Source organism: Massilia niabensis, assembly GCF_042655085.1.
Classification (GTDB): domain Bacteria; phylum Pseudomonadota; class Gammaproteobacteria; order Burkholderiales; family Burkholderiaceae_D; genus Telluria; species Telluria niabensis.
Genome location: NZ_JBHSMU010000004.1, coordinates 393,747 through 449,525 on the forward strand (window position 1 = coordinate 393,747; position 55,779 = coordinate 449,525).

49 protein-coding genes and 2 tRNA genes (2 of these 51 running past the window's edge) are annotated in these 55,779 nt (G+C 65.4%); 25 read left to right on the forward strand and 26 right to left on the reverse strand.

Going from position 1 to position 55,779, the window contains the following annotated elements:
• The 4 genes from ACFPN5_RS04425 to ACFPN5_RS04440 all read left to right on the forward strand — a co-directional run.
• A protein-coding gene (locus ACFPN5_RS04425) for a PhnE/PtxC family ABC transporter permease (RefSeq protein ID WP_379780502.1) crosses the window boundary here: on the forward strand, positions 1–371 show its 3' portion. 457 nt of this gene lie to the left of the window's left edge; 371 of the gene's 828 nt are visible here — the last part of the coding sequence; the start codon falls outside the window, past its left edge; the stop codon is at positions 369–371.
• Complete coding sequence (phnE, locus tag ACFPN5_RS04430; RefSeq protein ID WP_379780504.1) at positions 368–1,168, forward strand: phosphonate ABC transporter, permease protein PhnE; 801 nt, start codon at positions 368–370, stop codon at positions 1,166–1,168. The genes ACFPN5_RS04425 and phnE overlap by 4 nt, the downstream gene beginning before the upstream one ends.
• A 58-nt stretch (positions 1,169–1,226) precedes the next feature.
• On the forward strand, positions 1,227–1,871 hold the full coding sequence (locus ACFPN5_RS04435; RefSeq protein WP_379780506.1) for an ABC transporter ATP-binding protein: 645 nt from the start codon (positions 1,227–1,229) through the stop codon (positions 1,869–1,871).
• Positions 1,872–2,073: 202 nt separating this feature from the next.
• Positions 2,074–2,361 carry a hypothetical protein gene (locus tag ACFPN5_RS04440; protein ID WP_379744482.1) on the forward strand — a complete coding sequence of 96 codons (288 nt, stop codon included), beginning with the start codon at positions 2,074–2,076 and terminating at the stop codon, positions 2,359–2,361.
• A gap of 57 nt (positions 2,362–2,418) precedes the next feature.
• On the opposite strand, the gene ACFPN5_RS04445 is transcribed toward ACFPN5_RS04440, so the two are convergent.
• Complete coding sequence (locus tag ACFPN5_RS04445) at positions 2,419–2,721, reverse strand: hypothetical protein (RefSeq protein ID WP_379780508.1); 303 nt, start codon at positions 2,719–2,721, stop codon at positions 2,419–2,421.
• On the opposite strand from ACFPN5_RS04445, the gene ACFPN5_RS04450 reads away from it, so the two are divergent.
• Positions 2,708–3,172, forward strand: a complete 465-nt coding sequence (locus tag ACFPN5_RS04450; RefSeq protein WP_379780510.1) for a hypothetical protein — start codon at positions 2,708–2,710, stop codon at positions 3,170–3,172. The genes ACFPN5_RS04445 and ACFPN5_RS04450 overlap by 14 nt on opposite strands.
• Before the next feature lie 21 nt (positions 3,173–3,193).
• Here the strand turns inward: ACFPN5_RS04450 and ACFPN5_RS04455 are convergent, their stop codons facing one another.
• Together ACFPN5_RS04455 and ACFPN5_RS04460 are read right to left on the reverse strand one after the other, a co-directional pair.
• On the reverse strand, positions 3,194–4,222 hold the full coding sequence (locus ACFPN5_RS04455) for a Ppx/GppA phosphatase family protein (RefSeq protein WP_379780512.1): 1,029 nt from the start codon (positions 4,220–4,222) through the stop codon (positions 3,194–3,196).
• A gap of 100 nt (positions 4,223–4,322) precedes the next feature.
• Positions 4,323–5,513 (reverse strand): GGDEF domain-containing protein, encoded by a 1,191-nt coding sequence (locus ACFPN5_RS04460; RefSeq protein WP_379780514.1) that lies wholly within the window; start codon positions 5,511–5,513, stop codon positions 4,323–4,325.
• 262 nt (positions 5,514–5,775) lie between these two features.
• Between ACFPN5_RS04460 and ACFPN5_RS04465 the strand changes: the two genes are divergently transcribed.
• From ACFPN5_RS04465 to ACFPN5_RS04475, 3 genes are all read left to right on the forward strand, one after another.
• Entirely contained in the window at positions 5,776–6,564 is a 789-nt protein-coding gene (locus ACFPN5_RS04465; RefSeq protein WP_379780517.1) for a fused MFS/spermidine synthase, read from the forward strand.
• Between the two features lie 131 nt (positions 6,565–6,695).
• On the forward strand, positions 6,696–9,563 hold the full coding sequence (locus ACFPN5_RS04470) for a bifunctional diguanylate cyclase/phosphodiesterase (protein WP_379780519.1): 2,868 nt from the start codon (positions 6,696–6,698) through the stop codon (positions 9,561–9,563).
• A 90-nt stretch (positions 9,564–9,653) separates the two neighbouring features.
• Positions 9,654–9,866: a hypothetical protein gene (locus ACFPN5_RS04475; RefSeq protein ID WP_379780521.1), complete on the forward strand. Its 213-nt coding sequence runs from the start codon at positions 9,654–9,656 to the stop codon at positions 9,864–9,866.
• Positions 9,867–9,997: 131 nt separating this feature from the next.
• Here the strand turns inward: ACFPN5_RS04475 and ACFPN5_RS04480 are convergent, their stop codons facing one another.
• Together ACFPN5_RS04480 and ACFPN5_RS04485 are read right to left on the reverse strand one after the other, a co-directional pair.
• Positions 9,998–10,366, reverse strand: coding sequence for a hypothetical protein (locus ACFPN5_RS04480; RefSeq protein WP_379780523.1), 369 nt, complete (start codon positions 10,364–10,366; stop codon positions 9,998–10,000).
• A gap of 84 nt (positions 10,367–10,450) precedes the next feature.
• Complete coding sequence (locus ACFPN5_RS04485; RefSeq protein ID WP_379780525.1) at positions 10,451–10,588, reverse strand: hypothetical protein; 138 nt, start codon at positions 10,586–10,588, stop codon at positions 10,451–10,453.
• 196 nt (positions 10,589–10,784) lie between these two features.
• Here ACFPN5_RS04485 and ACFPN5_RS04490 point away from each other — a divergent pair, with 196 nt between their 5' ends.
• Positions 10,785–10,979, forward strand: a complete 195-nt coding sequence (locus ACFPN5_RS04490; RefSeq protein WP_379780527.1) for a hypothetical protein — start codon at positions 10,785–10,787, stop codon at positions 10,977–10,979.
• 370 nt (positions 10,980–11,349) lie between these two features.
• Here ACFPN5_RS04490 and ACFPN5_RS04495 read toward each other — a convergent pair whose 3' ends face one another.
• The gene (locus ACFPN5_RS04495) at positions 11,350–11,529 is read right to left on the reverse strand and encodes a hypothetical protein (protein WP_379780528.1); all 180 of its coding nucleotides are present in this window, start codon (positions 11,527–11,529) and stop codon (positions 11,350–11,352) included.
• Positions 11,530–11,660: 131 nt separating this feature from the next.
• On the opposite strand from ACFPN5_RS04495, the gene ACFPN5_RS04500 reads away from it, so the two are divergent.
• Positions 11,661–12,629: an alpha/beta hydrolase family protein gene (locus ACFPN5_RS04500; RefSeq protein WP_379780530.1), complete on the forward strand. Its 969-nt coding sequence runs from the start codon at positions 11,661–11,663 to the stop codon at positions 12,627–12,629.
• Here ACFPN5_RS04500 and ACFPN5_RS04505 read toward each other — a convergent pair.
• The gene (locus tag ACFPN5_RS04505; RefSeq protein ID WP_379780532.1) at positions 12,601–12,909 is read right to left on the reverse strand and encodes a 2Fe-2S iron-sulfur cluster-binding protein; all 309 of its coding nucleotides are present in this window, start codon (positions 12,907–12,909) and stop codon (positions 12,601–12,603) included. The two genes, ACFPN5_RS04500 and ACFPN5_RS04505, sit on opposite strands and share 29 nt — an antisense overlap.
• A 112-nt stretch (positions 12,910–13,021) precedes the next feature.
• On the opposite strand from ACFPN5_RS04505, the gene ACFPN5_RS04510 reads away from it, so the two are divergent.
• Together ACFPN5_RS04510 and ACFPN5_RS04515 are read left to right on the forward strand one after the other, a co-directional pair.
• Entirely contained in the window at positions 13,022–14,026 is a 1,005-nt protein-coding gene (locus ACFPN5_RS04510; protein WP_379780534.1) for a L,D-transpeptidase family protein, read from the forward strand.
• A gap of 29 nt (positions 14,027–14,055) precedes the next feature.
• Positions 14,056–14,766 carry a M23 family metallopeptidase gene (locus ACFPN5_RS04515; protein WP_379780536.1) on the forward strand — a complete coding sequence of 237 codons (711 nt, stop codon included), beginning with the start codon at positions 14,056–14,058 and terminating at the stop codon, positions 14,764–14,766.
• A 39-nt stretch (positions 14,767–14,805) separates the two neighbouring features.
• On the opposite strand, the gene ACFPN5_RS04520 is transcribed toward ACFPN5_RS04515, so the two are convergent.
• The 5 genes from ACFPN5_RS04520 to ACFPN5_RS04540 form a co-directional block, all read right to left on the reverse strand.
• Positions 14,806–16,614 (reverse strand): M4 family metallopeptidase, encoded by a 1,809-nt coding sequence (locus ACFPN5_RS04520; RefSeq protein ID WP_379780538.1) that lies wholly within the window; start codon positions 16,612–16,614, stop codon positions 14,806–14,808.
• Positions 16,615–16,790: 176 nt separating this feature from the next.
• The gene (locus ACFPN5_RS04525) at positions 16,791–17,492 is read right to left on the reverse strand and encodes a hypothetical protein (protein WP_379780540.1); all 702 of its coding nucleotides are present in this window, start codon (positions 17,490–17,492) and stop codon (positions 16,791–16,793) included.
• A gap of 9 nt (positions 17,493–17,501) precedes the next feature.
• Complete coding sequence (locus tag ACFPN5_RS04530; protein WP_379780542.1) at positions 17,502–18,686, reverse strand: zinc-dependent alcohol dehydrogenase; 1,185 nt, start codon at positions 18,684–18,686, stop codon at positions 17,502–17,504.
• A gap of 256 nt (positions 18,687–18,942) precedes the next feature.
• The gene (ypfJ, locus tag ACFPN5_RS04535; RefSeq protein ID WP_379780544.1) at positions 18,943–19,830 is read right to left on the reverse strand and encodes a KPN_02809 family neutral zinc metallopeptidase; all 888 of its coding nucleotides are present in this window, start codon (positions 19,828–19,830) and stop codon (positions 18,943–18,945) included.
• Positions 19,827–20,003: a hypothetical protein gene (locus ACFPN5_RS04540; RefSeq protein WP_379780546.1), complete on the reverse strand. Its 177-nt coding sequence runs from the start codon at positions 20,001–20,003 to the stop codon at positions 19,827–19,829. Before ACFPN5_RS04540 ends, ypfJ begins: the two co-directional genes overlap by 4 nt.
• Positions 20,004–20,193: 190 nt before the next feature.
• Between ACFPN5_RS04540 and ACFPN5_RS04545 the strand changes: the two genes are divergently transcribed.
• Positions 20,194–21,132, forward strand: coding sequence for a methyltransferase (locus ACFPN5_RS04545; RefSeq protein WP_379780548.1), 939 nt, complete (start codon positions 20,194–20,196; stop codon positions 21,130–21,132).
• A 36-nt stretch (positions 21,133–21,168) separates the two neighbouring features.
• Here ACFPN5_RS04545 and ACFPN5_RS04550 read toward each other — a convergent pair whose 3' ends face one another.
• The 3 genes from ACFPN5_RS04550 to ACFPN5_RS04560 form a co-directional block, all read right to left on the reverse strand.
• On the reverse strand, positions 21,169–22,377 hold the full coding sequence (locus ACFPN5_RS04550; protein WP_379780550.1) for an MFS transporter: 1,209 nt from the start codon (positions 22,375–22,377) through the stop codon (positions 21,169–21,171).
• A 67-nt stretch (positions 22,378–22,444) separates the two neighbouring features.
• Positions 22,445–23,494 (reverse strand): NAD(P)-dependent alcohol dehydrogenase, encoded by a 1,050-nt coding sequence (locus ACFPN5_RS04555; protein WP_379780552.1) that lies wholly within the window; start codon positions 23,492–23,494, stop codon positions 22,445–22,447.
• Positions 23,495–23,694: 200 nt separating this feature from the next.
• Positions 23,695–24,768 (reverse strand): MBL fold metallo-hydrolase, encoded by a 1,074-nt coding sequence (locus ACFPN5_RS04560; RefSeq protein ID WP_379780554.1) that lies wholly within the window; start codon positions 24,766–24,768, stop codon positions 23,695–23,697.
• Positions 24,769–25,001: 233 nt separating this feature from the next.
• Between ACFPN5_RS04560 and ACFPN5_RS04565 the strand changes: the two genes are divergently transcribed.
• A complete protein-coding gene (locus ACFPN5_RS04565; protein WP_379780556.1) occupies positions 25,002–25,895 on the forward strand; it encodes a LysR family transcriptional regulator in 894 nt (297 codons plus the stop codon).
• A gap of 47 nt (positions 25,896–25,942) precedes the next feature.
• Here ACFPN5_RS04565 and ACFPN5_RS04570 read toward each other — a convergent pair whose 3' ends face one another.
• The 4 genes from ACFPN5_RS04570 to ACFPN5_RS04585 form a co-directional block, all read right to left on the reverse strand.
• The gene (locus tag ACFPN5_RS04570) at positions 25,943–27,193 is read right to left on the reverse strand and encodes a DUF3472 domain-containing protein (RefSeq protein ID WP_379780558.1); all 1,251 of its coding nucleotides are present in this window, start codon (positions 27,191–27,193) and stop codon (positions 25,943–25,945) included.
• A 32-nt stretch (positions 27,194–27,225) separates the two neighbouring features.
• The gene (locus tag ACFPN5_RS04575) at positions 27,226–30,231 is read right to left on the reverse strand and encodes a TonB-dependent receptor plug domain-containing protein (protein WP_379780560.1); all 3,006 of its coding nucleotides are present in this window, start codon (positions 30,229–30,231) and stop codon (positions 27,226–27,228) included.
• 67 nt (positions 30,232–30,298) lie between these two features.
• Positions 30,299–31,666: a Gfo/Idh/MocA family protein gene (locus tag ACFPN5_RS04580; protein ID WP_379780562.1), complete on the reverse strand. Its 1,368-nt coding sequence runs from the start codon at positions 31,664–31,666 to the stop codon at positions 30,299–30,301.
• Positions 31,667–31,755: 89 nt separating this feature from the next.
• Positions 31,756–35,073: a TIM-barrel domain-containing protein gene (locus ACFPN5_RS04585; RefSeq protein ID WP_379780564.1), complete on the reverse strand. Its 3,318-nt coding sequence runs from the start codon at positions 35,071–35,073 to the stop codon at positions 31,756–31,758.
• A 333-nt stretch (positions 35,074–35,406) separates the two neighbouring features.
• Between ACFPN5_RS04585 and ACFPN5_RS04590 the strand changes: the two genes are divergently transcribed.
• Genes ACFPN5_RS04590 through ACFPN5_RS04615 form a run of 6 tightly spaced genes read left to right on the forward strand, consistent with a single transcriptional unit; the run spans position 35,407 to position 42,446 of the window.
• On the forward strand, positions 35,407–36,543 hold the full coding sequence (locus tag ACFPN5_RS04590) for an AgaS family sugar isomerase (protein ID WP_379780567.1): 1,137 nt from the start codon (positions 35,407–35,409) through the stop codon (positions 36,541–36,543).
• Positions 36,530–37,483, forward strand: a complete 954-nt coding sequence (locus ACFPN5_RS04595; RefSeq protein WP_379780570.1) for an ROK family protein — start codon at positions 36,530–36,532, stop codon at positions 37,481–37,483. The genes ACFPN5_RS04590 and ACFPN5_RS04595 overlap by 14 nt, the downstream gene beginning before the upstream one ends.
• Positions 37,480–38,808 carry a D-tagatose-bisphosphate aldolase, class II, non-catalytic subunit gene (locus tag ACFPN5_RS04600; RefSeq protein WP_379780572.1) on the forward strand — a complete coding sequence of 443 codons (1,329 nt, stop codon included), beginning with the start codon at positions 37,480–37,482 and terminating at the stop codon, positions 38,806–38,808. The genes ACFPN5_RS04595 and ACFPN5_RS04600 overlap by 4 nt, the downstream gene beginning before the upstream one ends.
• 36 nt (positions 38,809–38,844) lie before the next feature.
• Positions 38,845–39,612 carry a DeoR family transcriptional regulator gene (locus tag ACFPN5_RS04605; RefSeq protein ID WP_379780574.1) on the forward strand — a complete coding sequence of 256 codons (768 nt, stop codon included), beginning with the start codon at positions 38,845–38,847 and terminating at the stop codon, positions 39,610–39,612.
• Positions 39,613–40,701 (forward strand): N-acetylglucosamine-6-phosphate deacetylase, encoded by a 1,089-nt coding sequence (locus ACFPN5_RS04610; RefSeq protein ID WP_379780576.1) that lies wholly within the window; start codon positions 39,613–39,615, stop codon positions 40,699–40,701.
• Between the two features lie 17 nt (positions 40,702–40,718).
• Positions 40,719–42,446: an MFS transporter gene (locus ACFPN5_RS04615; protein WP_379780578.1), complete on the forward strand. Its 1,728-nt coding sequence runs from the start codon at positions 40,719–40,721 to the stop codon at positions 42,444–42,446.
• A 260-nt stretch (positions 42,447–42,706) separates the two neighbouring features.
• Here the strand turns inward: ACFPN5_RS04615 and ACFPN5_RS04620 are convergent.
• Positions 42,707–42,796, reverse strand: a tRNA-Ser gene (locus ACFPN5_RS04620).
• Positions 42,797–42,946: 150 nt separating this feature from the next.
• Between ACFPN5_RS04620 and ACFPN5_RS04625 the strand changes: the two genes are divergently transcribed.
• Entirely contained in the window at positions 42,947–43,387 is a 441-nt protein-coding gene (locus ACFPN5_RS04625; protein WP_379780580.1) for a thioesterase family protein, read from the forward strand.
• Between the two features lie 222 nt (positions 43,388–43,609).
• Here ACFPN5_RS04625 and ACFPN5_RS04630 read toward each other — a convergent pair.
• The 6 genes from ACFPN5_RS04630 to ACFPN5_RS04655 all read right to left on the reverse strand — a co-directional run bounded on the left by ACFPN5_RS04630 (position 43,610) and on the right by ACFPN5_RS04655 (position 50,944).
• A tRNA-Ser gene (locus ACFPN5_RS04630) sits at positions 43,610–43,699 on the reverse strand.
• Between the two features lie 106 nt (positions 43,700–43,805).
• On the reverse strand, positions 43,806–45,101 hold the full coding sequence (serS, locus tag ACFPN5_RS04635; protein ID WP_379780582.1) for a serine--tRNA ligase: 1,296 nt from the start codon (positions 45,099–45,101) through the stop codon (positions 43,806–43,808).
• 98 nt (positions 45,102–45,199) lie between these two features.
• Positions 45,200–46,504 (reverse strand): replication-associated recombination protein A, encoded by a 1,305-nt coding sequence (locus ACFPN5_RS04640; RefSeq protein ID WP_379780584.1) that lies wholly within the window; start codon positions 46,502–46,504, stop codon positions 45,200–45,202.
• A gap of 199 nt (positions 46,505–46,703) precedes the next feature.
• Entirely contained in the window at positions 46,704–47,639 is a 936-nt protein-coding gene (locus ACFPN5_RS04645; RefSeq protein WP_379780586.1) for an NADP-dependent oxidoreductase, read from the reverse strand.
• Positions 47,640–47,725: 86 nt separating this feature from the next.
• Entirely contained in the window at positions 47,726–48,352 is a 627-nt protein-coding gene (gene lolA / locus ACFPN5_RS04650) for an outer membrane lipoprotein chaperone LolA (RefSeq protein WP_379780589.1), read from the reverse strand.
• Between the two features lie 96 nt (positions 48,353–48,448).
• A complete protein-coding gene (locus ACFPN5_RS04655; RefSeq protein WP_379780591.1) occupies positions 48,449–50,944 on the reverse strand; it encodes a DNA translocase FtsK in 2,496 nt (831 codons plus the stop codon).
• Between the two features lie 339 nt (positions 50,945–51,283).
• Here ACFPN5_RS04655 and trxB point away from each other — a divergent pair, with 339 nt between their 5' ends.
• The 4 genes from trxB to ACFPN5_RS04675 form a co-directional block, all read left to right on the forward strand.
• Positions 51,284–52,243, forward strand: coding sequence for a thioredoxin-disulfide reductase (trxB, locus tag ACFPN5_RS04660; RefSeq protein ID WP_379780593.1), 960 nt, complete (start codon positions 51,284–51,286; stop codon positions 52,241–52,243).
• A gap of 14 nt (positions 52,244–52,257) precedes the next feature.
• The gene (locus ACFPN5_RS04665; protein ID WP_379780595.1) at positions 52,258–52,932 is read left to right on the forward strand and encodes a Smr/MutS family protein; all 675 of its coding nucleotides are present in this window, start codon (positions 52,258–52,260) and stop codon (positions 52,930–52,932) included.
• Between the two features lie 99 nt (positions 52,933–53,031).
• On the forward strand, positions 53,032–55,221 hold the full coding sequence (locus ACFPN5_RS04670; RefSeq protein ID WP_379780597.1) for an ATP-binding protein: 2,190 nt from the start codon (positions 53,032–53,034) through the stop codon (positions 55,219–55,221).
• A 69-nt stretch (positions 55,222–55,290) separates the two neighbouring features.
• Positions 55,291–55,779: the 5' portion of a trimeric intracellular cation channel family protein gene (locus ACFPN5_RS04675; protein WP_379780599.1), read on the forward strand. Its footprint extends 120 nt past the window's final position; only the first 489 of its 609 coding nucleotides appear in the window; its start codon is at positions 55,291–55,293; its stop codon lies off the right edge, out of view.

The following is a 55,779-nucleotide window of genomic DNA, read 5'->3' on the forward strand; positions in this document are numbered from 1 at the left end:
GGGTACTGGCCATCGCCCTTACCTATTCAGGCATGCTGGCGAAGGTCTATGCCGAGATCCTGGAGTCGGGCGACGCCCACGCCACCGATGCCCTGCTGGCGGCCGGCAGCCCGCGCCTGTCCGCCCTGCTGTACGGCGCGCTGCCCGACGCTGCCGCCGAACTGGTGTCGTACACGGTCTACCGCTGGGAGTGCGCGATCCGCGGCTCGGCGGTGATGGGTTTCGTCGGCGCCGGCGGCCTTGGCCAGCGGATGGACGAATCGACCCGCATGATGGCCGGCGGCGAAGTGGCCACCATGCTGATCATGTTCGTGCTGCTGGTCGCCTGCGCCGACCTGGTCTCCAAACTTCTGCGCCGGCGGCTCGGATGACGACGCGTCCGGCATCTCCTCCCCCCGCTCCTCCGCGCAGCTGGAGCACGCCGCTGCTCCTCGTCGGGCTGCTGGCGCTGGTCGTCGCCAGCTTCGCAACCCTGCAACTGGAGCTTGCAGCCTTCCTTGCGCCCGAGTCGCTCGGCACGACACTGGAATTCCTGTCCGGCTTCGCCCCGCCCGACCTGGCTCCGGCTTTTCTGCGCAAAACGCTGGGAGCCGCACTGGAAACGCTGTCGATGTCGGCGCTGGGTACCTTGCTGGCCGTCGTTGCCGGCCTGTTGCTGGCGCTGCCGGCATCCGGGCGCTGGGGCGCGCCCCCGCGCGCGGCGGTGCGCCTGCTGCTCAACGTGCTGCGCTCTATTCCCGAACTAGTGTGGGCCGCGCTGCTGCTGGTGGCCGCGGGCCTGGGACCGTTCGCCGGCACGCTGGCGCTGGGCGCGCACACGGCCGGCGTGCTGGGCCGGCTGTTCGCCGACGCCCTGGAAAACGCCGAGCCGCTGCCCGAGGCGGCGCTGCGCAACAACGGCGCGCCGGCGCTCGCCGCGTTTTTCTATGCCACCCTGCCCCAGACCCTGCCGCAGATGCTGTCCTACACCCTGTACCGCTGGGAGAACAACATCCGCGCCGCCGCCGTGCTGGGTGTGGTCGGCGCGGGCGGACTCGGCCAGATGCTGAAATACCATTTGTCGCTATTCCAGATGCAAAGCGCCGCCACCGTCGTGCTGGCGATGCTGCTGCTGGTGGCCCTGGTCGATGCGGCCAGTTTCGCGCTGCGGCGCGCCCTTACCCGCTAACCCTTCCGCTAACCCTTCCGCTAACCCTTACGATAATCCTCGGATCATCCACTTACCCATGCTCGAACTCTCCGGCCTGACCAAGACCTATGGCGGACGCGCCGTGCTGTCGAACCTGTCGCACCGTTTCGCTCCCGGGCGTTTCGTCGCCATCATGGGGGAATCGGGCGTCGGCAAGTCGACGCTGCTGAACCTGATCGCCGGACTCGATGCCCCCGACAGCGGCGAGGTGATCGTCGACGGCAGGCCGATGTCGGCGCTCGACGACGACGCCGCCACCGGCCTGCGGCGCACGCGCATGGGTTTCATCTTCCAGGCTTTCCACGTGCTGCCGCACCTGACGCTGCACCAGAACGTGGCGCTGCCGCTGCTACTGAACCGCTCGGGCACGGAACGGGCCGAGGCCATGCTGGCGGCGGTGGGACTAGGAGGACGCGGCGCCGACTTTCCGCGCCAGCTCTCGGGCGGCGAACTGCAGCGCGTCGCCATCGCGCGCGCCCTGGTGCACCAGCCGGCGCTGCTGCTGGCCGACGAGCCGACCGGGAACCTCGATCCGGAAACGGCGGGCGGCATCCTGCGCCTGCTGCGGGCCGAAATCCGCGCCACCGGCGCCGGCGCCATCATGGTCACCCACTCGCATGCGGCGGCCGACATGGCCGATGAGATCCTGCTCCTGACACGTGACGGGCTGCAACAAGCTTAAGCGAGCCCGACAATTAGCGTAAATTCCGTGAGGAAACGTGTATGTTAGGCGCATGTTACGTTCAGTTACAGTGAACAGTGCGTCGTGCGCAACAGAGTCGTAGTAATATCACAACGACCCGCACCCATAAGCACTCAAAATTCCGGGCGTATCCAGAACGGTCCTGCTCCCTCAACCAAAGTACGCAATTTTGGAGGAGTACATGAACGTACGCCAAAAAAAACAGGAAATGCTGGCCGCGATGCACCGTGCGCGTGCCCTTGAGCCGTCGAGTTTCGTGCCCAACAAGCTGCTCGACACGCTGATCGAAAAACTGCACCTCAAGAATGACGCCGAGCTGTGCCGGGTGCTCGAGGTGCAGCCGCCGATCATCAGCAAGATCCGCCACCGCAAGCTCAACGTCGGCGCAACGATCCTCTTGCGCATGCACGAGAAATCGAACATCCCGATCCGCGAACTGAAGGAGCTGACGACGGCGTCGCTGCACTAGGCCGCATGGAAAAACTACAAGGACGCTGCGCCAGGGCGGGCAGCGTCCTTTGTCGTCTTAACTGGCCGGCGGGCGGCCCGTCTTCAGCTGGGGCAGGCTGTCGAGCACCTGGCGCAGGGTGGCCATGTCGAGGCGCCCGACGAGTGCGACGCCAATGCGCAGCAACTCGCTTTTCTTGACCTCGACGCCGGCCTTCAGGCAGGCCTGCTTCACCGCCGCCAGGACCGCGTATTCCCCTTCGGGCATGGTGAAGCTGTCGCGCACCAATGCAGGACGCGCCGCGTCGGCGCCTGCCGGCGCGGCTTCAGGGGCGCGCGCCCGGCCGGCGGCGCCGCCCCTGGCGGCCTTGACGATGGCCATGGCGGCGTTTTTCACGGCGGCGGCAGGCTTTGCGGCGCTGCTGCGAGATGCAGCCTTGACAGGGGTCTTCGACGCAGCCTTCTCCACCTTTGCGGCGCGCTTTTCAGTTGTTTTTGCAGCCGGTTTTGCAGCCGCTCCGGCTGCCGGCTTCTTCGGCGATGTTGCCGGCACGGCGATCGGCCTGGCGACGGCTTTGGCAACCGGCTTTCCGGCTGCCTTTGCAGTCGCCTTCAGCGCGGACTTCGCCGCGGCCTTGGGCGCGGCTGGCGCCGCGGCTTTCAGCGCCGCCGCACGGCGCGCGCGCGGTGACGGGGCTGGTGCGACGGCCGGGGACGATGCTGTTTTTGGCGCGGCCTTTGCCTGCGCCCCTGCTTTTACCCGCGCCGACGGGGCTGCGCCCCGGTCCGCCACGAGAACCGATTTTCTGGTCATTGAGTATTCCACTGCTTAACAAGATAAACAATATAGTCGATCACACGCATTCCCGATAGGGCGCGCACGCTTGCGGTACCATTTTCGCCCCTGCTTTCTTCCCCAGTTCCTCCAGCGCGCGGCGGTGCAGGTCCCGGATCACGCCAGCGCGCAGGCCCGCCTGGACCGGCACCAGTTCCCGCACGCCGAGTTCTTCCACCAGGGCCAGCAGCAGCGCCAGCCCGCCGGCCAGCTGCACGGCGCGCCCCGGCTGCGTCCAGGCCTGCGCGGCGCGGGCCAGTTCCCCGTCGTCGACCAGGGCGCGGCGCAGCGCCTGCAGCGCATCGACGCTCAGCACTGATTGACCGGCAAGCTCGGCCAGCGCGCGCAGCGTGCCCGAGGCGCCATAGGCGCGCGCCCAGCCGTGGCGGCCGGCCAGCGCGCCGGCATCGGCCACCCGGCTGCGCGAGGACGCCAGCGCCGCCTCGAAGGCGCCGGGCGAGATGCCGTCGCCAAAGAAGGCCAGCCCCTGGCGCAGCGCCCCGACGCCGAACGACTGCACCAGCTCGACATGCATGCCGCAGCCGACCGCCACTTCGGTCGAGCCGCTGCCGACGTCGAGCACCAGGCGGCGTTCGCCGGGCGCGCCGGGAGCGGGAATGGGAGCGGGAGTGCCGAGGGCACCGGCCACGCCCAGGTAGACCAGGCGCCCCTCCTCCTCGCCGCTGATGACTTCGATCGGATGGCCGAGCGCGGCAACCGCGGCCGGCAGGAACGCGGGCGTATCGCAGGCCACCCGCAGCGCGGCGGTGGCGACCACGCGCACCGCGCGCGGCTCCCACGGCGCCAGGCTGGTCCTGAAGTCGCGCAAGCAGGCCAGTGCGCGCCGCCTCGATTCCGGTCCCAGGCAGCCGTTGGCGCCGATCGCGGCGCCCAGACGGATCGGCTCGTTCAGGGTGGCCAGGATGTGCACGGCGTCGTGCTCCACGCTGGCCACGATCAGGCGAAAGCTGTCGGACCCGAGTTCGACGGCGGCATAAATGGGCGCGTGCGGGGGTACGTCGGGATGTAGGTGCGTGGAAAGGGCCATGGTTCATCCTGCGCGTGGAGGAACCCCGAGTATGGCCGGGCTTTGTGACGCCCGGATGACGCGACGGCGACCGGAGGCTTCCCCGGATCGCCTGGCTTCGCTATTCCATCTCCGGCGCGACCGGGCGCGGCGCCATCCGCACCACGTTGCGCCCGCCCTCCTTGGCTGCGCGCAGGGCGGCGCCGGCGCGCTGGAACAGCGTGACGTTGCTGTCGTCGGGGCGGATCGTCGTCACGCCGAAGCTGGCCGTCATCGAGATCAGCGCGCGCTCGGTCTTGACCGGCGTACCTTCGATTGCCGCACGCATGCGCTCGGCCACCAGCATCGCTTCCTCGCTGCCGGTACGCGGCAGCAGCAGCGCGAACTCGCCGCCGACCAGGCGCCCCAGCAGGTCGCTGTCGCGCAGCTGGCGGCGGCACAGGTCGGCTACATGGCGCAGCACGACGTCGCCCACGGGGTGGCCGTAACCGTCGTTCACGCGCGTGAAGCTGTCCAGGTCGAGCACGACGAGCGAGGTTGGCGAACCCGGGCGCCGCGCCAGCGCCATCCACGGCGCCAGGGCGCTGAAGAAGCCGCGCCGGTTCGCGGTCTCGGTCACCAGGTCGATGACTTCCAGGCGCGCCATGTCGCGCTGCAGGCGTTCGCGCGCCAGCAGCAGCCAGCCGAAACCGGTCACCAGCATCAGGAGGTAGAAGGCGGCGGTCGAGAACTGGCGCAGCAGGTCGTGCGAAAGCCAGCGCCAGCCGCCCGGCATCACCAGCACCAGGATGCCGCGCGCGGCCACCACCAGCGCCAGCAGGGCAATCGCAATGGCCAGGGCACGCTGCAGCATGCTCGTCTCGCGCCAGCCGCGCGCCAAGGCCACCGCCGCCAGCAGGTAGAAGGCGCCGAGCAGCAAGGCGGCGGCCAGCGTGCGCAGGCCTTCCTCGTCGATCCAGTACGACACCAGGAAGGCGAACACGGCAGCGATGGCCAGGGGCACCAGGGCGCGGCGCCAGCGCAGGCACCCGGCGGCTTCCCACAGCGCCCCGGCTTCCAGCGCCACGCCGCCGATCAGGAGCGCCCAGCCGCCCGGGATCGCCAGCGGCTCGGGCACCACGCGCGCGCCGCCCAGGCACAGCAGGATCCAGGCCGCGGCCTGCACCTGCTTCGACAGGCCCCAGGTGGCGGCCGCCGGGCCGCGGTTGCTGGCGGCATCGGCGGAAGCGTCGGAAAAGAACAGCGTGCTGCACAGGACCAGGTTGCCCAGGGCGAGCACCAGCACCATCGTCGTCGGATCCATCGTCATCATGGCGGCTCAGCCCTCGTAGCCGGCGTTGCGGGGGTTGCCGGCAAGGCCGGCGCGATGGCGCGCGCCCTGGCTGCTGGTGGCGGTGATCGATGGGTGAGCGAGGGGCATGGCGAACTCCGTGTGGCGGCAATGGGCAGCTTAGCAGAATTTAATGCCTGTGAACAAGGCTGCGGCCAGGAGTCGGCCGCCGCATCGGCACCCGACACAGCGCGCCAGGACAATGTCTCCTCTTCTTTCGTTCACTCATCGTTATACTGGCGTCATGCCACCCCGATCCGAGCCGCCGGAAGCCTCCCCGGAAGCCCCCTCCTCTACGCTGCTGGTACGCACGCGTGGCAACCGGCGCACGCTCGAATTCCAGGACGGGGACATCCAGAGCGAAATGCTGCTCTCGGACCCCGACGTGCTCGTGCTCGACTACGCGCGCGCGATGATGTGCTTTGCCCTGTTCGCGCCGTGCCCGCGCCACATCCTGATGGTCGGCCTGGGCGGCGGCTCGCTGGCCAAGTTCTGCTACCGCCACTTCCCCGCCACGCGCATCACGGTGCTGGAAATCAGCGCCGAGGTGATCGCCCTGCGCGACCAGTTCTGCGTGCCAGTCGACGACGCGCGCCTGCGCATCCTGCACACCGACGCCGCCGACTACGTTCGAGCGGCGAGCGCCGGCTTCGACGTGCTCCTGGTCGACGGTTTCGACGCAGCCGGCATGCCCGAGGCACTCGGCAGCGCGCAGTTTTACGCCGACTGCCGCCGCGCGCTGCGCACCGGGGGCGTGCTGGTGGCGAACATCCTGGCCTACGATCCGCTGCATGACGCCCTGGTGACGCGCGTGCACGAGACTTTCGGCGGCCGCGTCTGCGATCTGCACGGGGTCGCGGGTAACAACCACCTGCTGTTTGCCATCAAGGAGGGGCGGCCTGCGCAATCCCCTGCTGGCGGTGCCGCGCGCCTGTGCGAGTACTTCATCCGCCACCGCGGCCTGCACTTTCCCCTCCTGAACCGGCTGCTGGCGCGGGCCCTGGTGGCCTGGCTGGCATGGCGCCCTGTCTGATCGCGGCGACAGACCGGTCCATACGGGCGCGGCGGCACGACAATAGTTTGCGAAAACAATCAAAGATGTGACAAACTTGGTCGTTTAGTGCCTGTGGGCAAATCTACAGGGCAATCATTCAGGAACGGTCCATGTTGCGTCACCTCCCGTTTTCCCCCACCCGCGCGGCAGTCCTCACTTTCGGGGCTGGCCTGGGCGCATCCGTCGCCTTGTTCCTGGGGGTGAGCCACCTCGAATACGACAACCTCGCCCTGTCGTTCGCCCAGCGCGCCGACCAGCGCGTGGCCTCGGTGCGCCAGGGCCTGCACGACGCGGTCGAGGTGATCACGGTGACCAACCGTTTGTTCGCCCTGGGCACACCGGTCACACGCGCCCAGTTCCACGACTTCACTGCGCCGCTCATGCAGCGCCATCCGTTCATCAAGGCCTTCAATGTCCACCGGCTGGTCGCCGACAGCGATCGTGCGGCATTCGAAGCCGAACTGGCGGCCGTGGTTCCCGGCACCGTGATCCACGAGCAGCGCGACGGCGTCCAGGTACCGGCGGAGCGCCGCCCGACTTACAACGTCGTGCATTACCTGGAGCCGATGGCCGGCAACGAGGCGGCCTTCGGCTTCGATTCCGCTACGCGCGTGCCGATCAACGCCGCGCTGGCGCAGGCGCAGGCGGAAGACCGCGCCGCGGCCACCCCGCTGTTCCCGCTGGTGCAGGACGCCCATCCCCAGCCGAGTTTCCAGATCCTGCTGCCGGTGCATGACCGCGACGGCCGCCTGGTCGGCGACACCGCGGTGGTCGTGCGCGCACGCGAACTGGTGCAGAAGGCGCTGGCCGGCGCCGGCCTGCTCGGCGACGAGCGGGTCATGATGTCGGTGTACGCCGGTGCACGCGCCCTCCCCGCCGACCTGGTCTTCACGACCGGCGAGGGCGGCGCCCTGCCCCCACTCGACCCGATCGCGAGCTGGATCGCCCCCGAGCACGCCAACCGCGCGATCCGCACCCTGGACGTGGCCGGCCGCCCGTGGCTGGTCGAAGTTGCCGCTACCCCGCGTCCGTTCGCGGCCGACCACCTGGCTTCGCTGGCGATCCTCGCTGGCGGCATCCTGGTCAGCCTGCTGACGGCGGCCTGGGTCCAGACCTCGGGCGAACGCACCCGCCGCGTGCAGCAGCTGGTGCGCACCCGCACCGCCGACCTGAAGCGCACCAACCGGCGCCTGGTCGACGACATGGTCGCACGCGAACGCACCGAAAAAGCCTTGCAGCAAAGCGAACAGCGCTTCCGCCAGCTGGTGTCGATGTCCTCCGACTGGTACTGGGAACAGGACGCGCAGCTGCGCTTCACGATGGTCACCGGCGGCTTTTCGGAAAAGGCCGGCGTGCTGGTCGAGCACCTGCTCGGCAAGACGCGCTGGGAATATGTCCCCGCGCTCGCCGCCAGCGAGGCCGGGCGCGAACACATCGCCCGCGTCACCGGCTACCTTCCCTTCAACGAATTCGAATACCAGGTGCTCGACGACCAGGGCCAGACCCGCTGGTTCTGCGTCAACGGCCAGCCCGTGTTCGACCGGAACGGGGCCTTCACCGGCTACCGAGGCACCGGACGCGACATCACCGAACGCAAGCTCACCGAGCAGCGTGTGCACCACGTAGCCCAGCACGACGTGCTGACCGGCCTGCCGAACCGCTCGTTGCTGCAGGACCGCCTCGGCCAGGCGGTGGCCTACGCCAACCGCAGCGGCAATCCGGTGTGGGTGATGCTGATCGACCTCGACCGCTTCAAGTTCGTCAACGACAGCATGGGCCACAAGGCCGGCGACGTGCTCCTGATGACGGTGGCGGCGCGCCTGCGCTCGGCCCTGCGCGACCTCGACACGGTAGCGCGCCTGTCGGGCGACGAATTCGTCGTGATCGTGTCTGAACACGGCGAGCAGAAGCTTACGCCGGAGATCGTCGAGCGCGTCATGGCCGCCGTCGCCCAACCGGTCATGCTCGGCACCAAGGAATTTTTCGTCACCTGCAGCATTGGCGTGGCCGTCTATCCGAGCGAAGCGACCGAGGCCGATGTGCTGATCGAGCACGCCGACATCGCCATGTACCGCGCCAAAAAACTGGGGCGCAACAACTTCCAGTTCTATACGCCCGCGATGAACGAGGAATCGCTCGAGCGGGTGCGCATCGAAGGGGCCCTGCGCAATGCCCTCGAGCGCGACGAATTCGTGCTGTATTACCAGCCGCAGCTCGACATCAAGACCGGCAAGGTGGTCGGCATGGAAGCGCTGCTGCGCTGGCAGCATCCGGAACTGGGCATGGTGCCCCCGGGCCGCTTCATCAGCATTGCCGAGGAGACCGGCCTGATCGTGCCGATCGGCGCCTGGGTCATGCGCACCGCCTGCGCCCAGAACAAGGCCTGGCAGGACGCCGGTTTCGACAAGCTGCGCGTGGCGGTCAACCTGTCGGCCCGCCAGTTTGGCGCCCCGGACCTGATCGAAGGCCTGGAAGCGGTGCTGAAAGACACCGGGATGGAGCCGAAATACCTCGAGATCGAGCTCACCGAGAGCCTGTTCATGAGCGACATCACGCCGGCCGTCGACCTGCTGCACCGCATGAAGGCCCTGGGGGTGAGCCTGTCGATCGACGATTTCGGCACCGGGTACTCGAGCCTGTCCTACCTGTCGCGCTTCCCGATCGACGTGCTGAAGATCGACCGCTCGTTTGTCGCCGACATCACGCGCGACGCCAACGACGAAGCCATCGTCACCTCGATCATCGCGCTGGCGCACAACCTGAAGCTGGCGGTGATCGCCGAAGGCGTGGAGACGGCGGAACAGCTCGACTACCTGCGCCGCCATGGCTGCGACGAGATGCAGGGCTATTACTTCAGCCGGCCGTTGGCGAACGCCCAGTTCGAACAATTGCTGCGCGAGGGCCGGGGATTGACGGTCGAAGCGATTCCCGAGCAGGTGGTGGAAGCGCAGGCGCAAGCAGAGGTGGCGGACGCCTGAAGCGGGTCCGTCATTGGCCTCATTGGCTTATAGCAATTTTCACATCGTTGCTCTACAATAGTCGTGTCGCTATTGCAATTTCAGGAATCAATGATGGAAGAAGTACAAGCACGCCCGGCGCAAGCGGCCCAGGCACGCGTGGTCAGGACTGACCTGCGCACCCGCGACCTGGTGAACCAGGCGGTGGCCTCGGTGCCGACCCTGGGCCTGCAGCGCGCAGCGGAATTTCTGGCGGCAATGAACGTGCCGGCGGAGATCGCCGTGCGCACCCTCGTCTATCCTCAACGCCGCCGGCGGTATTAAGCCGACGCGACAAAGCCTACCCCGGCTTGAAAATCTGCGCGACCGGCATGAGCCGGTTGAACGCGTGAGGTCATTCATGCCGGTGGCATGAAGTCATTCATGCCGGGGGCCTGAATGACAAGGCGCCCACCCTACCGGTCTTCCTGGGCCCGGATGTCGGCCAGCGACTCCAGGCCCCGCGCCGTCACCTCGAAGCTGCCATCCTCGCGCTGCGCAATGTGCGACTTGCGAATCAGGAACTGGGCAACGTCGCCCGGCACGCTTGCCGCCGGGTCTGCCTCGAGTGCCGTAAGCGCCTCGATGCAGGCACGCAGGAACAGGACCTGCTGGCCTTTTTCCGTCAGGTCGACCCGGCCATCACGGCCGTAGGAAATCATCTTCAGGCCCGACAGGCGCTTGGCGTTGCGCCCGACACAGGCATTGACCCGGTCGGTGCGCGCGCCGCGCCGGATGAACTCGAGCGCGTTGTATTCGTCTGTCGTCAGTTTTTCGTTCTTCATTACCGCTTTCTGGTTCGTTTGCGGCCGTCATGGTAACCGCCACAAGGCCTGGCGGCAACCAATGCTTGATACGGCCGGACGAACCTAACGTAATGCGCGCAGGGCGATCCAGACCAGGCCGGCGGCGACGATGCCGCTGATGGCCAGCACGCCCTGGAAGCGGCGCGAAGCAAAGCCGGTGCTCCGGCCCAGGTAGATTTTGTTGTGCAGCGAATTGCCCATCTGTTTCTCCGTCATCGTTTCGATAAGACCACTGACAGATATTATAAAAAAAATCACAAAATGGGAGTGTTCGGCACCGAACATTATTGTAACTTTGTGTGTAATCAGGCAACGATACAACACCTGCGTACTGCGCGCCGGTGCGCCGTGTCGACTGTTAGGATTGTCCCAACATTGACCAGCCCTGGAGTGCACCATGACGCAACCGAAACACCCGACCGACCCCGCCGCATCCGGCCGCGCCTACATGGATGAGGGCGATATCGGCAGCGGCGAAAAAACGCCCGGCCAGCAGGAAACCGACGAGATGATCAAGGAGATTCCGCCGCTCCAGCCAGGCAGCGAGCGCGACAACAGCAAGCGGAACGACGAGGGGCAGCCAAAACAGTAAGCGTATGAAGCTGTCGCCCGATGCGGCAGCTTCATGCCGGAGTGAGGGCAGGCCCTGCCTCTGCTCAGTTCGCCCGAATAGGCGGCACGGGGAGCGTTGGTTCTTCGACGGGCGCGTGCGCCGGGTCGGGCACATCGTCTGGCACCGGAACAGTGGGCGGAGTGGGAGAAGGTTCCGGCTCCGGTGTCGAGTGGGCATGCAGCGCGCTTGCGCGTTCGCTTTCATGCGGATCGATCGTATCCATCATCTATCGTTCTCCAAAGTGTAAGACGGCAAGGCGGCACAGCCGGGAGGACTGCACCGCGCAGCTCAGGAACGCCCCGCACCGGCGGCCGGGAGGCCGCCAGTCCGACGCGCATGTGGACCAAGGTTAGTGGTTCTGCTTCTGCTTGGCGCCGCCACCTGCGCCCTCGTTGTCGCTGGCGCGCTCACGCGACATGTGGTCGTGGCTGCTCTTGTGTTCGGCACCGGCGCGTTGCTTTGCCAGTTCCTCTTCCGACAGGTTGCCGGTCTGCTTGCCGTCGGCGTCGTTGGTTTTCTTTTCGGTCATGATGATTCCTCCCGTGGTTGTAAAAATATTGACGTTTTGCGCAGCCTAGCATGGAAGAACCGGAAAGGTTTTCAATCGTGCGCATCGGGTAAACTTGCGTATAGTTCAAGCTTTCGGCAACCTGGTATCCCATGAAAACCCGTTCGTTTCTCTCGTCTGTCCTGTTGTCCGCCCTGCTGTCCACCCTTCCCGTCCTCGCCTCCTGCGCACCCATGAAACTTGCCGACTACATGGCCCTGAGCGGCCCCGCCCCTGCCGCCCGAATCACTTACGGCCCTGCCCCCTCGCAATACGCCGAGCTGTTCCTGCCCGAGGGCGCCGGCCCGTTCCCGGTCGCGGTCCTGGTGCACGGCGGCTGCTGGACGGCGAAGTTCGGCGGCATCACCCAGCTGCGCAACATGGCCGGCGCGCTGCGCGAGCGCGGCATCGCCGTCTGGAACGTCGAGTACCGGCGCGTGGACGAAGCCGGCGGCGGTTATCCGGGTATGTACCAGGACATGCATGCGGCAGTCGATGCCTTGTCGGCCCAGGCGAGCGCCAGCCGGCTCGACTTGCGCCGCGTGGTGGCGGTCGGGCACTCGGCCGGCGGCCAGCTGGTGCAATGGATCGCGGGCCGCAGCCGCATTCCCGCCGCCAGCCCCCTCTACCGCGCCGGCAGCGGCATGCTGCCGGTACGGGCGGTGGTCAGCCTCGGCGGGCTGGCCGACCTGCGCCGCGAACGGGAACTCATCAAGTCGAGCTGCGGGCGCGACACGCCGGAGCTGGCCGGGCAGCCGAGCGCGGCGCGGCCGGACGTCTACGCCGACACGAACGCGGCCGAGCTGATGCCCAACGGCAGCCACACGATTCTCGTGACGGGGGAGCTCGACACGATTTCGCCGCCGCGCGTGGCGCACGACTACGCGGCGCGCGCGCTTGCCGCCGGCGACAGCGCGGAGGTGGTCATCCTGCCGGGCGCGAGCCACTACGACGAGGTGGCGGCCAGTTCGGCATCCTGGCCACTGGTGCTGGCCGCGATCGAACGCGCGCTGGCGACGACGACAGCGCAGCCGAAGGCGAAAGCGAAGGCGGTCAGGCGCGCCGCACCAGCGGCGCCCTGAGCACTACATCGCTCATTGGCACGGCGACACAGGGCAGGAGGTAGTGTTCGCGCTTTTCCTCGATCGACAGGCCGGGCCATTCGACGAGATAGCGCACGCTGCCGCTTTCCAGGCGGCACAGGCAGGTGCGGCAGGTGCCGTTACGGCAGGAGTTCGGCAGCGTGAAGCCGGCGGCCTCGATGGCCGCCAGCACCGTCGCGCCGCCAGCCGGGACGCTGCAGCCCAGGGGCAGCAGGGTGATGGTGAGGGCCTCCACAGGAGTCGTCGTGAGGTTAGACATGCAACAATTGTAACGCTCTGTGACCGCCGAGGCCTGGGTTCGTTTGCGCACAGACCGATGAGGTCGGCGCGCCTACGCTGGAGTTTCCCTTAGTAAGTATTGCAGGTGCCAAATGAAAAAAGTGATCGCCCCCGTACTCCTCGCCGCCCTCGCAGGCGCCATGTCCATTGCCCCGGCCGGCGCCCAGCAGCGCCCGGTACAGGCGCCCGCGCAGGCCGCGCCGCAGGGCATGCCCGGACAGCCCGGCCAGGTTGCAGCTGATCCTGCGGCCGTCGAGTTCGAGCGCAACTTGCGCGCCCAGGTCCTGCTCGACCGCCTGCATTTTTCGCCCGGTGAAATTGACGGCGCCTACGGCTCCAACATGCGCCAGGCCCTGGCCGGCTTCCAGAAGTCGCGCAACCTCGAAGCCACCGGCAAGCTCGACGAGGCTACCTGGAATGCCCTGAACCAGGACACGACTGCGACCCTGGTCCAGTACGTGCTCGCCGATGAAGACGTCGCCGGCCCCTTCCACGAGGTTCCCGAAGACATGATGGACAAGGCCAAGCTGGAGAAACTCGGCTACGCCAACCCGCTCGAAGGCCTCGGCGAGAAATTCCACGCCAGCCCTACCCTGCTGCAGCGCCTGAACCCGGGCAAGGATTTTTCCAAGGCTGGCGAGCAGATCGTCGTGCCGAGCGTGCACGGCGCCGCGCCGCTGCCGCCCGCAGCCAAGGTCGTCGTCAGCGACAGCCGCAAAGTGCTGATGCTGTTCGATGCGAACGACCGCCTGATCGCCCAATACCCTGCTTCCACCGGCAGCTCGAACGATCCGCTCCCGATCGGCACGTGGAAGATCAATGGTGTGCACGCGAACCCGACCTACCATTACAACCCGAAGCTGTTCTGGGATGCCGAACCGGGCGACAAGAAAGCGAAGATCGCCCCCGGTCCGAACAATCCGGTCGGCGTGGCCTGGATCGACTTGTCCAAGCCGCACTACGGCATCCATGGCACCCCGGTGCCGAAGATGATCGGCAAGACCGAATCGCACGGCTGCATCCGCCTCACCAACTGGAGCGCCGCTGAAGTGGGCGGCGTCGTGAAAGCGGGCACCCAGGTCGTGCTGCAGCAGTAATTTCGATTGTTCAATCAGGGAGGTTTGCAATGAAATGGCTGGTTACGTTCCTGCTCGGCGTCGTGGTCGGCGCCACCGGTTTGTTCGTCTATCTGCGCGAGATCGCTGACGCGCCGGATCCGATCATCACCGATGCCGGCGCCCGGCCCGCGCCGGCAGTCTCTCCGCCCGTTGCGGCGGGAGTGGGAGCAGGAGCGGCCGGCAATGTCATTCCGACCGACCTGCTTGATGCCGACCTGCCGATCCGCCCGGCCTCGCATGCCACCAGTGGCACCCCGGCCGCACCGGAACTGACGGCCGGCGGCAGCATGCCGGCCAAGCTGCTGGTGCCGGTCGAGGGCGTCGCCTACAGCACGCTCTCGGACACCTTCGACCAGCCGCGTGGGCAGGAGCGCCACCACGAGGCGCTCGACATCATGGCGCCGAAAGGCACACCGGTACGCGCCGCCGGCGACGGCAAGATCGCCAAGCTGTTCGACAGCAAGGCCGGCGGCCTGACCCTGTACCAGTTCGACCCCGCCGACAAATACGCTTACTACTACGCCCACCTCGACCGCTACGCCGATGGCGTCAAGGAAGGCATGGCCGTCAAACGCGGCGACCTGCTGGGCTATGTGGGCGTGACCGGCAACTCCGACCCCAACGCGCCGCACCTGCATTTCGCGGTGGTGGCGTTGACGGCGGAAAAGCAGTGGTGGAAAGGGACGCCGATCAATCCGTATCCGTTGTTGGGTGAATGAATCGCAGGGTGGACGGCAGAGCCCTCCACCCTACGCCATTCATAACGCAGCGCTTGCCTGCGGCGCCTCCATCGTCACCTCATCCACATCCGCCCCGACATTGATCGCCGCATAGGCCCGCTGCACGGCAATCGCCTCGCGGCTGGCGGCGCCGAAAAGTTCCTGCGCGGCCTCGATCATCTTGGCACGCGCCTCGGCGTAATTCGTGCTGGACGTGAACTTCGTCGTGTTCGCCTTGAACCAGATGCGGAAGGCCTTGTCCGTGCCGATGCCGGTCATCGCCTGCGGCGACTTGAGCAGGTATTTGCTGTGGTAGTCGCCTTCCTTGTCGCCCTTCGAGCCCTGCGCCAGAAAGTAGAACATCCGGTTGTTCGGGCCGCTGCTGTAGTGCACGTCGAGGCGCTTGAGCGAGGTGCTCCAGGCATCCGGGCTGCTGCCGTCCTTGCTGGGGCGGTACATCCAGCGCAGCGGCGTGCCCTGCGGGCTGATCTCGGTGCCCAGCATCCAGTCGTTGCCGCTCGACGGGATGGCGTCGCCCTTGCCGCCGGCGCGGGCATAGGCCTCGACGACTTCGCCGCCGATGTCCGAGCTCGATTCGTTCAGTCCGCCCGATTCTCCCGAATACACCAGGCTTGATGTGGCCGCCGTCACGCCATGGCCCATTTCGTGGCCGATCACGTCGATCGACCCCAGGCTGGTGAAGCTCGAGCCGTCGCCGATGAACATGCAGCGGCAGGTGTCGCTGTAATAGGCGTTGTCGTAGGCGGTGTTGACGTGCACGGCGATATAGGTCGCCGTGTTGTGGCCGTCGAGCGACTGCCAGCCGAGCACGTTCTTCAGGGCGTCGTAGGTATTCATCAGCCCCCACATGGCGTTCACGGCGGCGGTCTGGCCGTTGGCGTCCGTGGTGCTGCCCCCGCGGATGTACTGCTTGCCGTCGCCCCAGGTGTTGCTGGTATGGGTGTACATCTTGCCGGCGCTGCTGGTGCCGTTGGCATTCGTGATCGCCATCGCGCCATAGGTGCCGCCGGTACCGCGCTCGGGATCGAGCATCTGGAAGCTGCCCCCTGCCTGCGTGGTGCTGATCGGCACCTCGCCGTTGTACTGGCTCTTGCCCACGCCGATCACGGTCTGCAGCGCGCTCCAGCGCTCGATCACGCGCCCGTCCTTCGCGCTCACGATCGTGTCGTAGTAGAGCGGCGTATCGCCCCGGCGCATGCGCGTGCGCACCAGGTAGGCCAGCTCGTAACGGTCGACGACTTCCTGCACGTCGAGCGCATTGAGCTCGGCCTCGAGCTTGTCGGCGGCGCCCGGCAGGCGCTCGGTCTTCATCACCGGATAGATCAGGAGCTCGGCGCTGGGCTTGACGATATGCTTGGCGCCGCTGCCCGCGCCGGTTGCCGCGACGGCGTTGTCGATGGCCGCTTTCGGCGGCATCGATGGTCTCACGTTGAAGTCGAAAGTAGCCACGCCGAGCCGGTTGGAAGTCCCGCGCCCGAGGTGCAGGCGCCGGTCGGATGCGGCTTCGGAGACGATCGCGCCCGCCGCGTCGAGCACCACGACGGACTCCGAGCCGAACACGCGCAGGCCCTTGTAGGTGTGGGCGGCGCGCACCACCTGCGTGCCCTGCACGCCCGGGTGCTGGCGCCCCACCGTGAAGCCGTGATTGTTGTCCAGGCCCCAGTTGCCGCGCGCGCCGACCAGCTTCGACACCAGCGCCGCACCCGCCTGGGGCGACGGCGCTTTCGGCGCGCTCATCATTGGCGCCGCGCCAGAATCGAAGCTGATGCAGGAGGTAGCGATCAGGACGCCGAGGGGCGCCGCCAGCAGGCGTGTGCGAAGTTTCATCTCGTCTCCATTCGATGTTACAAGGTTTCCCGACCGCAAAAACGCGGCGGACCTCATCGAGTGTGGACGAGCCTCAAAAACAACACTTGCTCAAACGCAAGAAGCCCCGCCAGCCGCGTGGAAACGCGGCGGCGGGGCGACAGAACGGCAATCGAGAAATGGTTGACTACTGCGGGTCAGTACCTGCTGTTGTAGCGATCATCATCGCGCTCATCGTAACGGCTGTCGTAGCGGCTGTCGTAGCGGTCCTCGTAGCGGTCGTCGTCGTGCTTGTCGCCGCGCTTCATCAGCAGATACGCCACGCCGGCCACGGCGCCGACGATGGCGACCTTCTTCGCAAGCCCGGACTTGTTGTGCTGCCACTCGGCCTTGATTCCCATCTCCGCGAAGATGTTCGGCACATGGCCCTTCGTCAGGTCCTCGACGACGCCCTCGACCACGTTGATGCGGTCGGCCCCGAGCAGGATCAGCCAGTGGCGCAGGTCGTTTTCGGAGAATTTGAAGGCGGCGCGGCGCAGCATGCCCGACAGGCCCGACGGCGGCTGGGCGGTGCCGTGAATCTGGGTGATGCCCGGGCGCTCGTTCGAGACCAGGACTTCGACGTGCTGCTCCTGGGCTGGCGGCGTGTTCATGTTAGCCGGCGTGTAGCGCGGCGGCGTGCGTTCCATCGGCACGGCGGGACGGTTCTTGTGGTCGAGATCGGCACCCCAGCCCTTGATGTGCGTCAGCTGCTCGCGCGTGCGGCGGGTCTGCTTCGCCTCGGGCTGCACGGGATGGCGGTAACCATGCTCGTGGTCACGGGTATGGTCCTGGCCCAGGCGGTCGAGGCTGGCCTGCTCAGGGTGATCTGGCTTGGTCATGGCGTTCTGGTTTTCCATGCATCCTCCTTATGGCGTGACACTGGCCGCGACGGCGCGCACTTCGTGGGCGCGTGGCGGGATCAGGATCGGTTTGATGCAGTTGTCGAGTTTGCTCGAGAAGATGTGGTACGCGTCCGCCACGTCTTCCAGCGGGATGCGGTGCGTGATGATCGCTTTCGGGTCGATGTGCCCGGCGCGGATGTGCTCGATCAGGCGCGGCAGGTGGCGCTTCACGCTGGCCTGGTTCATGCGCATGGTGATGCCCTTGTTCATGGCATTACCGATCGGCACGGCGTTGAAGGTCGGGCCGTAGACGCCGACGATCGACACGTTGCCGCCCTTGCGCACCGAGTTGATGCACCAGTGCAGCACGATCGCAGAGCCGGCCTGTGCCTTCATGAGGCGGCCGGTGACGGTCTGGGTGATGCTGCCGGCCGCGTCGCAGCCGACGGCGTCGATGCAGACGTCGGCGCCGAGGCCGTCGGTCATCTTCTTGATGTGGATGGCCATGTCCTGCACTTCCTTGAAGTTGACCACCTCGCACTGGGCGTAGTCCTTGACGAAGTCGAGGCGGTACTCGAGTTCATCGACCACGATCACGCGCCCGGCGCCAAACAGCCAGGCGGATTTGGCGGCGAAGATGCCGACCGGGCCGGCGCCGAACACGACCACCGTATCGCCTTCCTTGATGTCGCCCATCTCGGCCGCCTGGTAGCCGGTCGGCAGCGCATCGGTGAGCAGCACGGCGTCGTCGTCGTGGATGTCTTCCGGAATCTTGATCGGGGCCACGTCCGCCATCGGAATGCGCACGTATTCGGCCTGGCCGCCGTCGTAGCCGCCGGCCGTGTGCGAATAACCGTAGATGGCGCCGACCGCGGTCGCAGCCGCGTTCACGTTGTGGCAGTTACCGTAGAGTTCTTTCTGGCAGAAGAAGCAGGAGCCGCAGAAGATGTTGAAAGGCACCAGCACGCGATCGCCCACTTCCAGCGTCGTCACCATCGCCCCGACATCCTCGACGATGCCGATGAATTCGTGACCGAATGTGTGGCCGACGCGGGTATCGGGAACCATGCCGTGATACAGGTGCAGGTCGGAACCGCAGATGCACGAGCGCGTCACACGGATGATGGCGTCGCCAGGATGCTCGATCACGGGATCGGACTTGTGTTGGGCGCGAACGCGGTAGGGCCCCCGATAATTCATTGCCAGCATAAATTCCTCCTCGAAAGTTTTTGCAAGTCCGCGGTTCATTGCGGACGCATGAGTATTAAACTTATGTCAAAACGCTACGAATTACGATAGGCGCACGGAAATGAATGCATGTTTTTTAACTGATTTTTACGCATTTTTAGCCACTGTTCGCCACAGGAAAGCGAAACTTCCTGGTGGCATCCCCCGCGCCGGCTGCCCATATTTCCGCGTGGGCACGTAACACGTAGTGGAGGCCATTGGCCTCCACTACCCCACCCTACAGTTGGCTTGCCTCGAACGTATTGCACTGCTGAACGTCACCGGACTCCATGCCGCGCTTGAACCAGCGCACCCGTTGCGCGGAACTGCCGTGCGTAAACGAGTCGGGCACGACACTGCCCTGCGTCTTGCGCTGGATGGCATCGTCGCCGATGGCCGTCGCCGTCGCCAGCGCCTGTTCGACGTCGCCGGTTTCCAGGAAGGCTTCCTTCTTTTGCGTGTGGAAGGCCCAGACGCCGGCAAAGCAGTCGGCCTGCAGCTCGAGTTTCACCGACAGTGCGTTGCCCTGCTTTTCAGACATGGAGTTCTGCGCCTGCTGCACCTTGCTCGACACGCCAATCAGGTTCTGCACGTGGTGGCCCACTTCGTGGGCGATCACATAAGCCTGGGCGAATTCGCCGCCGACATTAAAACGCTGCTGCATCATGCGGAAGAAATTCAGGTCGATATAGATGTCGCTGTCCCCCGGGCAGTAGAACGGCCCGCTGGCGCTGCTGCCCGTGCCACAGGCGGTCGCGATGCGGCCCTCGAAGAGCTTGAGCTTGGGCGGCTGGTAGGTCGCGCCTTGCGCTGCGAACAACGGCGTCCAGGTGTCTTCCGTATAGGCCAGCACGGTACGCACGAAACGGGTTTCGGGGTCGTTCGCCGGCGCTGCCTGCGGTCCAGGGGCGCGCTGCTGCACCTGGGGTGCCGGACCGCCGCCGCCCATCATGCCGATCACGGTTCCCGGGTCGACACCGAAGAACAGCGAAGCGACCAGCGCAATCGCAATCGTGCCCAGGCCGACCGACTTGCCGCCGATGCCGAAGCCGCCACCGCCGCCGCCGCCGCGTCCGCCGCGGTGGTCTTCGACATTACTGCTCTCGCGGTCCCCTTCCCACTTCATCGCGACCTCCGCAGGTGGCTGGAATTCGTGCTTTCGCGCGCGTCTTTCATGCGAAACTCCTCGTCGGCCGCGAGGCCGGCCTTGGTGTCGTCGTTGAGGGTGCGTTCATGGCGCTCGCGCTCGACCTCGCGGTCGACGCGCCTGTGTTCCTGATCGGGCAGCAATGGCTTCATGGTTTTCCCTGACCTTATCCGTAACTTGGTTCCTGCCAGGCTGGCATCGGTGCCGGCCCTGGCTTTGTTGCCAGTATGGACGCGCGATGCGTAGCGGTATGTTCGGGCATTCACATAAGAAGCTTGTCAGCTTCGCTACTTTGTTCGCCAGCGAACAGAGGACGGGGCAGCCTTGCCGCATGCTCGCCGCATGACTACCACCATCGACACCGATGCCCTGCTCGCGCTGGGCCAGGCCCTGCAGAAGGCAGGCTATCAATTCACCACGGTGACGCCCGCCACCCACCGCCGCGTCAACGGACGCCCTGCGAACGCCTGGGCCAGCGACCTGCGCGGGGTGTTCGGCTGGAGCCGGCCATTCCGGGAAGACGCCGTCCCGCCGGAGATCCTGGCCCTGATGCGATCTGCCGGCGCGATTAAAGAAAAGAATGGCGGCCTGTGCGCGACCGTGCGCGCGTCCACCATCGGCGAGCGCCTGTACTTCCATTCGGCCTTCCCGACGAAGGACGACGACGCCGTCTTCTTCGGCCCGGATACCTACCGCTATATCGCCGCCACCAAACGCGCGATGGAGACCCTTGCGCCGCCGGGCCGGGTCGTGGACATCGGCGCTGGCGGCGGTGCCGGCGCCATCGAAGTGGCGGCGCGCTTTCCGCAGGCCCAGTGCGTGGCGGCGGACATCAACGACCGCGCGCTGGCGCTCGCCGGGGTGAATGCGCGCCTGGCGCGATTGGTGAATGTGGAGCTGCGCCACAGCGACCTGCTGAAGGATATTGAAGGCGGGTTCGACCTCGTGCTGTCGAACCCGCCGTATATCCTCGACCCGGACCAGCTGCGCTATCGCCATGGCGGGGACATGCGCGGGGCCGGCATCTCGCTTGCCATCGTCGAGGCGGCTTTGGCGCGCCTCAATCCGGGCGGCACCCTGCTGCTGTACACCGGGATTGCCATCGTCGATGGACGCGACGAGTTCCTCGACACCATCCGCCCGAAGCTCGAAGCCGCCTGCGGCGACTGGACGTATGAAGAGCTGGACCCGGACATCTTCGGCGGCCAGCTCGATTGCGAGGGCTATGAAGAGGTGGAACGGATTGCAGCCGTCTGGCTGCGCGCAACGAAGGGCAACTAAGCGCAACGAAGCGCAACTAAGCGCAACTAAGCGCGGCTAGCCGGCTGCCCTGCCGGAGCGGTCGGCGCGCCCGGCCAGCGCCGCCAGCCCGGCAGCCACGAGGAGCAAGACCGCGCTCATGCTGAAACTGGCCCGGTAGCCGCCCGCGTCGAACAGGATGCCGCCCGCGCCCGCGCCCAGCATGATCGCGAGCTGGACGACCGCCACCATCAGCCCGCCCCCTGCTTCCGCGTCGCGCGGCAGGGTCTTCGCCAGCCAGGTCCACCAGCCGACCGGCGCCGCGGTGCCGACCAGGCCCCAGACGGCGAGCAGGATGGCGGTCGCGGCCAGCGAGCTGCCGAAGGCAATCAGCGCGACGGCAATGACCGCCATCAGGGCCGGGATCACCACCAGCGTCCGATACAGCCCTTCCTTGATGAAGCGCCCGATCAGGATCGTCCCGGCAAAGCCGGCCAGGCCGAGGCCAAGCAGCAGGAGCGAGAGCGTGGACACGCCGACCCCGGTGACCCGTTCCAGGAAGGGCCGCAGGTAAGTAAAGAGCGCAAACTGCCCCATGAAAAAGAAGCTGCTGGCCGCCATCCCGAAGGCGACCGCCGGCTGCTTCAGGAGCCGGAACGGATTGGCCGACCCTGCTGCACTCCGGGCGGGGGCGGGCATCGGCGGCAGGCTGGCGAACTTCCAGGCGAAGGCAATCGCGGCCAGCGGGATGATGCAGAAGAAAGCGCCGCGCCAGCCGACGATTCCCCCTAAAAAGCTCCCCAGCGGCGCCGCCACCACCGTCGCCAGGGCATTGCCGCCGTTGACGATGGCCAGCGCGCGCGACAACTGCCCGAGCGGCACCAGCCGCATCGCGACTGCCGCCGACATTGACCAGAAGCCGCCGATCGCCACGCCGATAAGCGCACGCCCGACCATGAACAGGAAGTAGTTCGGCGCAAAGGCGGCCAGGGTGCCGGAAGCCATCATCAGCAGCGTCAGCCCGAGCAGCAGGGTCTTGCGGTCGAGCCGGCCGGCCAGTACCGGAATGAGCAGGCTGGTGAGCAAGGCAAAGGCGCCGGAGACGCCGATCGCCTGCCCGGCCTGCCCTTCGCTGACGGCCAGCTCGATGGCGATCGGCGTCAACAGGCTCACCGGCATGAATTCGGATGCGACCAGCACAAAGGCGCCAAGCGAGAGCGCGAAGACAGCGCCCCAGGCTGCGGGCTTGTTGTCGACTTCGGCCGGAGGAGGAATTTCGAGTTTCATGGAGTCCAACTATCTTTGCTTAGGCCGCTGGCGGTATTGCCGCCAGCGGCGTGCGTCCGGCCCTGGATCAGGCCGCGAGGGTCGCGTTGTCGATCACGAACCGGTACTTCACATCGCCCTCCAGCATGCGCTCGTAGGCGGCGTTGATGTCGTCGGCGCGGATCATCTCGATGTCGGCAACGATGCCGTGCTCGGCGCAGAAGTCGAGCATCTCCTGGGTTTCAGGAATGCCGCCGATCATCGAGCCGGCGATCGAGCGGCGCTTGCCGATCAGGTTGAAGACCTCCGGCGACGGATGGGGCGAGGCCGGCGCGCCGACCAGCACCATCGTGCCGTCGCGCTTGAGCAGGGACGTGAAGGCGTCCAGGTTGTGCGGCGCGGCGACCGTGTTGACGATCAGGTCGAGGCTCTTGGCGCGCGCGGCCATGGCTTCGGGATCGGTTGACACCACCACCTCGTGGGCGCCGAGCGCTTCCGCAGCCCGGCGTTTCGATTCCGACGTGGTGAAGGCGACGACGTGCGCGCCCATCGCCCGGGCCAGCTTGATGCCCATGTGGCCAAGGCCCCCGATGCCGACGATGCCGACCCGCTTGCCGGGACCGGCGCCCCAGTGGCGCAGCGGCGACCAGGTCGTAATGCCGGCGCACAGCAGAGGCGCAACGCTGGCCAGTTGCGCTTCCGGATGGCTGACGCGCAGCACGAAGCGCTCGTGCACGACGATCTGCTCCGAATAGCCGCCCAGGGTATGGCCCGGCGCGTCGTCTGTTACGCCGTTATAGGTGCCGACCATGCCGTCGCAGTAGTTCTCGAGGCCGTCTTCGCACTCCGCGCATCCCTTGCAGCTGTCGACCATGCAGCCGACGCCGACCAGGTCGCCGACCCGGTGGCTGGAGACATGCGCGCCGACCGCGGCGACACGGCCGACGATCTCGTGGCCCGGAACGCAGGGGTACATCGTGCCGGCCCACTCGCCGCGCACCTGGTGCAGGTCGGAGTGGCAGACGCCGCAAAAGGCAATGTCGATCTGGACATCGTGCGGGCCGGGGGCGCGGCGGGTGATGTCCATCGATTCGAGGGGCTGGTCGCCGGAGTGGGCGCCGTAGGCTTTGACTGTCATGGGAGATCCTTTTCGGTGTCGCGTACGTGTTCTTGAAATGACGGCGGCCGGATGGGTATCCGGCCGCTCGAATGGAACACCCATGGTAATGCCTTATCGCTATGCCGAACGGGTCGGAATTTGGATGACCTTATGAGCAGCCATCATGAATGCTGCGCGGGATTTATACTTCCCATCACTGATTCTTCCCGTCCGGCATGTTACTGGACGTCGCGCCACCATGCACTGCCGGCATGCGGCTGTTTCAGGTTCAGGGGCTCGCCGATGACCGGCGTCGTGATCGCCACCCCGCCCTCCTTCGCCAGCCTTGTGATGCGCTCGAACGGGTCTTGCCAGCGGTGCCGGGCCAGGTCGAAGGTGCCGTTATGGACCGGCAGCAGCCAGGCGCCCTTCAGGTCGCGGAAGGCCTGCAGCGTTTCCTCCGGCTGCATGTGGACGTCCGGCCACTGCTTGTCGTAGGCGCCGGTCTCGACCAGGGCGACGTCGAAGGGTCCGTACTTCTCGCCGATGGCTTTGAAGCCGGCGAAATAGCCCGAGTCGCCGCTGTAGTACAGGCGCAGGCCGTCTTTCATGATCACCCACGACGCCCACAGGGTCGTGTTGCGGTCCCCCAGGCCGCGCCCGGAGAAATGCTGGGCGGGCGTCAGCGCCAGGCGCAGGCCGTCGATCTCAAGCTCCTGCCACCAGTCGAGCTGGCGCACCTTGGCGGCATCCACGCCCCACTGCACCAGGCGGTCACCGACGCCGAGCGGCGCCAGGAAATGCGTCGTCTTGCCGGCCAGCGCCAGGATGGTGGCATGGTCGAGGTGGTCGTAATGGTCGTGCGACAGGATCACGGCTTTCAGGGGTGGCAGGTCTTCCAGGCTGATCGGCGGCGCGTGGAAGCGTTCCGGGCCGGCCCACTGTACCGGCGAGGCACGTTGCGAGAACACCGGATCGAGCAGGTAGAACTCGCCGCCCAGCTTGAGCAGACTCGACGAGTGGCCGAGGCGGAACATCGTATTGTCGGGCGCCGCCATCAGGCCGGCGCGGGTGATCACCTGCATTGGAATCGGGCTGGTCGGGACTGTGCCGGCAGGCTTGTCGAACATGAAGGCCCACCAGATCCTGGCCATCTCGCCAATGCTGTGTTCGCGCATCCTGACCGGGTTGGTGAATTTGCCGTCCGCGAACTGGGGCGACTGATGTGCCGGTGTTTTTGCCGACGCCAGCGCGGAGTAACCCACGATGGCGATGAGCACGAGCGAAAGCGTGCTGAGAAGGAAGCGCGTCATTGGAGAGGGAGGACTTTCATGAAAACGGAGGAGGTGCACAGGGCGGGCGCTGACATAACTATGTCTCTTGGGAAACTTTTATGCAAGCGGCTTACGACCGATGTTACCTGCGAACCTCAGTCCAGGCCGGCTAGACCCTGCTTGACCCTATGAAAGGAATTCATGAGTACTCGACAGGACTATGCATGCCCTATCATATAAGCTGCTCACTTTCTGCAGATTGGGACGACCTGATGGCCCGTGACAACCTCAACGATATCCTCGTGTTCTTCGCCGTCGCGCGCGAGCGCAGCTTCACCCGCGCCGCGGCCAAGCTGGGCATGACGCAGTCCGCCCTCAGCCACATCATCCGCTCGCTCGAAAGCCGCCTCGGCGTGCGCCTGCTGACGCGCACCACGCGCAGCGTGTCCCCGACCGAGGCCGGCGAGCGCCTGCTGCAGAACGTGGCGCCGCGGATCGAGGAAATCGAAGCCGAGATCGCCGCCATCAGCGACCTGGGCGACAAGCCGGCCGGCACGATCCGGATCACCGCCATCGACCACGTGATCGACGACGTCCTGTGGCCGCGGATCGCCCCCTTGCTGCCGCTGTATCCCGACCTGCACGTGGAAATCAGTTCCGATTACCGCCTGGTCGACATCGCCGCCGAGCGCTACGACATTGGCGTGCGCCATGGCGACCAGGTGGAAAAGGACATGGTCGCGGCGCGCCTGACGCCCGATGTGGTGATGCGCATCGTCGGTGCTCCCGCCTACTTCGAGCGGCGCCCGACGCCGGCATCGCTGCAGGACCTCATGAAACACAACTGCATCTCCCTGCGCCTGGCCAGCAGCGGCGGCCTGTATGCCTGGGAGCTGCGGCACGACGGCCAGGACTACGAAGCGCGCGTGCGCGGCCAGGCCGTGTTCACGAACGCCTACCAGATGCTCGGCGCGGCACTCAGCGGCACCGGCCTGGCCTTCCTGCCCGCGAGCATGGTCGAGCAGCACGTCGGCGCGGGCCGCCTCGTGAGCGTGATGGAGGACTGGTGCCCGGTCTTCCCGGGCCTGCACGCCTACTACCCCAGCCGCCGCCATTCGTCGCGCGCGCTGGGGCTGGTGATCGATGCGATTCGGTACAAGGGCTGACCGGCAAGCGGGCGCGGCCGGCTGCCATAGCCGGCCCGCCCTTGCTGTTACTGAAGCGGAAGCGCTGCCACGTTCACCTGCGGCGCAATGCCCACGGCTGGCCGGGTGAAGGTCTGGTTGAGCGGCACGAAAGCATTAAAGAAGCCGCCGTTACGCATGTAGAAGCGCCCGTTGCGCACCCCACCAGCGTAGTCCATGCGCTGGGCGGTCGTTGCGGTAGGATCGGCGGTGAACTTGGCCGCCGTGATCTCGGTCCAGGTGCCGGCAGTGCTGCGCGCCCATTGATTACCATGTTCCGCCGAGCGTCCGAGATACCCGTTCGTGTCGATGAAGTTCTCAAGGAACGAGTAGACACCCGTATGATACGTGGTGGTCGCCGGCCGCTTCCAGGTGGCGATGTAGCGCCACGCGGACGTCTCTGGCGCGTAGAACCAGGCGGAGAAGTTGGTACCGCCAGCACCGTCAGGCAATGCGCGCGTGATGAAGCGGTAGGTATTCCCAGCCACCCAGTTATAGGACAGATAGGACTGGCCGCCGGTGCCCTCCCCGCCGAAACCATTGTCCACCACGCCGGATCCCTTGCTGACCAGGGTCGTCTTCGCGCCGTTGTCGGCGTCCCAGATCGAGAACAGCACCCAGCGTTCGCTCGGCGACTTGACCTGGATGCCGAAGTAGCCGCCATTGAAGCCGTTGGCCATGTAGTACGAGCCGATCTTGTCGTCGCCGGCCGGTACCGTCACTTCGCTGTAGAAGTATTCGGTATTGGCTGGCACCGTGTAGCCAAGGTGCACCGAGGGACCGCGCCTCGACCAGTAGTAGTTGGCTGGGTCACTTGCATAGGCCAGCGGCGACGCCGTCGTGACCTTCAGGCCCGACACGTCGCCGAAGTAGCCGCCTTTCTTGCTGACGCCCTGAAGGTCCACCTTGATGTACCCGGCCGGCAGGCTCAAGGTCCCGACCTTGTAGGTCTTGCTGGCGCCGCCGCTGAGGTTGACGTTGAACGGCGTACCGTTGATGGTCACCCGCACCGTGCTGCTGGTGCTGCCCGATAGTTTCGCGTCCAGGCCCACCGTGGCAGTGCCGGCTTGAGCCATTCGGAACCAGGCGCTCGTCACCGTGTTCGGGCTGGTCCAGTTGGCCAGTCCATTCCCGTTGATGACTTCCGTCGCACCGGTTCCGGTGCTGGTAATGTAGGCGTTGCCTGCGAACTCTACCGTGGCCTGCGCCGCAGCGCTGGCGCCGCTCAAGCCGGCCAGCAGGATAACAACGGTATTCAGTAACAGGATTCTACGTTTCATGTATTTCTCCTTGTCTCTGTGAGTCTGGCGATTTACCAGAATTTGTAGCTAGCTGACAGCGAAAATTGGCGACCGAACAGGTTCTGGCTGTGGTTGTAGCCTTCCCAGCCGTTTGGGTCGTAGTACGGCTTCTTGTCCATCACATTCTTGATGTTCAGGCCCAGGTTCAGGTTCTTGACCGGTTTCCAGTTGAAGCCCAGGTTGACGGTGGTGAACGACGGTGCGCCGGCGCACAGGTTCTCCGGCATCGATACGCCAGCGGCCGTGCAGTTCTCCGGTGTGTTGTCGGTGTCGTAGTCGCCATAGGCCCATTTGGTCTTGCCGGTGAAGTTGGCGAACAGGCTGGTGACAAAGTTGCCGTACACCCAGTCGGCATTGAAGGTGGCGCGCAGGCGCGGCGAGCCGTAATAGCCGACGTAGTTGCCCGAGAAGCCGCTGCCGTCTTCGTAGTCGTAGGTCTCGCGCCGGCGGATCGTCGTCGACAGGCCCGTATTGAGCTTGCCCCATGCTCCCAGTCCGATGCGGGTGCGTGCATCGATGTCGAAGCCATCGACCAGCGTGCCGCCACGGTTGATGTACGAGTTGATCAGGCCGCCCAGGTTGCCGACCGAGTAGCCCGGGATACTGCCCGCGCAGGCTGCAGCATTGGCTGGATTGGCGCACATGATGCCGACGGCGGCCATGTTGCCGCGATCAGCGTCGGTGAGCGGATTGCGGATTGCCTTGTCGGTCCCTGCCAGTGTCGGGCCATGCGCGTCCACCAGTTCAGTGAACAGCTGGTTGAAGTCCTGGCGCACGATCTCGTTTTTGCGGTTGACGTACCAGTAATCGAGCGAGACGCTGACATCCTTGACCGGCTGCAGCACCAGGCCCACAGTCGCGATGCGGGCCTTTTCCGGCTGCAGGTCCGGGTTAGGCGGCGTCAGGCCACCGACCGTTGTCGAGCAGTTGGAGTTGAGCAGGCTGCGGCCAAGGTCGGCTTCGGCTGCCGACACGGACTTCATCAGCAGGCGCGCCATCGCATTGGTTTCGTCGCAGCGCACGGTGTCGCGAATGCCGCCGACCTGGGCAAACACGCCGCCCTCGCCGGATTCGGCCAGGTTAGGCGCGCGGAAGCCTTCCGAATACGTACCGCGCACCAGCACGTCCGGACGCGCGCGCCATTGCACGCCGACCTTCGGCGCGAGGTTGGCGCTGAAATTCGGGTACTTGTCGAGGCGCGCGGCGGCGTTCACTTCCAGCGTCTCGGTAACTGGCACCACCACTTCGCCGAACAGCGCGGCGATTGTGCGTTTGCCGTCGAACCAGGAGCCACCCTGCTGCGTGATCAGGCCATTCGCCGCGTCGGCGTTACCTGGCGTGTCGAAGCTCTCGCGCATCAGGCTTGTGCCGAAAGCGGCGCGTACTTCGCGTCCACCCAGCCTGGCGATGGTGCCTTCGATCTTGGCGTCCCAGGTAATCAGCCTGGTCCACGACTGGATGTCGAAGGTAGGATATGCCTCGCGCAGCAGCGCCGCGTTGGCGTCGCTGATCTCGCCGAACTTGTAGGCCGGGTTGTCGGCGATGTAGGTGCGGCCGGTGACAGGATCTGTCGTGACCGGACCGAACGCTTTGGCAAAGCCCGCGGTGTTGACGTTGATGGTCTGGTACAAAGTCGAATGGCTGCCCGCGACCGCTAGCGCGGTCTCGAACTCCCAGTCGCCGAAGATCGGACCACGCAAGCCAGCCAGCGCGCGGTAGCTGTCGTCCACGTTCTTCTGGCCGAAGTGGCCAACTGCATCCTGCAGCAGGTAGTTCAAGCCGGCGGCGCCGCCCATCCTGGCTGCCATGTCGGCGTCCAGCTTGCCCTTCAGGTAGACGTTGTTCGGGCTGAGGTAGGGATAGCTGAAAGTATTGAGTTTGGTGCCGGTATTACGCGAGAACCAGTTGTTGGTGGTGCCGCTGTTGAAACTGCGCGGACCGTTCTCGCCGCGCATGCGGATATGAGTGTAAGCCGCTTCGGCGAAGGCTTCCATGTACCCGCCCAGGCGCTTGCGGCCGGCGACATAGCCCGTGACGCGGTCCGAGGCCGGCCCGGTGTCCAGCGCATACGGCAGGTTGTTCCACACGCAGCGGGTGCCGGATGCCTCGGTGATCGGCGACGGGCAGCCTGCCACGGCGCGCTGGGTGCGGGCGTTGTTCCTGGCCGGGTCGAATACGAAGAAGGTGCCCGGGTTCAGCACGCCGGGCTCGCTGCCGGTGCCGATGCGGAAGTTGGAGATGAAATTCGGATTGTTGACGTAGAAGTGATCCGGACGCTTGTCGTACGTTTCCTCCAGCGCGATGCGGTCGCGCTGGTACACGTTCACCGAGCCGTAGATGTTGTAGCCGTCGCTGCCGAGGTCTCCGGTACCGAACAGCAGGCTGGCCTGGCGCTCGCCGTACGAATCGACGTCGGCCGACTTGTCGACGCTGGCGCGCGCTTCCAGGCCCTGGTAATTCTTCTTGGTGATCACGTTGATGACGCCAGCCACCGCGTCCGAGCCGTACACCGCCGAGGCGCCGTCGGTCAGGACCTCCATGCGTTCGATGGCGGCCGCAGGGATCGCGTCGATATTCACGAACATGGTCTGGAAGCCGGACGGCGCGCCATAGAACGACAGGCGGCGGCCGTTGAGCAGCACGAGGGTGCCCTGCGCGCCGAGGCCGCGCAGGTTGGCCTGCGAACCGCCGTCGGAACCGGTGAACATCGAGCGGAAGTCCTGCTGGGCGGGACGCGCGGCTGGCAGGTTATCCAGCACCTGCATCAAGGTGCGCGCACCCATGTTCTCGATCTGCTTGGCGTCGATGACCTGCACCGGCGACGCCGTTTCCGCATTAATGCGCTTGATGCTCGAACCGGTCACCTCGACCCGCGCCATGATCTTCTCCGGCGTGGCGGCGCTATTGTCAGCCCTGGTTTCCGTGCCGGTCGCCTGGCCGGCTGCAAAAGCGCCGGACGCTACGCTGGATGCAAAGCCAGCCGCTGCCATGGCAGCCATCAATTTCTTGAGTTTCAAGTGCTTCTCCTTTTTTGTTGTAGTCGCCCTTCCTGTGCCGGGAGGGCTCTTTTGTAGAACGGGGGGGTTAGTAGCGGTCGTCGAATGCGAAAATCGGTTTGCGGCTGCGCCAGCGGCCACCAGTAAAGTCGGGGAAGTCGATGGTCTGGAAGCCGAGCGCGATGGACTGTTCGGACAGCGGCGTGATCGCGCTCCACGTGATGGCGTCGTAGATATCGATCGGCATCGGCGCTTCCTGTTTGAGCGCTTCGACAAACGCGTGGATGACGAAGAAGTCCATGCCGCCGTGCCCTGCTCCGGCCGCGCGCTCGCCATGCTTGCGCCACAGCGGGTGGTCGTACTGCTGCTGCCACAGCGCGAAGTCGTCCCACGCGTGCGGCTTGCTGATGCCTTCGACGTGCACCGAACGGTTAATGTCCATCCACAGCCCTTTCGAGCCCTGCACCCGGAAGCCGAGCGAGTAAGGCCGCGGCAGCGAGGTGTCGTGCTGCAGCAGGATGGTCTCGCCGTTGTCGCACGAGAGCGTGGTGGTGACGATGTCTCCGAGCCGGAACTGGGTGCGTGCGTTCGGATGGTCCTTGCCGCCCTGCTGCACCACATAGTCGTGCAGGCCGGCCGCTTTGCTGGCGAAGCTGTTGATGCGGGTGAAGCGGTTCCCGCGGTTGATGTTGGCGTACATCGCCAGCGGGCCGATCCCGTGGCTCGGATACAGTTCGCCATTGCGGCGCACCGAATGCGAGGTGCGCCAGCGCGCCTCGGACCAGCCTTTCTTACCGTACTCGGCGCCGCCGCCGATCGGCCTGGCCGGGTCGCCGCTGTTGAACTTCACCGCGCGCAGGTCGTGCTGGTAACCGCCCTGCATGTGTACCAGTTCGCCGAACAGGCCCTTGCGCACCATCTGCAGCACTGCCATCACATCGCGCCGGTAGCACACGTTCTCGAGCAGCATGTAGGGCGTGCCGGTCTTGAGCTGCGTGTCGAGCACGTCGAAGTGGTCCTGCAGCGATACACCGGCCACCACTTCACAGCCGACTGGCACCCTGGCCTGCATGGCGTCGATCGACATCAGCGCGTGCCACTCCCATGGGGTGGCGATGATCACGCCATCGAGCTTGCCTTCGTCGAGCATGCGGCGGTACGCGAAATCGTCGCGGTCCTGGCCGTAGGTTGCAGGACGCGGCTTGCCGGCCTTTTCGATCTGCTCCAGCGCACGGCCCAACATGATCGGTTCAACGTCGCACAGCGCCGCGATCTCCACATCGTCGCGCCGCACCAGTTCACGCAGCAGCGTCTGGCCGCGCATGCCGGTGCCGATCATGCCGATACGGACTTTGTCGCGGGTTGCCGCAAACGCGCCGGGCAAGGCGCCTGCGTACACCGCACTGCCAGCCAGGGCAGCGCCAGCGGAAAGGAAGCGGCGTCGGTTTAATTGCATGTCTGTCTCCGTTTTTATGAGGTTTAAGGTTGCAAGAGCCCCTCCCCGTCCGAAGAGGGGCTCTTTCACTCTGGTCTGTGTAAAGGGTGTTAGCGCAGTTTGACTGTCGCGCCTTCCGTGCCGATCAGGACGGCGTTGGCCCAGTTACCGCACGTTCGCGCCGGTTGGCTGCCACGTGCGCCGAGGGTGCGCAGGCTGAGCTGGGTGAGTCCGCGCACATCGATTTCGGGCTTGACCACGGCCGGCGCCGTAATCAGTCCACTGTCGTACAACAGCCGCTCGCCGCTCCAGACCTGGAACTGCAGGCCGCCTGCGGCGCGGCAGCTGTCGTCCACGCCAAGGTCGGCGCGCAGCAGGTTCCAGCTGCCGGCCAGTTGCAGGTCGACCCGGCTGGCAGGTCCCATGCCGATACCTTTGCGGAAGCGCAGGCCGTTCATGCGCATTTCGGCTGCTTTGCCGAACGGCTTGTCGCGGCCCAGCGCCTTTGCCAGCGGCAGCTCGGACAGGTAGCGCCGCAGCTCCTCGCCTTCCGGCGCGCGGTGTTCGAGCACGCGGAACTCGGACAGCGTGACCGGCGCGACGTCGGCTGCCGCAGCAGCGTCGAAAGCACGGGCTGGCGCGTCCGCGGACACCGCCGTCACCATCGGATCGGTGGCTGCGGCACTGTCCCCATCGGGGCTCTGGGTAGTAAGCACACGGAAGCGGAGCAGGCGCCCGGCGGTAGCCGGGAATGCAATCGCCTGCATGTCCTTGGACAGCTTCAGGCGGCCGCGCCGTATCGGCTGGCCCCACTGCCCATTGCTGTCGCTGATGTAGATCTCGTAATCGCGTACCTGGCCGTGCTTCCAGCTGGCGTCGCTGCGCGGCGAGATTTCGATGCCGTCAACGAGGCGGCGTTCGGTGAAGCCGATCACCCATTCATGGGCGCCGGTCTTGACGGCCTGGCTGCGCACCGTGCGGAACCACGTCGCCGGGTTGCCGTCGAACGCCTGTTCAAGTGGATGACCGGGTTCTTCGGCTGGCCGGTTGACAACCATCATGGCGTCGGCCGGCAGTGCGCGGCCTGGTACTGGCGCAGCCGGGAATGCGTCGTCCGCATTGGCCAGCGCCGCGGCGCCCTGCACCGTCACCTGCAGCGGCTGGCGAATATCCTGCGCCGCGGTCTTCACATGCAGCGTGCCAAGGCGCTCCGCGGCGTCGAAGTACCAGCCTTCGCCGGCCTTGTCGAATGCGGCGCGGTCGGCCGCTTCGCCCAGCATGGCGCTGGCGGTGCGAACCTGTGCCGGGCGCTGCCGGCTGAGCAAACGGAGGCTGTAGGCACGCTTGCCTTCCTGGCCGTCATAGCTGCCCGTGACCGGGTCGATCGTCACCTGGACATCGCTACCTTTGGCGCGCATCGCGATCCTTTGCTGGCTGAATGCACCCTGCTGGTAGCGCCGCGTGGTGCCGTCGTCTTCATACAAGGTGTATTCGGAGTCGCCCTCGGGATAGAGGTCGAGCGTCAGCGTGTCCTTCGGCTTGTGGCCGTCGTACAGCATCTCCGGGTACATCGGCAAAATCGCGCCGGCCCGGACGAACACCGGCAGCTTGTCGAGCGTCACCTGGAGATCGATGTCCTTGCCCTGCGCACCAGCTGTGACCTGGCGGCCGTCCCAGTATTCGATCCAGCGGCCCTGCGGCAGATGGATGCCCTTGCGCCAGCCCTGGCTTACTGCCTGGCTGCGGTAGACGGGCGCCACCAGCAGGTCGCGTCCGAGCAGGAACTGGTACTTGTGCGCTTCGGTCAGCGCGGCCGGGTCGCCCGGATAGTCCCACATCATGCCGCGCACCAGCGGGGCGCCGCTTGTTTCGGCTTCGCGCGCCAACGTGTACATGTACGGCGTCAGGCGCATCTTGAGTTTCAGGTAGCGCCGGTTGATGCTGCGATAAGGCTCATCGAACCACCATGGATGCTTGCGCGCCGCCGACGACCATCCCGACATCCCCATCAGCACCGGCGTGAAGGTCTTCCACTGGAGGTCACGGGTGAAGGTCTCGGGGCTGCCGCCAAAGATGGCGTCGACGTCGCCGGTGGCGTACGCCTGGCCCGACAAGCCCGAGCCGATCAGGGTCGGGATGTGCCAGCGGATGTAGTCCCAACTGGCGCTCTGGTCGCCGGTCCATGCCACCGCATAGCGCTGCGTGCCGCCCCAGCCCATCACGGTCCAGATGAACGGGCGGCTGTCGGAATTGTTCAGGATGCCGTCGTAAGCAGCCTTGTTGGCGTCGAGCGAGAACTGGTAGCCCTTGCCGGTCCAGGCGACATCGAGCTTTTGCGCGCGGCTGCCTGCCCTGGCGACTTCCCACGAAATTTTGTCGACGCCGTTCTCGGTCCACAGGCCGGTGCGAAAGCCAAGCTTCGCGAGTCCTTCCACGGTTTCGGGCAGCGACGAGTAGCCGCAGCCATAGCCGTCGTTCGGCAGGATCCAGCCGCCCGGCATGTCGTGCTCCCGGTATTTGCGGGCAACGCTGTCGATGACGTCCGGCGTCTTGCCGGTCGGGCCATCGCTCCAGCCACGCGGCACAGTGCCGGGCTTTTTGCTGTTGTCGCCGTCGTTGTAGCAGTCGGCGTCGCCGTATTCGAGCGCCCAGCGCGGCAGCATACGCGCACGGCCGGTCCATTCGGTGTACCGAGCCACGACGTCGCGCATCGATTTGCCGACGAAGTAGTAAGCATCGAAACGGGGTTCGGCGTGTTGCAGCGTGGCCTGGTCAGGCTCGCGCAAATCGTAGCTGCCGTCGGACCAGGTATTACGCAGCATGCCCCAGCCGCGCGAGCTCATGAGGAATGGCGCTGGGTTGGGGCGATCGCCCTCTTCCCAGCCGCCGGAGTACGATACCTGCAGCTCGCGGCCTTTGAATTCGTAGCGGCCGTTCTGCTGCCCGCCGCCGAAGAAGCGTTCGCCCTTGTCGCTGGAGAGAACCTGCACGCTTTGCTTGTCGCCGATGTCCAGCGCCTGCACCTCGCGCCACAGCGGCTGGGCGTCGCCCTCGCGGAGCAGCGTGAAGCGCATAGGCTTGCGGTCAATGCGCAAGGTCAGCGCCGCGGTGCGGATAACCAGCCGGTCCGATTCTTCGCTGAACGTGTGCTGTACATCTTTGGATGGGGAGGCGACGACGATAGGCGCAGCCTTGTCACCCGGCCCTGCCAGCTCCTTGCGGGCAGCCTGGATGCGCACTACGTCGGCACGGGGCAGGCTCACGCGCACCGTTGCGCCGGAGTCGGAGGTCAGGTCCCAGGACGGGCCGTCAGCCTGGCCTGCACTCACGCTGCGCACGTTGCCAAGCGGCGCCGCAAGCGCAGGTCCGGCGAACAGCGCCAGCACAGCTGCGGATAAATGACGGCGAATACAGATTGGAGGATACATGAACGAATCTTTCAAATCTTTTTTCATTTCGGTAGGGATACTGTATGAACAAAAACAAGCCCGGTCAACAAAAACAAAGAAAGATCGTGGAAATAGCCCGGAAACCTCGGTTAACAGCCAATTTATCTTTCGTTTACTAGCTTTTTAGAATCCAAGGCTTTCGATAACGTGGCGACTCCGACACATGATCAGGCCGGAATCCCCCCGCCGCCGGCTGAATTACACAGGAAACGACGGCGCGAGCCTCTTTTCCTTTCTTTTTACTTTCGTATTTGACTTTCGATACTTTTCGTTTTAAGATTTATTCCACTGAAACCTTTTACATTCCTTTTGATGACTACCCTTCTGCAGCGAAGCCAACAAGACTGGCGCGACATCGGCGGCTTACATACCGCCGAGGAGATTGCACAGCAGCCTACCGTCTGGAACGCCCTGTACGTCAGCCTGCGCATGAAGCAGGAAGCGATCGATGCCTTCCTCGGCGGCTGCCTGCTTGACCCGCTGCAGCGCGTGATCCTCACCGGCGCGGGTAGCTCGGCGTATGTCGGCGAAATCATCGCGGACGAACTCAACGGCGCCTGGCCGGCGCAAGTTCGCGCGATCGCCACCACCAGCCTCTTGACCCACCCCGAGCTCTACCTCGACTCCTCCGCGCCAACACTGCTGGTGTCGTTCGCGCGTAGCGGCGACAGCCCCGAGAGCCTCGCCGCGGTCAACCTGGTGCGCAACCTGGTGCCGCATGCGCGTCTTCTGAATATCACCTGCAACGCCGACGGCACGCTGGCACGCGGCAGCGCCGGCGATCCGCGCGCCCTTAATCTTTTGATGCCGCAGGCCAGCTGCGACCGCGGCTTCGCCATGACCAGCAGCTTTACCTGCATGCTGCTGGCGGCCCTGTCGGTACTTGGCAAGCCGACCGACCGCGAACGCATCCTGACGCTCGCGCAGCTGGCGACCCAGGCATTGCACGACTGGGCTGGACCGGTCGCCGCGCTTGCATCGGTACCCGTGGAACGCGTGGTGTACCTGGGTAGCGGACCGCTCGAAGCACTGGCCAAGGAAAGCGCGCTCAAGATCCTCGAACTGACCAGCGGCCAGGTGGCGGCAATCGCCAACACCCCACTCGGCTTCCGCCACGGGCCCAAGTCGGTGCTCAATGGCGCCTCGCTGGTGTTGATCTTCAACAGCGCCAAGGCGCTGGCGCGCCGCTATGACGAGGACCTCGCCAATGAACTGCTGCGCGACCAGGTCGCGGACCGCGTCGTTACGGTCGGCCCAGGTTCCGACATCGGCATCGACACCCCAAGCTGGCCGGACGCCTGGCTCGCGCCGCTATGGCTGCTGGTCGCGCAGCAGTACGCGCTGCACCAGTCGGCACTGCTGCAGCTGCGTCCTGATAACCCCTTCGTCACCGGCACGGTCAACCGCGTCGTCCAGGGCGTCACCATTTATCCTCATGATGAATCCTGACCCGCACGGCTATCACGGCATCGACATCGGCGGCAGCAAGATAGAGCTGGTCGCCTTTGCCGCCGACGGCGCCGACCTGCGCGAAGTGTTCCGCGAGCGCGTCGCCACACCGGGCCACGATTTTGCCCTGTTTATCGACGCCATCGCAGGCCTGGTGCAGCGCGGCGACGCCGCCCTCGGTTCAGTCGCGCCGGTAGGCATCGGCATGCCGGGCGTGATCGACTCCGCCACTGGCCGCCAGATCAGCTCCAATGTCCCCGCCTTGAATGGACGCCTGGTCGCGCCGCCGCTGGAAGCTTCGCTGCAGCGCAAGGTCATCATCGGCAACGACTGCCAGTGTTTCGCGCTGTCCGAAGCGGACGGCGGCGCGGCTGATGGCTTGCCGACCATGTTCGGCGCCATTCTCGGCACCGGCGCTGGCGGCGGCTACTGCGCCGACGGACGGCTGCAGCGCGGCTTCAATGGCGTCGCTGGCGAATGGGGTCACTGGTCCTTGCCGGCCGAGCTGGCCGCGTTGCACGGCTTGCCGATGGTCGACTGTCCGTGCGGACGGCGCGGCTGCCTGGAACGGTATGTCTCGGGTCCCGGCATGAGCATGCTGCACCTTCACTTCGGGGGCGACGGCGCTACGCCGATGGCCATCGCAGCACGCGCCGCCATGCATGATCCGCTTGCCACGCGCACGCTCGCGGTCCACCTCGACCTGCTCGGCCACGCGTTCTCCTGCCTGGTGCTGTCGCTCGATCCGCACGCCATCGTCCTGGGCGGCGGCCTGTCGCAGCTGCCGCACCTTTACCAGCAACTGCCAGCCAGCATACAACGCCACCTGTTCCCGGGCGTGCGCGTGCCAGCCATCCTTCCGCCGTGGTTTGGCGACGCCGGTGGTGCGCGTGGCGCCGCCCTGCTCGCCCGTCAACAACTGAAAGCCAGCGCACCATGAATCAAGCCCTGTCCCCCGTCCAGCAAGTCGTCAAGGCGCACCGCCGCGGCGAACCCGCAGGCCTGTACAGCGTTTGCTGCAGCCATCCGATCGTGCTGGCGGCAGCCATGCGCGTCGCTCAGCGCTACGATACCTTGTTGTTGGTCGAAGCGACATCCAACCAGGTAGACCAGTTCGGCGGCTATACCGGCATGAATCCCGAGCAGTTCCGCGGCTATGTGCAGCAGTTGGCGCGCGAGCGCGGCTTTCCGCTCAATCGCCTGGTACTGGGCGGCGACCACCTCGGCCCGAACACCTGGCAGCATCGCGATGCCGCCACCGCGATGGCGAATGCAGAAGCGCTGATCGTCGCTTACGCCAGTGCGGGCTTCCACAAGATCCACCTCGATTGCAGCATGCGCTGCGCCGACGATCCATTGACCCTGGATGACGAAACCGTGGCAGCACGCTCCGCGCGCCTTGCCGCCATTGCCGAAACTGCCGCCGCCGCAGCCGGACATGCGCCGCCGGTGTACGTGATCGGTACCGAAGTGCCGGTGCCAGGCGGTGAATCAGCGCTGGCTGACGCAGGATCGCCGACCTCGCCGCAGGCAGCACAGCGCACGCTCGCAGTGCACAGCCGCGCCTTCCTCGACGCCGGCCTGCACGGGGCATGGCGCCGGGTAATCGCGATGGTGGTGCAGCCGGGCGTCGATTTCGATCACAGCCACATTCAGCACTACGACGCGGAACAAGCCGCAGCGCTGTCGGACTTCGTGGCCGGCCAACCTGGCCTTGTATTTGAAGCCCATTCGACCGACTACCAGCGCGAAGCGTCGCTGCACGAGATGGTGCGCGACCATTTCGCGATTCTCAAGGTTGGCCCGGCCGCCACCTTCGCGCTGCGCGAAGGCCTGCTGGCGCTGTGCCAAATAGAGGATCAACTGATTTCAAGCGAACGTTCATCGCGCCTGATGCAGGTGCTGGACGAGACCATGCTCGCCAAGCCGGAACACTGGCGCAAGCACTACCCCGGCAGCGTCGACGAGCAGCGCGTGATGCGCCGCTACGGCCTGTCCGACCGCTGCCGCTACTACTGGGGCGAACCGGCCGTGGCGGCAGCCGTCGACCAGCTGTTCGGCAACCTGGACGCCATCGAGATCCCGCTGCCGCTGCTAAGCCAGCACCTGCCCGAGCAGTATATCGACGTGCTGCAGGACCAGCTGGGCACCAGCGCGCGCGACCTGCTCGAACACAAGATCGAATGCGTGCTGGCGCAATATGCCCGGGCCTGCAACCGCAATACAGCCAAAGTGGCTGTCAACCCACACGCATCGATCTGTTAAGCTCGGCTTTTTTTAACGTCCATCCGAGCCGCCACCATGCGAAACACGAGCCAACGCCGCGAAGCCATCTTCCAACTGCTAACCCGCCAGGGGGCCGTCCAGGTGACCGACCTTGTGGGCGAGTTCGGGGTCTCTGCGGTGACGATTCGCAGCGACCTGAGTGCGCTTGAGTCGCAGGGCCTGGCCTCACGCAGCCATGGCGGCGCGGTGCTGACCCGCACCCCGCCAACCGAACACACGATTCGCCAGAAGGACGCGATCAACCACGAGCAGAAGGAACGCATTGGCGCGCTGGCGGCGACCCTGGTTCAGCCTGGCGACAACATCATCATCGACTCGGGCACCACCACCATCTCGCTGGCGCGCAGCCTGCGTGAGGCGCAGCAGGTGACGGTGATGACCAATGGCCTGAACATCGCATGGGAGCTGGCTGACGCGCCGGGCGTGGAACTGATTCTGACGGGCGGCCTGCTGCGCAAGCAGTCGCTGTCGATCCAGGGCAGCCAGGCCGAGGCCACGCTACAGGCCTACAACTTCGACAAACTGTTCCTCGGCGTCGACGGTTTCGACCTGCAGTTCGGCGTCACCACGCACCACGAGGCCGAAGCGAGCCTGAACCACAAGATGGTTGAACGCGCCAAAAAAATCATCGTCCTCACCGACGCCTCGAAGTTCGGCCGCGTCAGCCTGCACCGTATCGTGCAGATGGACAGGGTCGACACCGTCATCACCGATGCCAGCATCAGCCAGGAGTACCGCGAAGGGCTGCAAAAGCTGGGCATCGAATTACTCATAGCGGAATAAATGGTCAACGGCAGAATCCTTACTTCCACTGGCTGGGTCACAGGTAGTATCCAGTTCAGCGATCGCATACAGCAGATCACAGAAGGCCCTGCCGATAGCGGCCTCACCATCCTCCCCGGTTTCGTCGACCTGCATGTCCACGGCGCCTCGGGCACCGACATCATGGAAGGCGGCGATGCCGGCGCAGTCGTCGCTCGCTCGCACGCACGCTACGGGACCACCTCCCTGCTCGGCACCACGCTTACTGCCAAAGAAACCGACATCAGGCGCGCGCTGGCCGGGCTGGCTGGCGTCATCGTCCATCGCCCGCAAGGCGGGGCGCGCATGCTCGGCGTGCACCTGGAAGGCCCGTTCCTGAACCACCGCCGGCTTGGCGCACAACCACCGGACGTGATTCCCGCGACCGAAGCACTGGTCCGCAGCCTGCACGCGATGGCCCCGATCCGCGTGCTGACGATGGCGCCGGAGGTGGACCACCACCTTGACATGATTCCGAAGCTTGCGGCGCTAGGCATCCGCGTCCAGATTGGACACAGCGCCGGCACATATGAAGACGGAGTCGCTGCGCTTCAGGCCGGCGTCGCGGGCTTCACGCATCTGTTCAATGGCATGACGGGGTTTAATCATTACGAACCCGGTATGGTTGGCGCAGCGCTGGCGCATGCCGAATACGCCGAAGTGATCCCCGACCTTCAGCACGTCAGCAAGGGCGCCCTGCACGCCGCGCTACGCGCAATACCACGGCTGTATGGCGTAACTGACGCTACCGCTGCAACCGGCATGCCCGATGGCGAATACGCCCTGGGCACCCAGCGCGTCTACAAGTGCGGGGACTGCGTGCGCCTCGCTACCGGATCGCTCGCCGGCAGCGTGCTGACGATGGACCAGGCCCTGCGCAATTTCGTCAGCCTTGGCCTCGACCTGGCGGACGCCTCGCACCGCTTGTCGCTTTACCCGGCTGACTATCTTGGTGAAAGCAGGCGCGGACGCCTTGAACCTGGCGCCTGGGCCGACATCGTCGTGCTCGACGAATCGCTGCACCCGGTCGCGGTGTTCGTCGAAGGTGAAGCAATCGATTTGACCAATTAAAAAAACCCGGAGACAGCATGAGCCAGACGATCACTGAACCCAACCGCGGGATGCGCTACCTGTTGTTCATGGGCGGCATGGGAGGACTGCTGTACGGAATCGACATCGGCATCATCGCCGGTGCGCTACCGTATCTGGAAGCGACAGCCACGGTGGCGTGGAAGCTGAACGCACAGCAGCTGTCGTTTATCGTTGCGGCGGTGCTTCTTGGCTCCGTGCTGTCGTCGCTGTTTGCCGGTGCGCTGGCCGACACCATTGGACGGCGCTGGTGCATGGTCCTCGCGGGCGCGCTGTTCACCCTCAGCATCCCGGTCATATCGCTGGCGGACGGCTACACGCCGCTGCTGCTTGGACGGCTGCTGCAAGGGATCAGCGGAGGATTGATTGGTGTCGTCGTGCCGCTCTACCTCGCTGAAACGCTGCCCGCACATCGGCGCGGCAGCGGCACCGCCCTGTTCCAGCTTCTGCTGACAATCGGCCTGGTCGGCGCCGCCGTGATCGGCCTAACCCAGGCCCAGAACGTGGACGTTGCCACCCAGGCCGCAGCGGCGCTCCCGCAGGTTGACCGGGCGGAGGCGGTATTCGCAGCCAAGGACAGCGCATGGCGCACCATTTTCTGGATCTGCCTTCTGCCTGGTCTTGTCTTCACCTTCGGCAGCCTGGCGTTGAAGGAATCGCCGCGCTGGCTCGCGCTTCGCTCGCACGGCCAAGCTTTGCAGCATGACCAAGTGAAGCTGCCGGCCGCCCGTGACTCACTGGCCAGCCGCCGCTACGCGCTGCCGTTCCTGCTCGCCTGCCTGGTGCTGGCGCTGACGCAGGCCACCGGCATCAATTCGATCCTGGCCTACGTCGTCACGATCCTGAACCAGGCTGGCTTGCCCGGCTCGACTGCCAATGCTGCGGATGTTGGCCTCAAGGTGCTGAACGCCGTGATGACGGTGGTGGCAGTGGCCCTGGTCGACCGCAAGGGCCGCAAGTTCCTGTTGATGCTGGGCAGCGGCTGCATCGTTATCGCATTGCTGGCCACCGGCCTGCTGTTCCGTGGTGTCGAGTCCGAACAGCGCGATGTCACGGCGCTCGTCAACGCTCAGGTGAAGAATGGCGCGCTGTCGCTGCAGTTCGACCAGCAGCAGCTGGCGGCGCTGGGCGCGGCGCCAAGAGGCGCCCAGCAACTGACAGTGGCTTACGCTTACGGCACGTTCACCAACGTGCAATCGCGCCGCAGCGATGATCCGCTGCTGCCGGTGATGTCGCTGTCGCGCGAGGATACCGTTTCACAGGACAGTGTGATTGGCGCGTTCTTCCGGGGCCTGCATCTGAACCCGTTTGCAGATCCTGCGCAGGCGCGAGATGCGCCACTGGTGATTGAACGCGCGTCGCTTGGCACAGTTCCCCCGCCCGAGCATGGGATAAAGGTAGCGCTGGCGATCTGCCTGTTCGTCGCGGGCTTTGCAGTTGGCCCAGGCGTCTGTGTGTGGCTGGCGTTGTCGGAGCTGATGCCGACGCGAATCCGCTCCAACGGCATGAGCATCGCGCTGCTGGTCAACCAGTTCGTCTCGACCGTGATTGCCGCGATGTTCCTGCCCGTCGTCGGCTATTACGGCTACTCGACAATCTTCTTCTTTGGCGCAGGCTTCACAGTCCTGTACTTCCTGACGGCTGCGTTCTTGCTGCCAGAGACCAAGGGCCGCACGCTGGAGGAAATTGAAGCTCACTTTGCAGGGACGTCGGCTGCGAAGGCGTAAGGTGCGGCAACAGGCCCATGTTCGGCCATCAGCTCGACAATTTAGTGCCGACAGGCAAAAACGAAAAAAGCTCCCGAGGGAGCTTTTTTTATTTACTGGCGGAGAGGGTGGGATTCGCCTACGTGCCGCAGGCCGCCCTCGCCCAAGCATGGGCGAGGCTTCGAATCTCCCGCCTTGGCGCCACACGCGAGGCCCTCAGGGCCTCGCTCCTCTCCTCCCGCAAATAAAAAAAGCTCCCAGAGGGAGCTTTTTTCATTTACTGGCGGAGAGGGTGGGATTCGAACCCACGGTACGATTTAACGTACGCCTGATTTCGAGTCAGGTACATTCGACCACTCTGCCACCTCTCCTAAATCGGTGCTGCGGTCGCTGCAAGAGGCCCGCATTATAACGAGAGTTTTCGGTTTGTTGCAAGGAAAAACATGGCGGCATTTCTGTCGTGCGGCGCTGAGTTCGTACAGTGAGGGCATCGCTCACCACTTACCTGACGAGGCATCGACATGTACACGAGAACGCTGGTCGCCGGCTGGGCCGACATGGATTTCAACGCGCACATGCGCAACACCGCTTACCTGGACAAGTCCGCCGACGTGCGCATGATGTACTTCGCGGACAACGGCTTTCCGATGTCGGAATTCGCCCGCCTCAAGCTCGGCCCGGTCGTGATGCGTGACGAGCTCGAGTATTTTCGGGAGTGCCGGCTGCTGGATGCAATTACGGTGACCTTTGGCATTGCCGGCTTGTCGGAGGATGCGAGCCGGATGATGCTGAGGAATGAGTTTTTCAGGGAGGGGAATTTGTGTGCGAGGGTGACGTCGACGGCGGGATGGTTTGATTTGGCGGCGCGCAAGTTGGCTGTGCCGCCAGATAACTTGGCAGAGCCGTTGAGGGCACTGGAGAGGACGGGGGATTTTAGGGTGTTGCCGGGGAGTGTGCGGTGACTGGGGTTGGGTGGGTGCAAGGCGAAGGCAAAGCCAAGGTCAAAAGCTAAGCCTGAGATGGCTCCCTGCGGGAGCGTGGGAGGGTGGGATTCGCCTACGTGCCGCAGGCCGCCCTCGCCCAAGCATGGGCGAGGCTTCGAATCCCACACGTAAGCCCCTCAGGGGCTTACTCCTCTCCGCCAGCAAATAAAAAAAGCTCCCGAGGGAGCTTTTTTCATTTACTGGCGGAGAGGGTGGGATTCGAACCCACGGTACGATTTAACGTACGCCTGATTTCGAGTCAGGTACATTCGACCACTCTGCCACCTCTCCTAAATCGGTGTTGCGGTCGCTGCAAGAGACACGCATTATAGCGAGGGTCCGGCGAAAACGGAAGAGCAAATCAGGGCCCTTCCGCAAAATTCGGCGCCCTGCCCGATCAGGCGGCCGGGACCAGGCGTTCGAGGCCGCCCATGTAGGGGCGCAGGACTTCCGGAATCACGACGCTGCCATCGGCCTGCTGGAAGTTTTCCAGCACGGCGACCAGGGTGCGGCCGACGGCGAGACCCGAGCCGTTGAGGGTGTGCAGCAGTTCCGGCTTGTTCTGGGCGTTGCGGAAGCGGGCGCCCATGCGGCGGGCCTGGAAGGCTTCGCAGTTCGACAGCGACGAGATCTCGCGGTAGGTGTTCTGCGCAGGCAGCCAGACTTCGAGGTCATAGGTCTTGGCGGCGGTGAAGCCCATGTCGCCGGTGCACAGCGACATGACACGGTACGGCAGTCCGAGCGTCTGCAGGATGGTTTCGGCGTGGCCGACCATCTCTTCCAGCGCCGCGTACGACTGCTCCGGATGCACCACCTGCACCATTTCGACTTTGTCGAACTGGTGCTGGCGGATCATGCCGCGCGTGTCGCGGCCATAACTGCCTGCTTCCGAACGGAAGCACGGGGTATGCGCCGTCATCTTGATCGGCAACTGGTTCAGCGCCACGATCTCGTCGCGCACGATGTTGGTCAGCGAGACTTCCGAGGTCGGGATCAGGTAGAAGGTCTCGCCCTCGCCTTCCACGCCGCCTTTTTTCACCGAGAACAGGTCTGCTTCGAACTTCGGCAACTGGCCGGTGCCGCGCAGCGAATCGGCGTTCACCATGTAGGGGGTGTAGCACTCGGTGTAGCCATGCTGCTCGGTGTGGGTGTCGAGCATGTACTGGGCCAGCGCGCGGTGCAGCCTGGCGATGCCGCCGCGCATGACCGAGAAGCGCGAGCCGGTCAGCTTGGTCGCGGTGTCGAAGTCCAGGCCCAGCTTTTCACCGATGTCGACGTGGTCCCTGACGGCGAAGTCGAAGCTTGGCGGCGTGCCGACCTTGCGCACTTCGACGTTGCCGGTTTCGTCGTTGCCGACCGGGGTCGACTCGTGCGGCAGGTTCGGCATCGAGGCCATGAATTCGGCCATGTCGTCCTGGACTTTCGCCAGGCGCAGTTCATTGGCTTTCAGCTCGTCGCCCAGGCCCGCCACTTCCGCCATGACGCCGGCCGTGTCCTCGCCCTTGCCCTTCAGGATGCCGATCTGCTTCGACATGCTGTTGCGCTTGCCCTGCAGCTCTTCGGTGCGGGTCTGGATCGCCTTGCGCTCGGCTTCGAGCGCGTTGAAGCCGGCCACGTCGAGCTGGAACTTGCGCGCGGCCAGGCGCGCGGCGACGGTGTCGATGTCTTTGCGGAGAAGTTGGATGTCTATCATTGTCGGATTATCGAATTAAGGGTCACGCCAGCAGTATGTCGCGCAGTATGTCAAGACTGCAATTGTACCAAGTGGACAGCGGTTCTTGACGCCGAGATTTATGTCCCGCCCGCGTCCTCGTCGAGCTGACGCAGGAAGGCCAGCTTCTCGGCGATCTTCGCCTCCACCCCGCGCGGCACCGGCTGGTACCAGCCGGGTTCCGGCATGCCGTCCGGCAGGTAGGTTTCACCGGCGGCGTAGGCGTGCGGCTCGTCGTGGGCGTAGCGGTACTCGTGGCCGTAGCCGAGTTCCTTCATGAGCTTGGTCGGCGCATTGCGCAGGTGCACCGGCACTTCGCGCGACTTGTCCTTGCGCACAAACGCCATGGCCGCGTTGAAGGCGTTGTAGCCGGCATTGCTCTTGGCGGCGATCGCGAGGTAGACCACGGCCTGGCCCAGCGCCAGTTCGCCCTCCGGTGAGCCGAGGCGTTCATAGGTGGTCGCGGCGTCGTTGGCGACCTGCAGCGCGCGCGGGTCGGCCAGGCCGATGTCTTCCCAGGCCATGCGCACGATGCGGCGCGACAGGTATTTGGCATCCGCCCCGCCATCGAGCATGCGGCACAGCCAGTACAGGGCCGCGTCGGGGTGCGAGCCGCGGACCGACTTGTGCAGGGCCGAGATCTGGTCGTAGAAATTGTCGCCGCCCTTGTCGAAACGGCGCGAATTGAGCGTCAGCGCGTTGTCCACAAAATCCGCGGTGATCGTCGTAATGCCCGAGGTCTCGGCCGAGGTCTTGGTCTGCTCCAGCAGATTCAGGAAGCGGCGCGCATCGCCGTCGGCATAGCCGACCAGGGTGTCGACGGCGACCTCGTCGAACTTCAGGTGCGCCAGCACCCGGTCCTGGGCGCGCTTGAGCAGGAGGCGCAGCTCGCCGTCGGTGAGCGCCTTGAGCACATACACCTGCGAGCGCGACAGCAGTGCGGAATTGACCTCGAAGGACGGATTCTCGGTGGTCGCGCCGATCAGGGTGACCAGGCCCGACTCCACAAAAGGCAGCAAGGCGTCCTGCTGCGACTTGTTGAAGCGGTGGATCTCGTCGATGAACAGGATCGTGTGCTTGCCGCGCGCCAGGTATTGCTCGGCCTGCTCGACCGAGGCGCGGATGTCTTTCACGCCGGACAGCACGGCCGAGAGCGCGATGAATTCGCACTCGAAGGCATAGGCCGTCAGGCGCGCCAGCGTGGTCTTGCCCACGCCTGGCGGACCCCACAGGATCATCGAATGGGGTTTGCCGGACTTGAAGACCAGGTTCAGCGGCTTGCCGGGGCCCAGCAGGTGGCTCTGGCCGATGACCTCGTCAATGGTGCGCGGGCGCAGGGCTTCCGCCAGCGGCGCGGCGGGCTCGTTCCTGAACAGGTCATCCATGGCGAACTCCGGCGGGCGCAGGCATCGGACTGGGCAAATGAGTCAGCAAATAGTTGTACATGCAGCTAGTTTAGCCGATGCGGCGCCAGCCGGCCGCGCACATCCGCCGTGCACCACCGCGCACGCTTGACCGGAACGAAGCTGCCGGCCGTAATTCCGTGGAAGTGCGCACCATCCGGGTCACCTTGCTGGCCGCCCCTCAGGGCGCGCCCACGTACAGCACGATCTTGCCGACCGCGCGCCCGCTCTCGCTGAGCGCATGGGCGGCCGCGATGTCGTCCAGGCTGAATTCGGCGCCGACCACCGGCCGCAGCGTGCCGCCGTCGACCATCGCCGCCAGGCGCTCGAGCACCGGGGCATTCGGCCCGATGAAGACGAACGCGCCACGCACGCCCTGCTGCGCCGCGCGCGCCTCGTCCGGAGGACTGATGATCGACACCTGGATGCCGCCGGGTTTCAGCAGCGTCCAGGACGCCTCCTGCACCTCGCCGCCGAGCGTGTCGAAGACCACATCCACGGGTTCGACCGCGTCCGCGACTTTGGTGGCCGTGTAGTCGACCACCTGGTGCGCGCCCAGCGACTCCACGAGCGCGCGGTTGCGGCCGGACGTGGTCGCGATGACGTGGGCGCCAGCCGCCCTGGCGATCTGGATCGCGAGCGAACCGACGCCGCCCGACCCCGCATGCACCAGCACGCGCTGGCCCGGCCCGACCTGGGCCGCGTCGACCATCGATTCCCACGCGGTAATGCCGGCCAGCGGCAGCGAGGCCGCCTCGACGTGCGAAATGGTGCGTGGCCTGCGCGCGCACTCGATGGCGCGGATCGCGACGAATTCGGCATAGGTGCCGTTGCGGGCCAGGTCGGGCCGCGAAAACACGGCGTCGCCGACCTGCCATTGCGTGACCTGCGCGCCGACAGCGGCCACCACGCCGGACACGTCCCAGCCGAGGGTCAGCGGAAGTGGATGGGGAATCATTTGCGCCAGGTAGCCTGCCCGCACCTTCCAGTCGACCGGGTTGATGGACGCCGCCACGACGCGCACCAGCACTTCGTCTGGCGCGATCGCCGGAACCGGGATGTCGTCGATGGATAGGACTTCCCGCCCTCCGTACTGATGGATGCGTACCGCCTTCATGGGGGCTCCTTGCCGTGATCGATATGACAGATTCTACGGCAAGGGAGGGTGCGGACGGCGCCACGGCTGGACGCCTTGTTACCGGCTTACTGGCGGTTGACGTCCGCACCCTTCGGGATGTCGAACTTGAACTGCTGTGCGCCAAGCGACGGGTTGCGCTGGAAGCTGGTGAATTTCAGGACCGAAGTCTGGCCGAAGTTGTCCTTCAGTTCCATCGCTTCCGGCACGCCGTTGCGCAGGCCGATGCTGATCTGCTCGAAGCTGGTATCGCGCGCCTTTGGCACGGCGTTCAGCCATTCCAGCCCGTCGCGGGTGCCCGCTTCCGACAGGGTGAAGTTCTTCTCCAGGTCGTTGCTGCCGAACAGGATCGCGGCCGGCGACGAGCCGAGCGCATTGCCCAGCTTCTTGATCGTGACCTGGTTCAGGTCCTTGTCGTAGATGTAGAGCTGGTCGCCGTCGGCCTGCAGCAGCTGGTCGTAGGGTTTCTGGTAGTTCCAGATGAACTTGCCGGGACGGGCGAAGACGAACGAGCCGCTCGAGACCGGGGTGACCTTGCTGGTGGCGGACTTGCGCTGTTGCTGCTGGGTGAATTCGCCTTTGGCGGCCTTGGTGTTGGCGACGAAGGACTTGAACTGGTCGAGGGCGGCAGCGTGGGCGGTGCCGGAGAGGACCAGGGTGGCGATCAATGCTGCAAGTTTGGTTTTCATGGTCATCGGTGGTCCTTTATTGTGCGAAGCGTTTGTCGTCGGCGGCGCGGTAGTGCAGGCGTGGATTGAACGCGTGGACGGCATAGCCGTCCACCCTACAGCTTATTCCGCCTGGGTAGCTGGCACGAGGATGTCGCGGTTGCCGTTCGACTGCATCGGCGAGACCACGCCGCTCTGCTCCATCTGCTCGAGCAGGCGCGCGGCGCGGTTGTAGCCGATGCGCAGGTGGCGCTGCACCAGCGAGATCGAGGCGCGGCGGTTCTTCAGCACCACGGCCACGGCCTGGTCGTACAGGGCGTCGGACTCGCCGCCGCCCTCGCCGCCCGCCATGGCGTCGCCGCCACCGCTGCCGCCCTCTTCCAGCGTGCCGCCTTCGAGAATGCCTTCAATGTAATTCGGCTCGCCCGTGGACTGCAGATGTTTTACAACTCGATGCACTTCTTCGTCCGAGACGAAGGCGCCGTGCACCCGCACCGGCAGGCCGGTACCCGGCGGCATGTAGAGCATGTCGCCCATGCCCAGCAGGGCTTCGGCGCCCATCTGGTCGAGAATGGTGCGCGAGTCAATCTTCGACGACACCTGGAACGCGATCCGGGTCGGGATGTTCGCCTTGATCAGGCCCGTGATGACGTCCACCGACGGGCGCTGGGTAGCAAGAATCAAGTGGATGCCGGCCGCGCGCGCCTTCTGGGCGATACGGGCGATCAGCTCTTCCACCTTCTTACCCACAACCATCATCAGGTCGGCAAGCTCGTCGATGATGATGACGATCGTCGGCAGCTTTTCCAGCGGCTCCGGATTGTCCGGCATGATCGAGAACGGGTTCGGGATGTGTTCTTCGCGCTTCTGGGCGTCGAGGATCTTGGCGTTGTAGCCGGCCAGGTTACGCACGCCTAATTTAGACATCAACTTGTACCGGCGCTCCATCTCGTTCACCGCCCAGTTCAGCGCGTGGCCGGCCTGGCGCATGTCGGTCACGACCGGCGCGAGCAGGTGCGGAATACCTTCGTAGACCGACATTTCCAGCATCTTCGGGTCGATCAGGATCAGGCGCACGTCGGCCGGATCGGATTTGTACAGCAGCGACAGGATGGTCGCGTTGATGCCGACCGATTTACCCGAACCGGTGGTACCGGCGACCAGCAGGTGCGGCATCTTGGCCAGGTCGGCGACGACTGGTTTGCCGGCGATGTCCTTGCCGAGGGCCACGGTCAAGTTCGACGGGCTGTCGTTATACACTTTCGAGCCGACGATTTCCGTCAGGCGCACGATCTGGCGCTTCGGATTCGGCAGCTCGAGCGCCATGTAGTTCTTGCCGGGGATGGTTTCCACGACACGGATCGAGGTCAGCGACAGCGAACGCGCGAGGTCGCGCGCCAGGTTGACGATCTGGCTGCCCTTCACGCCGGTGGCCGGCTCGATTTCGTAGCGCGTGACGACCGGGCCCGGGAAGGCGGCGACGACCTTGGCTTCGACGCCGAAGTCCGACAGCTTCTTCTCGATCAGGCGGCTGGTGAATTCGAGGGTGTCGATGGCGACGGTTTCCTGCACCGGCGGCGGCTCGTCGAGCAGGGACAGCGGAGGCAGCGGCGAGTCGCCAGGCAGGTCGCGGAACAGCGGCGTCTGCTGCTCTTTCTGGGCGCGCTCGCCTTTTGGTACCGACATCATCTGCGGTTCGATCTTGATCGGGGCCAGCTCCGGAGGTTCCAGGTCGGCGCGCGATGGCATCGAACCGGGAAGCGCGGGCGCGGGAAGCGACGGGGCGATCTTCGGCGCAGCAACAGGAGCGGAAGCGGTAGAAGCAGCGACATCGAGCTGCGGCTCGGCGCGGCCAGGCGCCGCCGGCTTCTCGACATGGCGGGAGCGCTCGGACACCAGCGCTTCGTCGCGCCGCACGGCCGCTTCCTCGCCCTGGCGGCGGTCTTCGCGGTCTTCATAGCGCAGGCGGAACCAGTCCATGGTGCTTTCCACCCGTTCGCCGATGCGCTCGGCCACGGCCAGCCAGGACACCTGGAAGAACAGCGAAAAGCCCAGCCCAAAGAGCAGCAGCAGCAACAGGGTCGCGCCGGTGAAGCCGAAGGCGACCTGCGAGGCATGGCCCAGCAACTGGCCCAGCACCCCGCCGGGAGCGCGCGGCAGTTCCACGTGCCAGGACCACATGCGCAGGTACTCGAGGCCGACGCTGCCGGCGAACATCAGCCCGAAGCCGATCCAGCGGATGATGAATTCGTCCTGGTGCTCGGGTTCGGCCGGCGCCGCCAGCTTGCCGGTGAGGTGCCGGTAGCCGCGCCAGACGGTGCGCAGGAACAGCACGCCCCACCACCAGGCGGAAAAGCCGAAAATGAACAGCAACAGGTCGGCCATCCAGGCGCCGGCGCGCCCGCCCATGTTGGAAATCGATGCGACCGTATTCGCGTGCGACCAGCCGGGGTCGGCCTTGTTATAACTTAACAGGATCATCACGAAATACAGGAACGCGACGGCCGTGGCGATCCAGCGCGCCTCGGAAAGGAGACGGGCGAGACGGCGCGGCATCGGCGACCTTGGGGCCGGATGACGGGGTGGTGTCGGGGATTGTGCGGGACTCTTCTTGCTCATGCTGCTAGCTGCTGATGTGTTCGCCATTTCGGAATCCGCTCATTCTAAGGCATATGACGATGCGAGGCCCGTGATTCATGCTCAGAACCTATGTCAGCAGGACGGTGGAAGCTGATGGCGATGCATGGCAAGCGTGGGCAAGGCACGAGGAAGACGCATGGCTGGCCATGCTACGACGAGCAACGCAGTCCACGCTTCAGGCGCGCCAGCAGCGACACCCTCCTGCTGAGATAGGTTCTCTAGCGCATCATCGTCTATAATCGAAGCTGTAGCGCGCGCCTTGATTTATGTCTGCTGCGTCCCCAGTTTCCCACTTCTGACCTCACTACTTCGCTTCCCATGACCACTAAGAAACACGCCAAAGTCCTGATCCTCGGTTCCGGTCCCGCCGGCTACAGCGCCGCCGTGTACGCCGCGCGCGCCAATTTGAGCCCGATGCTGGTGACCGGTGTCGAACAGGGCGGCCAGCTGATGACCACGACCGACGTCGAGAACTGGCCGGGCGACCCGCTGGGCGTGCAGGGTCCTGAACTGATGGCGCGCCTGCTCCAGCACGCGGAGCGCTTCAATACCGAGATCGTGTTCGACCACATCCACACGACCTATTTGAACGAAAAGCCGATCCGCCTGGTCGGCGACTCGCACGAATTCACCTGCGACGCCCTGATCATCGCCACCGGCGCCTCAGCCCAGTACCTCGGCCTGGAATCGGAACAGGCCTTCATGGGCCGCGGCGTGTCGGCCTGCGCCACCTGCGACGGCTTCTTCTACCGTAACCAGGAAGTGGCGGTCATCGGCGGCGGCAACACCGCGGTCGAGGAAGCCCTGTACCTGGCCGGCATCGCCTCCAAAGTCACGTTGATCCACCGCCGCGAGAAATTCCGCGCCGAGCCGATCCTGGTAGACCGCATGATGCACAAGGTCGCCGAAGGCAAGATTGTGTTGGAACTGAACCACACCCTTGACGAAGTTGTCGGTGACAACAGCGGCGTGACTGGCCTGAAGCTCAAGTCGACCACGGATGGCTCGGTGAAAGACCTGACTGTGCACGGCCTGTTCGTCGCGATCGGCCACAAGCCGAACACGATGATTTTCGAAGGCCAGCTCGACATGCACAACGGCTACATCAAGACCCGCAGCGGCACCGAAGGCATGGCCACGGCCACCAGCGTGCCGGGCGTGTTCGCGGCCGGCGACGTGCAGGACCATATCTACCGCCAGGCGATCACGAGCTCGGGCACCGGCTGCATGGCCGCGCTCGACGCACAGCGTTACCTGGAGGCCCTCGAAGACTCGTGAAATGAATGGCGGGCATGAAAGAGTTCACCGACCTTAAAGCCTTCCGCGACCGCCTCAAGGAAGAGGAGCGGGTGCGCGCCATCGAGCAGGCCGAGCGCGAAAAGCGCGAACGCATTGCGCGCGAACGCGCCATCGAGTTCCGCAGCGCGATGGAGGGCGTCCGCAAGATGCCCGAGTCGAACCGCTACGTGTACCGGCCGGTGCAGGAAGCCATGCTACGCGAACAGCTGCGCGAGAACCCGGGCAGGAAGCGGGTGCTGAGCCAGGAAGAAGACGACGCCCTCGTGCTGCAGCAGTCGCTGTCCGACGGCTTCGATGTCGACGGCCTGCTCGATGACGACCCGACGCTCAGCTATGCAAAGGATGGCGTCGGTCCGGATGTCGTGAAAAAGCTGCGCAAGCGGCACTGGCCCGTGCAGGACGAACTCGACTTGCACGGCATGACGGTCGATACCGCTCGCGGCCAGCTCGGCGACTTCGTGCGGCGCGCCGTGCGCCGTGGCGTGCGCTGCGCGCGCGTCATCCACGGTGTCGGCTACGGTTCGCCCGGCGGCCAGCCGGTGCTGCGCTCGGTCGTCCATAGTTGGCTGGTGCAGCTCGATGAAGTGGTGGCTTTCTGCGTTGCCGGCCGCGCGGACGGCGGCAACGGCGCGCTCGTCGTGCTGCTCAAACCCGCGCTCGACCATTGAATTATTGTTGATAAGCTAACTTGCGCGCCGTGCGGACGGTCACGCGTTGTAGAATTCCCTTATGACTCGTTCCATGCCGTCCAACATGAGGGGAATTCATTGAGCTTAGTTCCGGCCGAGCCGATGCCCGTTTCCCGCCAGGTTGACCTGGCATCCTGCGCAGATGAACCGATCCACACCCCCGGGTCGATCCAGCCGCATGGCTTTCTCCTCTTCATGGACAGCGACGGCCTGCTCGCGGGCTGGAGCGCGAATGTTCCCCCGCTCCTGCTGCCGTCGCTGCAGCTGGGACGCACCTTCCGCGACTTGTCCCTCCCCGCATCCAGCCTCGAGCTGGTCGCCGACTGCGCCGGATTGCTGGTCGATGGCGAATGCCCGCCTGCGATGGCGGCGGTATCCGTCGAGGGCCGCGATTACGACGCCATCGTGCACGCGACAGGCGGGCGCATCATTGCCGAATTCGAGTTGCGCGCGGTGCCGGCGGACGAGGTCGCTCTGTTCGCAGTCAAGGCGCACAGCTCGATCGAGCGCGTGCGGCGCCAGCGCAGCATCGAAGGGCTGCTGGAAACGGCCGTGCGCCAGGTGCGCGAGTTCACCGGCTTCGACCGCGTCATGGCTTATCGCTTCCGTCCGGACGAGAGCGGCGACGTGGTGGCCGAAGCACGGCGCGAGGATTTGCCTGCCTACCTCGGCCAGCGCTACCCGGCCGGCGACATCCCGGCCCAGGCGCGCCGCCTGTATGTGCTCAATACCTTGCGCACGATCGCCAATGTCGGCTACACACCGGTGCCGCTGCTGGGTACGCCGAACGCAATGCCGCTGGACATGAGCTTTGCAGTGCTGCGCAGCGTGTCGCCGATCCACGCCGAATACCTGCGCAACATGGGCGTGCACGCGTCGATGAGCGTCTCGATCGTCATCAACGGCCGCCTGTGGGGCCTGATCGCCTGCCACCACATGGCGCCGAAAGCCGTCCCTTACGCGATCCGGATGGCGGCCGACGTGCTGGCCCAGGTCATGGCCTCGACCATCCAGAGCATCGAAGCGCGCCTGGACGCCGAGCTGGTGGAACGCGCCGCGCGCGTGCGCACCGACCTCGTCGAGTCACTGCTCACCGCCGAAGAGCCGCTCGATGCCCTTGCCAGTCATGCGCAGTCGCTGCTTGACGCGACCGGCTCGCAGGCACTGGTCTGCCTGCACAACGGCAGAATGGTCTACCACGGCCTGATCGGTCGCGACTGCGCGGCTACCGTCGCCCGCGGCCTGCCCCCCGATGCCAGCGACATGCTGGTGCGCGAGCATATCGGCGAGTGGCCCGAGGAGGTGCAGCCGCTGCTCGGCAAGTGGGTCGGCATGCTTGCCCTGCCGTTCGACCCGCCCGGCGGCGGCTGGTGCCTGCTGCTGCGTACCGAACAGATCGAGCACGTTTTGTGGGCCGGCAGGCCCGAAAAATCGATCGAATTCGGCCCGAACGGTCCGCGCCTGACGCCGCGCGGCTCCTTCGACGCCTGGCACGAGACAGTCGTCGGGCGCGCCCATCCGTGGGAGGCGGCAGTGCTCGACAACGCGCGCCTGACGCTGTCCGAACTCCTGCGCGCCTCGAACGCGCGCCGGGCGCAGACGGAATCGGCCCGTGCCCAGCTGCTGGCCATGCTCGGGCACGACCTGCGCGACCCGCTCCAGTCAATCAACATGGCCGGCACCATGATCGAGCGCGGCAGCACCCAGCCGACCCTGGGACGTCGTATCCAGTCCTCGAGCGACCGCATGCAGCGGCTGATCGGCCAGGTGCTCGACATGAGCCGCATCGACGGCGGCCTGGGCCTGGGCATGCAGCTCGAGCCGCTCGACCTGGCCGCGCTGACCGAGGATGTGGTCGACGAAATGCGCGTGGCCTACCCGGCGATTACCTACGACTACGTCAATCCTGGCCCGGTGATGGTGCGCGCCGACGGCGGGCGCATTGCCCAGGTCTTGTCGAATTTGCTGAGCAATGCGCGCCATCATGGCTACGTCGACACCGCCATCAACGTTGCGCTGTCCACCACCGAAGACTGGGCCAGCCTCGATGTGACCAATGAGGGCGATCCGATCCCCGACGAGTTTGCCGCTTCGCTGTTCAATCCGTTCAAGCGCGGCTCGCTGCACAATCTTCGCAACCGCACCGGCATGGGACTGGGCCTGTACATTGTCGCCACGATCGTGCGCGAGCACCAGGGCGAGATCGCCTACCGCTTCGAGGACGGCGAAGTGGTCTTCAGCGTGCGCCTGCCGCTGGCCGTGACTTGACGCTCCGGCCCTGTTGCTGATGCAGCCGGCATGTTAGGCTAGCAACATGCCAACAGCACGGTTCCCTGCATGACCCTCATCAAGTTCATCGAAATCATGGCCATCCTGGTCGGCGCGTTTTCCGGCTTTATCGAAGCGCGCCGCAAGCGCATGGACCTGGTGGGGGTGTTTACCGTCGCTTTCATTGCCGCCTTCGGCGGCGGCACCCTGCGCGACATCCTGCTCGACCGCCGTCCGCTGTTCTGGGTCACGCACCAGGAATACGCGATCCTGATTTTCGTCCTGGCCCTGATCGCCTCGCCCCTGATCCGCACCCTGCGCCAGCTGGTATCGGAGCGCCTGATCGTGATTGCCGACGCGGTCGGCCTGGGACTGTTCTCGATCGCCGGCGTATCGGCCGCACTGGACGCCGACATGCCCTTGTTCATCGCCTCGATGATGGGCGTGATCACGGGGATTTTCGGCGGCGTGCTGCGCGACATCGTCTGCAACGAAGTGCCGATGGTATTCCGGGACGGGAAACCCTACGCGCTGTGCGCTTTTCTGGGCAACTGGATG

Bases quoted from the DNA above. Each gene is read 5' to 3' on its own strand.
- phnE (WP_379780504.1), top strand. From the start codon at position 368: ATGACGACGCGTCCGGCATCTCCTCCCCCCGCTCCTCCGCGCAGCTGG.
- ACFPN5_RS04435 (WP_379780506.1), top strand. From the start codon at position 1,227: ATGCTCGAACTCTCCGGCCTGACCAAGACCTATGGCGGACGCGCCGTG.
- ACFPN5_RS04440 (WP_379744482.1), top strand. From the start codon at position 2,074: ATGAACGTACGCCAAAAAAAACAGGAAATGCTGGCCGCGATGCACCGT.
- ACFPN5_RS04445 (WP_379780508.1), bottom strand. From the start codon at position 2,721: ATGGCCATCGTCAAGGCCGCCAGGGGCGGCGCCGCCGGCCGGGCGCGC.
- ACFPN5_RS04455 (WP_379780512.1), bottom strand. From the start codon at position 4,222: ATGGCCCTTTCCACGCACCTACATCCCGACGTACCCCCGCACGCGCCC.
- ACFPN5_RS04460 (WP_379780514.1), bottom strand. From the start codon at position 5,513: ATGATGACGATGGATCCGACGACGATGGTGCTGGTGCTCGCCCTGGGC.
- ACFPN5_RS04465 (WP_379780517.1), top strand. From the start codon at position 5,776: ATGCCACCCCGATCCGAGCCGCCGGAAGCCTCCCCGGAAGCCCCCTCC.
- ACFPN5_RS04470 (WP_379780519.1), top strand. From the start codon at position 6,696: ATGTTGCGTCACCTCCCGTTTTCCCCCACCCGCGCGGCAGTCCTCACT.
- ACFPN5_RS04475 (WP_379780521.1), top strand. From the start codon at position 9,654: ATGATGGAAGAAGTACAAGCACGCCCGGCGCAAGCGGCCCAGGCACGC.
- ACFPN5_RS04480 (WP_379780523.1), bottom strand. From the start codon at position 10,366: ATGAAGAACGAAAAACTGACGACAGACGAATACAACGCGCTCGAGTTC.
- ACFPN5_RS04485 (WP_379780525.1), bottom strand. From the start codon at position 10,588: ATGGGCAATTCGCTGCACAACAAAATCTACCTGGGCCGGAGCACCGGC.
- ACFPN5_RS04490 (WP_379780527.1), top strand. From the start codon at position 10,785: ATGACGCAACCGAAACACCCGACCGACCCCGCCGCATCCGGCCGCGCC.
- ACFPN5_RS04495 (WP_379780528.1), bottom strand. From the start codon at position 11,529: ATGACCGAAAAGAAAACCAACGACGCCGACGGCAAGCAGACCGGCAAC.
- ACFPN5_RS04500 (WP_379780530.1), top strand. From the start codon at position 11,661: ATGAAAACCCGTTCGTTTCTCTCGTCTGTCCTGTTGTCCGCCCTGCTG.
- ACFPN5_RS04505 (WP_379780532.1), bottom strand. From the start codon at position 12,909: ATGTCTAACCTCACGACGACTCCTGTGGAGGCCCTCACCATCACCCTG.
- ACFPN5_RS04510 (WP_379780534.1), top strand. From the start codon at position 13,022: ATGAAAAAAGTGATCGCCCCCGTACTCCTCGCCGCCCTCGCAGGCGCC.
- ACFPN5_RS04515 (WP_379780536.1), top strand. From the start codon at position 14,056: ATGAAATGGCTGGTTACGTTCCTGCTCGGCGTCGTGGTCGGCGCCACC.
- ACFPN5_RS04520 (WP_379780538.1), bottom strand. From the start codon at position 16,614: ATGAAACTTCGCACACGCCTGCTGGCGGCGCCCCTCGGCGTCCTGATC.
- ACFPN5_RS04525 (WP_379780540.1), bottom strand. From the start codon at position 17,492: ATGGAAAACCAGAACGCCATGACCAAGCCAGATCACCCTGAGCAGGCC.
- ACFPN5_RS04530 (WP_379780542.1), bottom strand. From the start codon at position 18,686: ATGCTGGCAATGAATTATCGGGGGCCCTACCGCGTTCGCGCCCAACAC.
- ypfJ (WP_379780544.1), bottom strand. From the start codon at position 19,830: ATGAAGTGGGAAGGGGACCGCGAGAGCAGTAATGTCGAAGACCACCGC.
- ACFPN5_RS04540 (WP_379780546.1), bottom strand. From the start codon at position 20,003: ATGAAGCCATTGCTGCCCGATCAGGAACACAGGCGCGTCGACCGCGAG.
- ACFPN5_RS04545 (WP_379780548.1), top strand. From the start codon at position 20,194: ATGACTACCACCATCGACACCGATGCCCTGCTCGCGCTGGGCCAGGCC.
- ACFPN5_RS04550 (WP_379780550.1), bottom strand. From the start codon at position 22,377: ATGAAACTCGAAATTCCTCCTCCGGCCGAAGTCGACAACAAGCCCGCA.
- ACFPN5_RS04555 (WP_379780552.1), bottom strand. From the start codon at position 23,494: ATGACAGTCAAAGCCTACGGCGCCCACTCCGGCGACCAGCCCCTCGAA.
- ACFPN5_RS04560 (WP_379780554.1), bottom strand. From the start codon at position 24,768: ATGACGCGCTTCCTTCTCAGCACGCTTTCGCTCGTGCTCATCGCCATC.
- ACFPN5_RS04565 (WP_379780556.1), top strand. From the start codon at position 25,002: ATGGCCCGTGACAACCTCAACGATATCCTCGTGTTCTTCGCCGTCGCG.
- ACFPN5_RS04570 (WP_379780558.1), bottom strand. From the start codon at position 27,193: ATGAAACGTAGAATCCTGTTACTGAATACCGTTGTTATCCTGCTGGCC.
- ACFPN5_RS04580 (WP_379780562.1), bottom strand. From the start codon at position 31,666: ATGCAATTAAACCGACGCCGCTTCCTTTCCGCTGGCGCTGCCCTGGCT.
- ACFPN5_RS04585 (WP_379780564.1), bottom strand. From the start codon at position 35,073: ATGTATCCTCCAATCTGTATTCGCCGTCATTTATCCGCAGCTGTGCTG.
- ACFPN5_RS04590 (WP_379780567.1), top strand. From the start codon at position 35,407: ATGACTACCCTTCTGCAGCGAAGCCAACAAGACTGGCGCGACATCGGC.
- ACFPN5_RS04595 (WP_379780570.1), top strand. From the start codon at position 36,530: ATGATGAATCCTGACCCGCACGGCTATCACGGCATCGACATCGGCGGC.
- ACFPN5_RS04600 (WP_379780572.1), top strand. From the start codon at position 37,480: ATGAATCAAGCCCTGTCCCCCGTCCAGCAAGTCGTCAAGGCGCACCGC.
- ACFPN5_RS04605 (WP_379780574.1), top strand. From the start codon at position 38,845: ATGCGAAACACGAGCCAACGCCGCGAAGCCATCTTCCAACTGCTAACC.
- ACFPN5_RS04610 (WP_379780576.1), top strand. From the start codon at position 39,613: ATGGTCAACGGCAGAATCCTTACTTCCACTGGCTGGGTCACAGGTAGT.
- ACFPN5_RS04615 (WP_379780578.1), top strand. From the start codon at position 40,719: ATGAGCCAGACGATCACTGAACCCAACCGCGGGATGCGCTACCTGTTG.
- ACFPN5_RS04625 (WP_379780580.1), top strand. From the start codon at position 42,947: ATGTACACGAGAACGCTGGTCGCCGGCTGGGCCGACATGGATTTCAAC.
- serS (WP_379780582.1), bottom strand. From the start codon at position 45,101: ATGATAGACATCCAACTTCTCCGCAAAGACATCGACACCGTCGCCGCG.
- ACFPN5_RS04640 (WP_379780584.1), bottom strand. From the start codon at position 46,504: ATGGATGACCTGTTCAGGAACGAGCCCGCCGCGCCGCTGGCGGAAGCC.
- ACFPN5_RS04645 (WP_379780586.1), bottom strand. From the start codon at position 47,639: ATGAAGGCGGTACGCATCCATCAGTACGGAGGGCGGGAAGTCCTATCC.
- lolA (WP_379780589.1), bottom strand. From the start codon at position 48,352: ATGACCATGAAAACCAAACTTGCAGCATTGATCGCCACCCTGGTCCTC.
- ACFPN5_RS04655 (WP_379780591.1), bottom strand. From the start codon at position 50,944: ATGAGCAAGAAGAGTCCCGCACAATCCCCGACACCACCCCGTCATCCG.
- trxB (WP_379780593.1), top strand. From the start codon at position 51,284: ATGACCACTAAGAAACACGCCAAAGTCCTGATCCTCGGTTCCGGTCCC.
- ACFPN5_RS04665 (WP_379780595.1), top strand. From the start codon at position 52,258: ATGAAAGAGTTCACCGACCTTAAAGCCTTCCGCGACCGCCTCAAGGAA.